Origin of the sequence: Janthinobacterium sp. PLB04 (assembly GCF_021165895.1) — a bacterium.
In the GTDB taxonomy this organism is placed as follows: domain Bacteria; phylum Pseudomonadota; class Gammaproteobacteria; order Burkholderiales; family Burkholderiaceae_D; genus Janthinobacterium; species Janthinobacterium lividum.
The window spans coordinates 667,848-725,518 of sequence record NZ_CP088968.1; the positions used below are offsets into that span (position 1 = coordinate 667,848).

Below are 57,671 nucleotides of genomic sequence, written 5' to 3' on the forward strand. Positions count from 1 at the left end.
CACGGCGCGCAGCATCTCGTCGTTCAAATGGCCGAAATACTGGGCCGGATCCTCGAACAGGCCCATTTCCTTGCCCAGGGTTTCCGCATACAGGGCCCAGCCTTCCGTGAAGGCATTGTTGCCGCCAAAACGGCGGAAGTTCGGCAAGTCCATCTCTTGCACCAGCGCCAGGTGGAAATGGTGGCCAGGTTTGCCTTCGTGCAGGAACAAGGTGGTCATGCCCGTGTCGCCATACAGTTTTGGATCGGTGACGACGGACCAGAACACGCCGGGGCGCGAACCGTCGGCGGCCGGCGCCGTGTAGTGGTCGGCGGCCGTGTCGCGGCTCAGTTCAGGCTCCAGGCGCAAGTCCAGCGGCGCCTTCGGCACCAGGGTGAACAGGGCGGGCAATTTGCTGTCGAGCAGCACGTTCAGCTTGCGGTAGACGTCGAGCACTTCCTGTTCCGTCTTGAACGGGCGGTATTTTGCCTGTTCCGACACCCACACGGGCAAGCCGGCGGCCGGGCCGTTGTAGCCCATCTTCGGGCCCACGATCGCATATTGTTCCTGGATGCGCGCCACTTCCTTCAAGCCGATGGCGTGGATCTGCTCCGGCTTCAAATCCGTGGTGGTGCTGCTGGCCACGCGCGCCTGGTACCAGGCAGCGCCATCGGGCAGGGCGCTCCAGCCGCTGCTCGCGCGGCCGGCCGGCAGGTAATCGCGTTCCATGAAGGTGGCCAGGCGCTGCAGCGCAGGCATCAGTTTGGCCCCGATGATGACGGTGTAGGTTTGCGTCAGGCGCGCCTTGTCCGCGTCGGAAAAGCTGGCCGGCAAGTTCTTGATCGGCGTGTAATAGACGCTGTCCTGCGGCGTGGCGCTGACGAGTTTTTTAAATTGCGGCAGGGCCGACTCCGTCAGCGCCTTCGGCAGCACGATGCCCTTTTGCATGCCGACTTTCATGTTGGCGATGGCTTGGTCTATCCAGCCCGGCAACTGGCCAATACGGCTCAGGTAAGCGTCATACTCCTTGACCGTGGTCAAAGGCTGCGATGCCTCGCCGCCCGCATAGTTGGCCAGGGTGACGGGCATGCTGTCCATCTGGTTCAAGGGTAGCAGGTATTCGGGAAAGCGCTCGAAGCTCAGTGCTGTCGCCAGTTCATAGTCGAGGATATCGTAGTTGATCTGGTCCTGGTGCGACAGCTGTGCGCGGGCAATGCTGCGCAGGGTCTTCTGGTACTGGCGGTACAGCGCGAACTGTTTCGCGCGCGCGGCGGGCACGATGGCCGAGCCCAGCTGGTCGTCAAAACGGTTGTCGCCGCTCTCGGTGGCATTGATCGGCTCGAAACGGGCCAGCGCATCGTAGTACTGATCGGCCACGACCTGCAATCGCTGCTTGGCTTGCGGCGCGCTGACGGCGACGGTTTTGGTAGCGGGCTGGGCCGCTTGCGCCATGGGCGCATGGGCGAGCAACAGGGAGATGGCCAGGGTGCCGAGGGTGCCGGCGGCAATACGATGCTTCATGCGCGATGTCCTTTGTAAGGAAGGAGAATGAACGGAGGCGTAGCGAGGTCGGGGTGGCCGGTCGCGATGGAACAGCCGGGGCGTAAGCATACGCGATTGCCCAGTGCGTTTGGACAAATTATTGGGGAGGAATGTTGCTATTTGTCCGTTGGCGCGACCACGGCTTTCATCGCCTGCCAGTGCTGGCTGTTCAAGGGGACGCAGGCGGGGCAGGGCGTGGCGGCGATCAGGCTGCGGATCTGCTGCGCGCGCGCCGCCGTCTGCGGGTGAGAGGAAATCCATCCCGGCACGCTGGCCTTGTCCTTGTCGTCGAGCTTCTGGAAAAAGCGCAGCATGCCGTCGGGACGGATCTGTGCGCGCTGCAAGGCAAGCAAACCCAGGCGGTCCGCCTCTTCCTCCATGTCGCGGCTGAAATACAGGGTGCCGGCCTGGTGCGCCAGCATGGCGGCCACGGCGCTGATGTCGCCGATGGTCACGCCCACCAGGGCGCCCCAGCCCAGGCTGCTGATCATTTGCCGCAGCGAATGGCGTTGCTCCACATGCTGCACTTCATGCGCCAGCACGCCGGCCAGTTCGCCCGGGTCGGCTGCCTGGCGCAGCAAGCCTGTATGCACGACGATGATGCCGCCCGGCATGGCAAACGCGTTGACCGTGTCGTCCTGCTTGGCCAGCCAGCGGTACTGGTAGCGCGAACCGGCCGTCAGCTTGCGGCCGATCTCCTGCACCGTCTGCTGCGCCACGCCGCTTTCGCTGATGCCGCCCTGCGCGCGCACTTGCGACAGGGCCAGTTCGCCCAGCTGCTTTTCCGTCGACAAGGGGATCCATCCCGCCAGCGCGCCGACGGCATGGCCGCCTTGCCACCACAGCAGGGCGGCGGCGACGACGGCCGCGCCCGTCAAGCCGGCCAGCCAGCCCGATACTTGCCGCCGGTTGCGCTGGCGCTCGCCCCACAGGCGCTGCAGTTGCGGCTGCAGCGCGGCCGGCGCTTCTTTTAGCACGATGGCGATGTCGTCCGCTGTCAGCGGCTTGAGCGAGGCTTGCCGGCCTTGTCCGTCGAGCCAGTTCAGGAACAGTTCCGGTCCGTCGACACCGCCCACGCTGACGACCAGCTGCGTCACATCGACAGTGGAGCCGGGTGCATCGATGGCCAGCTGGCTGCCGAAGAAGTGCGCGCTGACGGCCGTGCCGGCGGAGCCGCCATCGGGGCCAGCCAGCAGTGCCTGGAATGGCGTCATGCCACCGCCTCGGCAAAGCGGCTTTCGTACAGGGCCGCCATCAGGTCGGACTGGCTGATGATGCCGGCCAGGCGCTCTTCATCGTCGAGGATGGGAATGTGATGGTAGCCGGCATCGGCCATCAGGGGCACGAGGTCGATGATGGGCGTGCCCAGGCGGGCCGTGTGCGGCGACGGCGTCATCAGCTGGCCCACCACTTCCGGTTTGTCGCTGTGGGACAAGCCGCTGCGCTGCAGCAGGCCGCGCAGGCGCTGGCGCATGTCCTGATAATCGTCGAGGCCGCCGTGGCGCAGGAAATCCGTCTGCGTGATGATGCCGATGACGCGGCGCGCCCGGTTCAGCACGGGCAGGGCGCCCACCTGATGCTCGCGCATGGTGCGCCAGGCAACATCGAGCGGCGTGCCGAATTCCACGCTGAGCACGTCTTTCGACATGATGTCGGCGCAGGTGACGACGCCGAAGCGGCGCTGGTAGGCGCGCATTTCCGTTTGCAGGAAGATGGCCTGCAAGTCGTCGCGGCTGATGTCGAGCACTTCGCTGTGCTGGCGCAGCACGGCATCGAGGTCGTCCGGCGAAAAGCCCAGGCGGTTGCTGGGCACCTCATCCTTGGTGTCGTGCGGATGCGGCGCCACCAGTTGCTGGATGTGCGGGTAGCGGCGCCCCGTCAGGTTGTTGTACAGCACGGCGCAAGCGACCAGCACGGCGGAATTGAACAGCACGGTGATGAAGACGAATTCAAAGCCGGCTGCATGCACGCTGGCGCCGCCAACTACCGTGGTCAGAGCGACGGCGCCGCCCGGCGGATGCAAACAGCGCAGGGCAAACATGGCGCCGATGGCCAGGCAGGCGGCCAGCGCCGCCACACCCACGCTGGGGCCCAGCCATTTCACGCAGGCCATGCCGACCAGGCCGGAGACGACATTGCCACCCACCACGGACCACGGTTGCGCCAGCGGGCTGGCCGGCAGGCAGAACAGCAGGACGGCCGAGGCGCCCATGGGTGCGATCAGGTAGACGCTGGCGCTGTCGGGGGCCAGCAGGAAATGGCAGATCAGGCCCGTCAGCAGCAAGCCGCAGATGGCGCCCGCGCAGGCGCGTAATTGTTCGCGGCGGCTGCCGTTGTTCGGTTGCGGCAGCCAGCGTGCCAGGAAAGAAGTCGTCATGGGGGAGGGCGCGTTCGGGCCGCGTTGCTCAGTGTGAGCCCCATATTATCCCATGCGTTCCATTTCGCTGCCTGCCGGCATTAATCCTCGGCGCAGACGGCCTGCAAGCCATGCTGCGCCAGCAAGTTCTTGGCGGCCTCGACGCTGGACGGCTCCGGCTTGCTGCTGGCGCAGGCATAGATGTCATTGAGGACCGTCTCAGCATCCTTGTGCGTGACGGCGGCCATCAGCTCGGCCAGGTTGCGGTCGGAAAAGTGGTCATACAGCAGGGCCAGCACGGCGAAATACGCCGTGTCTGGCATGCCGCCGGAATAGGCGCTGCGCAGCATGCGCGCGGCGCCGGACAAAGTCGGGGGCAGGGTATCTGGCGTGCTCAAGCGGCTTCTCCTTGGCGGTGCTTATATGTTTTCCGCATAAGCACAGTGCAATTAAATGGTGGATATTTCCTACAAGCAGGCATATTCTAGACAATCACGCCCGCTGGCAGTTGTTCAGCTGGCCTTACGATTTCTCTCAGGAGCCCCGCATGCGCGTTTCCCGTTTCGTTTCCCTTTTCTTTGCCAGCCTGCTGCTTGCCGGCACCGCCGTTGCCGCCGCCCCCACACCGGGCAACCCTGTCGCCACGCCGCATTTGCCGTACAACGCGGCGGCCGACGCCAAGGCCGACGTGGCGCGCGCGCTGGCCGAGGCCAAGACGGCGCACGTACCTGTCTTGCTGATCTTTGGCGCGAACTGGTGCGAGGATTGCCGCGCGCTGGACAAGGCCTTGAAGGAAGGCAAGAACGCCGAGTTGATGCAACAGCAGTTCAAGGTCGTCAAGGTCGACGTGGGTAACTTCGACCATAACCTCGATGTGGCGCAAGCCTATGGCAATCCGCTCAAGAAAGGCATCCCCGCTGCCGTGCTCGTATCGAGCGACAACAACCAGGTGCTGTACGCCACCAAGGGCGGCGAACTGGCAAATGCCCGCCGCATGAGCGAAAGCGGCATTTATGATTTCTTCAAGCAAGCGGCGAGCGTGAAGTCACCTGCCCTGTAATTTCCTTAAAACTCTTCCCACGCATCGCTGGCCGGCACTTTCGGGCGGGGCGGTGTGGGCAGCATGGGCTTGTGCGCCGGCGGCTGCGGTGCCACATGCCCGCTTTCTTCCAGCTTGAAGACGCTGACCACCTGCGCCAGCCTGCCCGCCTGATCCTGCAAGGATTGGGCCGCTGCCGCCGCTTCTTCCACGAGGGCCGCGTTTTGCTGGGTGGCGTCATCCATCTGCGTGACAGTGGCATTGACTTGCGCGATGCCCTGGCTTTGCTCCTGGCTGGCCGAGGCGATTTCGCCCATCAGGTCGGCGACTCTCTGGACGGAGACGACGATGTCCTGCATGGTGGCGCCGGCCGAGTCAACCAGCTTGCTGCCCGCTTCCACCTTGCTTCCCGAGTCGACGATCAAGTCCTTGATTTCCTTGGCCGCCTGGCTTGACCTCTGCGCCAGGTTGCGCACCTCAGTCGCCACCACGGCAAAGCCGCGGCCCTGTTCGCCCGCGCGGGCCGCCTCGACCGCCGCATTCAGCGCCAGGATATTGGTTTGAAAGGCAATGCCGTCGATCACGCCGATAATGTCGGCGATCTTGCGCGAACTCTCCGTAATCGCGCCCATCGTTTGCACGACTTGCCCGACCACTTCACCGCCCTTGACGGCGTGGCTCGACGCCGACACCACCAGCTGATTGGCCTGGCGCGCATTGTCCGCGTTCTGTTTCACCGTCGATGTCAGTTCTTCCATGGCTGCCGCTGTTTCTTCCAGGCTCGATGCCTGGGCTTCCGTGCGCGCCGACAGGTCGAGGTTGCCCGACGCGATCTGGCTCGATGCGCTGGCAATGGCCCCGGTACTGTCGCGAACTTCGCGTATCGTCACGTTCAGCGATGCGACGAAGCGGTTGAAGGCGGCGGCCAGTGCACCGACCTCGTCTTCCGATTCGACAGGCATGCGGCGGCTCAGGTCGCCATTCCCGCTGGCGATCTCGCTGAGCATGTCGGCCGCCCGCGCGACGGGGGCGGCGATGGCGCGGCTGATGACATAAATGATGAGCAGGGCGATGCCGCCACCGACCAGGCCGGCGATCAGGGCGGCGATCAGGGCCGATCGCGTGACATTGCCCAGCACTTCCGCTTCCGGTACTTCAGCCATCACATACAGATTCAATTCCGGCACGAAGGAAGCGGCGACGAACTGGCGTCCCGCGGGCGTATCGTAGATGGCGTACGCGTATTTTTTGCCCGTCAACAGGCTCTGGCTCAGGGTATCGCTAAAGCCCGGTAAATCCTTGAGTTGATGCTTGCCATCGGCCAGGGCGGTGTCGCGGTGCACCAGCAGCACGCCGTTGGCGCGCGCCAGGTAGACATGGCCCGTCTGGCCGATCTTGTAGCTGCGGATGGTGTCGGCCAGCGCATTGATGGACAGGCCCAGGCCGGCCGCGATCTGCTTGCCGCCCGCCGTCTGGCCACGCGCATTCAGGTACAACATCAGGTCGCTGGAGTTTTCCGCCTTGTCGATATCGAGCGTATAGGCCTTGTCGCCGGCCAGCAAGCCATAAAACCACTGGTCGGCCGCCTGGTTCTTGTCCAGGGTGCGCAGCAAGCCGTCCGTGGTGAAGTATTTGCCCGTGCTGGCGGAAGCCCAGTTGATCGAGGCCGCCTTGTTCTTTTCCTTGACCACGCTGGCGTAGCGCTGGAAGGTGGCGATGCCGCTGTCGGGCAAGCCAGCGTCTTCCCAGTCTTGCAGGTAGACATCGTTGGCCATGGTCTGCACCACGGACAGCGGCTGGCTGATCTGGCGCAGCACGTCGTTGCGGATCTCGCCCACTTGCGCCGGCAATTCCTGGCTGACGACGCGTTCGCGCACGTAGTCGCTGCTCATGCGCACGCTGAGGAAGGACGAGATCGCCATGAAGAGCAGCAGGCACAAGCCCATGCTGAACAGGAGTTTTTTCTGGATGGAGAGGCGGCGGAGCAGAGACATGGAGGACCTTGGATGGTGGCCTGCACAAGGTGCAGAAAAGCGGGCAGACAAGCGGACAGTATACCGGCCGCGCTGCGCGTCCCGCCGCACCATTGCTGCTTTTCGTTCATTTATGTTGCATTGCAGCAACGTGATTTTCCACGTCCGCCCGGCGTGGATGGAAAACGCTTCAGGCAGGCAAGCCGTGGGCGATCAATTCCAGCGGCAATTCCGTGCTGCATTTGATCTGTTCCATGGAAAAGGCGGAGGACACGCCCGTCAGCTGCACGGCCTTGATGAGCTTTTTATAGAAGGTATCGTAGCCCTTGATGTCGGTGGTGACGACTTTCAGCAGGTAGTCGATATCGCCGCTCATGCGGTGGAATTCCTGTACTTCCGGCAAGACGATGACGGCGGCGGCAAAGCGGCGCAGCCATTTCTCATCGTGCTGGCCCGTGCGCACGCTGACGAAGACGGTCACGGGCAACCCCACTTTTTGCCGGTTGACGATGGCCACGCGGCTCTCGATATAGCCCTCTTCCTCCAGCCGCTTGACCCGCTTCCAGCACGGCGTGCTGGACAGACCGATCTTTTCGCTGAGGGCGGCGATCGACAGGGTACCGTCCTGCTGCAGGGCTGCGAGGATGGCGCAGTCGAATTTGTCGAGCGAGGTGTTTGGTGAATTCATTTTATTATTCCGGTTTTTATGGCATGAACATGCTGCATAGTACCGTAGTTGCAGTGTCTTTTGGCATATCTTCACGGGTGCAGGCCGGTAGACTATCCATATGTTTCAGCCGCTTGCTCTGCCCCCTTTTTAGCTGCGCCCTTTTATAGAATACTCAGACTGCCATCATGAAAGAAATCTACCTCGACAGCAATGCCACCACCTGCGTGCTGCCCGCCGCCGTTGCCGCCGCCCGGCAAGCGATGGAGCAGGGCTATGGCAATCCCAGCAGCACTCATGCCACGGGATTGCAGGCCAAGGCCATGATGGATGGCGTGCGCCAGCGCGCCGCCCGCTTGCTGGGCGTGGGCGACGGCCGGTTGATGTTCAATAGCGGCGCCACCGAAGGTATCCAGACGGCCGTGCTGTCCGCCCTGTGCGCGCTGCGCGAACGGCGCGATGCGGGCAAGCGCATCGGCAGCCTGCTGCTGTATGGCGCGACCGAGCACAAGGCCGTGCCGGAAAGCCTGGCGCACTGGAACCGTTTATTGGGCCTGAACCTGGAAGTGCGCAAGCTGCCTGTCGATGCGCAAGGGCGCCACGATCTGCAGGCCCTGGGCGCGCTGATCGGCGATGCGGCCATGCTGTGCACGATGGCGGCGAATAATGAAACGGGCGTCGTCAGCGATTTGTCCGCCATCGCCCAGTTGCTGCAGGAACGGGGCGCCGACGCCTACTGGATGGTCGATTGCGTGCAGGCGCTGGGCAAGCTGAAACTGAACCTGGCCGCCACGCGCATCGATTACGCGCCGTTTTCCGGCCACAAGCTGTATGCGCCCAAGGGCATCGGCATGCTGTACGTGCGCGCCGGCGCGCCGTTTACGCCACTGATGATGGGCGGCGGCCAGGAAGGTGGCCTGCGCTCGGGCACGGAAAACATGGCCGGCATCGCCGCGCTGGGCGCCGTGCTGGCCGCGCTCGACGATGGCAAGACCTTCCGCAGCCACGCCGACCTGGCCGCTTTCCGCGAGCAGCTGGTGGCCAGCCTGGAACGGGCTTTTCCCGGCATCGTTTTCAATATGCCGTTCGACTTGTCCTTGTCGACGACGCTCAATTTTTCCGTGCCGGGCCTGTCCTCAAAAGAGCTGCTGGACCTGTTCGACGCGGCGCGCGTGCGCGTCAGTTCGGGCAGCGCCTGCTCCGCCGCCAAGGCGCTCCCCAGCTATGTCCTCGAAGCGATGCATGTGCCGCAATGGCGCGCCAGCTCGGCCATCCGTCTGTCGTTCGGCCCCCTGATCGACGCGGCGACGATTGCCGCTGCCTGCGCGCGCATCGAGCGCTGTGGCGAGGCCCTGCGCAGCAGCTGTCTGCTGCCGTCGGCGCTGGCGCCATCGCCGCAGGACGGCGCGCAGGACGGCATAATCCAGCTGAGCGTGGATGGCCAGTGCACCTGGCTGATCAGCGACGCTGCCAGCGCCAGTTGTGTCGTCATCGATCCAGTCGCCGCGCTCGTGCCGCGCCTGGCCGCCTTCATCCGCTGCCAGCAGCTGGCCTTGTGCGCCATCGTGCACACGGCGCCGCCAGCCGACCATGGCGTGGCGCGCCTGGCATTGCTGCAGGAACTCGCCATCGAGCAGGTGGGGCGCATCGATATCGACGGTGAGCTGGCACTGGGCAAGCAGCGCCTGCGCCGCGTCGAGTGTGGTGAAAACCATGTGTACCTGCTCGATCAGCGCTTCGCCTTCATCGGCAACCTGGCGCCCGAGGCGCTGGCGCCCCTGCTGGATGTGGCGCTGCTGACGCAAGGCACCGTGCTGTGCGCATCAGGCGACGACGGCAGCATTTGCGGCACCGTACGCAGCGTGCAGGAAGGTATCGTGCCTGCCGCCGAACTGCAGCTCGATGCGGCCGCCTTGCCCGCCTTCCTGCGCCAGCATCCCGACGCCATCCTTGTCGACGTGCGCGAAGCGTATGAACACGCGGCTTGCGCCGGCACGGTATTCGAGGGCTGCGCCGTGCACAGCGTACCGCTGAGCCGCCTGGCGGGCCAGGTAGCCGCGTGGCTGCAGCAGCCGCAGCGCCCGCTGGTCTTTTTCTGCCGCAGCGGCAACCGCAGCGCGCGCGCCGCCGCCTGCCTGTGCCGCCTCGGTCACGGCGCGGCATGGCAACTCAACGGCGGCATGGCGATGGCGGAGGCGACGCGCCACCCGCTGGCCATCGCTGCCTGAGCGGTTTGAACTTTCTTCCGTGAAATATTGCGCCGTGCCATCATTGGCACGGTGCTGCTACTCATTTCCCTCTGTTCATTTCCTCCAGGAATTTTTCTCCCGTTTTACTCGCTGATTTCTTTGCCGGCACGCCCCTAAAGCGCCGGGTATGTACGCTAGCGCACGGTCTTGCGCACAGGGCGCCCCTACGATGAAGTTCAGAAAATCTCCCTATACCCTGAGATTCGTCGCAACGCTCCGGCGCTTCGCTTTCCGTCTTCGCCAGTGTCCGATCGTGTTCTTCAGACTGGGCCAGCGTGACGGCGGCCGCTGGCTGCCTGCGCGCACCTAGCGAGGCCAAGTTGAAAGAGTACACAGCAGTTGTCACGCAGCAGATCAAGGAACAGATTTCCAAAGTCAGGGAAATCTTCCGCGACCATTCCCTCGCACCGGACACCTTCGACGCCGCGCGCGACGATGCCTTGCCCCTGCGTTCCGAATTATTCAGCGCCATCCAGATGGCCGCCCACGGCAAGCACGTGGCCGCCGGCCATGCGGTAGGTCGGCATCATGGCCGCGACCGCCTGCTGGCGCGCCTGGCCGACAATGCGGCCCTGATCACGGCTACCGTCAACGAGCTGACGGCCACGGTGAAAAGCGGGCGCCAGGTCACGCCCGCCTCGGAATGGCTGCTCGATAATTTTTACCTGATCGAAGAGCAGATCCGCACCACGCGGCGGCATTTGCCGAAGAACTACAGCAAGGAGCTGCCACGGCTGACCTCTGGGGCGGATGCCGGCTGTCCGCGCGTGTACAAGATCGCGCTGGAAATCATCTCGCATGGCGATGGCCGCGTCGACCTGGAAAACCTGTGCCACTTCGTCGAGGCGTACCAGGACGTGGCCACCTTGACCCTGGGCGAGCTGTGGGCCGTGCCCATCATGCTGCGTCTGGCCCTGATCGAAAACCTGCGCCGCGTCGCCGTACGCGTGGCCGATGACCGCATGCAGCGCGACCTGGCCAATACCTGGGCCGACCAGATGACGGAGATCGCCGAGCGCAATCCCAGCGGCTTGATACTGCTGGTGGCAGACATGGCACGTTCGAATCCGCCGATGACCAGCGCCTTCGTGGCCGAATTGTCGCGCCGCCTGCAGGGACAGAGTTCCTCGCTGACCCTGGCGCTATCGTGGCTGACGCACAAGCTGGCCGAGTCGGGCCTCACCATCGAGCAGCAGATCCAGTCCGAGATCGGGCAGCAGGCGGCCGACCAGGTGTCGATCGCCAACAGCATCGGCAGCCTGCGTTTTCTCGGCACCATGGATTGGCAGGAATTCGTCGAAACCATGAGCGTGGTCGAGCAGACCCTGCGCCTGGACCCGGCCGGCACGTATGGCTTGATGGATTTCGCCACGCGCGACAGCTACCGCCACGCCATCGAGCGCATCGCCAAGCGCAGCGCGCGCAGCGAAGTGGAGGTGGCCGAGATGGTGGTGCAACTGGCGCACACGCACGGCAACGGCAATGACGCGCGCCGCGGCCACATCGGCTTTTACCTGGTGGGGCGCGGCGTGCTGGTGCTGGAAAAGCAGGCCGGCGCCAGGCTGCCTTTCATCGAGGCGCTGCAGCATACGGCGCGCGCCGCGCCGCTGGCCGTCTACCTGGGCGCGATCTCGTTCCTGACCCTGGCGACGAGCGCCTTGCTGCTCGAGCGCGCCGTGCGCCATGGCGTGCAGGGCTGGCCCCTGGCGGCGCTGGGTGCGCTGGCGCTGCTGGGCAGCAGCCAGCTGGCCGTGGCCGTGGTGAACTGGCTGGCGACCCTGATGACGTCGCCGCACCCGCTGCCGCGCATGGATTACCAGGCCGGCATTCCATCGGATGCGCGCGGCATGGTCGTCGTGCCGACCCTGATCTACAGCCAGGAAAACGTGGCGGCCCTGTGCGAGGCGCTGGAAGTGCGTTATCTCGCCAACCGCGATCCGAATTTGCGCTTTTGCCTGCTGACCGACTTCGTCGACGCGGAAGCGCAAACGATGCCGGGCGACGAAGCCCTGCTGCGCCAGGCGCAGGAGACCATCCGTGGCTTGAACGAGAAATACCGCGTGGAGGGCGTGGCGGCCAAGGAAAACGGCGACCCGGCCGACCCGGAACAGCTGGGCCAGGTGGGGCCGTTCCTGCTGCTGCACCGTCCGCGCCTGTGGAATTCGCAGCAGAATGCGTGGATGGGGCAGGAGCGCAAGCGCGGTAAATTGTCCGACCTGCACGCATTTTTGCGGGGCGGCGCGCGCGACAAATTCTCGCTGGTGGAAGGCGAGTTGCGCGGTCTGCGCACGATCAAATACGTGATCACGCTCGACACGGATACGCAGCTGCCGCGCGACGCGGCACGCGAATTCATCGCCACCATGATGCACCCGCTGAACCGTCCCGTACTGGACGCGGCCGGCACGCGCGTGGTGGCCGGCTACGGCATCTTGCAGCCGCGCGTGGCCGTGGCGCTGCCCAGCGCCAACGCCTCGCGCTACGAGCTGCTGTGCGGCGGCGAGCCAGGCATCGACCCCTACACGCGCACCGTGTCGGACTTGTACCAGGACGTGTTCTATGAAGGCTCCTTCATCGGCAAAGGCATCTATGACCTCGACATGTTCGAGCGCGTGCTGGGCCAGCGCCTGCCCGACAATAAAATCCTCAGCCACGATTTGCTGGAAGGCTGCTACCTGCGCGCCGGCTTGCTGAGCGACTCGCAGCTGTACGAGGAATATCCGGCCCGCTATGACGCCGACGTGAGCCGCCGCCAGCGCTGGATCCGCGGCGACTGGCAGCTGATCGGCTGGCTGCTGGGCCGGGTGCCGGGCCGCGCCGGCAAGCGCGAACGCAATCCTTTGTCGATGCTGTCGCTCTGGAAGCTGTTCGACAACCTGCGCCGCAGCGTCGTGGCGCCGGCCACCACCTTGTCGCTGCTGCTGGCGTGGGGCTTCCTGCCGCAGGTGGCATTCTGGAGCGCGGCCGTGCTGGCCATCATCTTCCTGCCGCCCGTGTTTTCAGCCCTGTACGATTTGCTGCGCAAACCGCGCGACACCCTGTGGCGCCAGCACCTGGCCGCCTTCGAGCGGCGCTGCGGCGTGCAGTTTTCGCACGCCATGCTGACCCTCGTCTTCCTGCCGTATGAAGCGTGGATCAGCCTGGACGCCATCGTGCGCACCCTGTGGCGCCTGGGCGTGTCGCACAAGCACTTGCTCGACTGGCGCGCGTCGAACCTGCATGTATCGTCGGGTTCGCAGGCCGACAGCTGGCGCGCCATGTGGTGCTCGCCCGCGCTGGCGCTGGCCGCCTTCGGCGCCTTGCTCTACTGGCGTCCCGAGGCCTTGCCCGCCGCCGCCGTGGTGCTGCTGCTGTGGCTGGCCGCACCCGCCATCGCCTGGTGGATCAGCCGCCCCATCGAGCGTGCCGTGGCGCGCCTGTCGGCCGAGCAGGGACGCTTCCTGCATGGCGTGGCGCGCAAGACCTGGGCCTATTTCGATACCTTCGTCGGGCCGGACGACCACTGGCTGCCGCCCGATAACATGCAGGAGCATCCGAACCTGGTGGTGGCGCACCGCACCTCGCCGACGAATATCGGCCTGGCGCTGCTGGCCAATTTGACGGCCTACGATTTCGGCTACCTCACCCTGGGCCAGTTGATCGAGCGCAGCCGCGCCACCCTGCACAGCATGGGTGAGCTGGAACGTTTCCAGGGCCACTTCTATAACTGGTACGACACGCAGACCCTGAAGGCGCTGCAGCCGATGTACATCTCGACGGTCGACAGCGGCAACCTGGCCGGCCATCTGCTGACCTTGCAGCCGGGACTGGTGGAACTGTATGACGCCCCGATCATCGGCGCGCAGGTGGTGCAGGGCATCCGCACGACGGCGCAGGTGCTGCAGGAATTCATCGCCGCCGAAGGCGAGAGCAAGGCCATGCGCGAGAGCATGAGCCTGCTGCAGGCGCAGGCCGCGCCCGCCAGCCTGGCCGAATGGCATGCCTATCTCGCCGCCGCGAATGGCGCTGCCGAGGCGCTGCTGTCGCTGACCTTGCAAAGCGAGGATGGCGAGCTGTCCATGTGGAGCGGTGCGCTGGCGCGCCAGTGCCGCGCGGCGCTGGCCGAGTTGCTGCAGCTGACGCCATGGGCGGCGCAGGCGGGCGTCGATCCTGCGTGGCTGCGCGTGCCGACCCTGCGCGAACTGGCCAACCTGGAAACATCGGAAGGCACGCCTTCGGAGCTGGCCGCCTTGCTGGCGCAGGGCCGCGAACAGGCGGGTCGCCACATGCGCGATATCGCCCACGCGGCGGGCCAGGCGCGCGACTTCGCGCAGATCGAGTACGCGTTCCTGTACAACCCATCGACAAAACTGCTGGCCATCGGCTACAACGTCAGCGAGCGGCGCCTGGACCCCAGCTACTACGATTTATTGGCTTCCGAAGTGCGCCTGGCCAGCTTCATCGCCATCGCCCAGGGCCAGCTGCCGCAGGAGCACTGGTTCGCCCTGGGCCGCCAGCTGTGCATGGTGGCCGGCCAGCCCGTGCTGCTGTCGTGGAGCGGCTCGATGTTCGAGTACCTGATGCCGCTGCTGGTGATGCCGAACTACCCGAATACCCTGCTTGACCAGACCTACCACTCCGTCATCGAGGCGCAGATCGACTATGGCCGCCAGCGCGACGTGCCATGGGGGATTTCCGAATCCGGCTACAACACGGTCGACGCCAGTTTGAACTATCAATACCGCGCCTTCGGCGTGCCGGGACTGGGTTTGAAACGGGGCCTGGCTGACGATCTGGTGGTGGCGCCATATGCCAGCATGATGGGCCTGATGGTCCAGCCGGAAGCGTCTTGCCAGAACCTGCAGCGCATGCAGGCGGCCGGCTACATGGGCCGTTACGGCTTCTTTGAAGCCATCGATTTCACGACGGCGCGCCTGCCGCGCGGGCAGGGCAGCGCCATCATCCGCTCCTTCATGGTGCACCACCAGGGCATGGGCTTCCTGGCCCTCAGCTACCTGCTGCACGACCGTCCGATGCAGCGCCGTTTCGAGTCCGATCCGCTGCTGCAATCGGCCTTGCTGGTGCTGCAGGAACGCACGCCGCAGGCCGGCGCGTTCTACTCGAACACGGCCGAACTGGCGGTGCTGCGCAGCGGCGCGCCCGAGCAAGCCATGCCGATGCGCATCCTCACGCAAGCCAACAGCGCCGTGCCGGAAACGCAGCTGCTGTCGAATGGCCGCTACCACGTCATGGTGAGCAATGCGGGCGGCAGCTACAGCCGCTGGAAAGACCTGTCCGTGACGCGCTGGCGCGAAGACAGCACGCGCGATAACTGGGGTAATTTCTGCTACCTGCGCGACCTCGACGACGGTGCCGTCTGGTCCACCATGTATCAGCCCACCTTGGCCGAACCGAAGAAATATGAAGTGATCTTTTCCGAGGGGCGGGCGGAGTTCCGCCGTGCCGACCATGGCCTCGACCTGTACACGGAAATCGTCGTCTCGCCCGAGGATGACATCGAAATCCGCCGCACGCGCATCAGCAATAATTCGAACCGCCAGCGGCGCATCGAGATCACCAGTTTTGCCGAAGTGGTGATGGCGCCGGCGGCGGCCGATGCGGCCCATCCCGCGTTCAGCAAGCTGTTCGTACAGACGGAAATCCTCGCGCATGAAAAAGCGATTTTATGTACGCGCCGGCCCCGCTCCAAGGAAGAGCAGATGCCGTGGCTGCTGCATGTGATGACGGTGCACGATATCGAGCGCTACGAAGTATCGTTCGAGACGGACCGCGCGCGCTTCATCGGCCGCGGCAATACGGTGCAACTGCCGCAGGCGCTGCAGGAAAGTGGCCCGCTCAGTGGCGGCCACGGCTCCGTGCTCGATCCCATCGTGGCCATCCGCTATGTCATCACGCTCCAACCCGACCAGGCCGTCACGGTCGACAGCGTTACCGGCATGGTGGAGCAGCGCGACGCGGCACTGCACCTGATCGACAAATACCAGGACCGCCACCTGGCCGACCGCGTGTTCGAACTGGCCTGGACGCACAGCCAGGTGGTGCTGCGCCAGTTGAATGCCAGCGAAGCGGACGCGCAGCTGTATGCGCGCCTGGCCAATGCCGTGATCTATCCGAATGCAGCCCTGCGCGCCGAGGCCAGCATCCTGATCAAGAACCAGCGTGGCCAGTCCGGCCTGTGGGCGTATGCCATATCCGGCGACTTGCCCATCGTGCTGCTGCAGATACGCGACGCGGCCAATATCGAACTGGCGCGCCAGATGGTGCAGGCGCATGCCTACTGGCGCCTGAAAGGCCTGATCGTCGACCTGGTGATCTGGTATGAAGAGCAGTCGGGCTACCGCCAGCTGCTGCACGACCAGATCATGGGCTTGATCGCCTCGGGCATCGACGCGCAGGCTATCGACCGCCCGGGCGGCATCTTCGTGCGCCTGGCCGAGCAGATCGCCAACGAGGACCGCATCTTGCTGCAATCGGTGGCACGCGCCATCATCAGCGACCTGCGCGGCACTCTGGCCGAGCAGGTCAAGCGTCCGCCGAGCCCCGTGCTGCGCATGCCGCCGCTGCTGCAGGACCCGGCCCGCGAACATGGCGGCGTGCCGCACCGGGCGCAGGCGCGCGAGCTGATCCTGGAAAATGGCCTCGGCGGCTTCACGCCCGATGGCCGCGAATACGTGATTACCACGGGAGAGGGCAAGCAGACGCCGGCGCCGTGGTCGAACGTGCTGGCCAATGCGCAATTCGGCACGGTGGTGTCCGAAGCCGGCCAGGCGTATACGTGGAGCGAGAATGCGCATGAATTCCGCCTCACGCCATGGCAGAACGACCCCGTGTCCGACCTGTCCGGCGAAGCGTTCTATGTGCGCGATGAGCAAACGGGCCAGTTCTGGTCACCCTCGTCCCTGCCCGCGCGCGGCAGCGGCGACTACGTCACGCGCCACGGCTTCGGCTACAGCGTGTTTGAACACAGCGAGGGCGGTATCGCCACGGAACTGTGCACCTATGTGGCGCTCGATGCGGCCGTCAAATATTCGGTCATCAAGGTGCGCAACGACAGCGGCGTGCCGCGCCGCCTGTCCGTCACGGGCTATGTGGAATGGGTGATGGCCGACCTGCGCGCCAAGTCCGGCATGCATGTGGCCACGGAGGTCGACACGATCAGCGGCGCCCTGTTTGCCCGCAATAACTACAATACGGAGTTTTCGGGCCGGGTCGGCTTCTTCAATACGGATGCCAGCATCCGCTCCATCACTTGCGACCGCAATGAATTCATCGGCCGCAATGGCAGCCTGGCGCAGCCGGCCGCCTTGCGCCGCGTGCGCCTGTCCGGCAAGGCGGGCACGGGGCTGGATCCGTGCGCGGCCATCCAGGTCCCGTTTGAATTGCAGCCGGGGCAGGAACGTGAAATCGTCTTCCTGCTCGGCGTGGGCGGGCGCCGCAATGCCGACGCCAGCACCATGGTGCAGCGCCATGCGGGCAAGGATGCGGCCCGCAGTGCGCTCGACGCGGTGCGCGCGCACTGGGAAGGCACTCTGGGCGCGGTGCGCATCGAAACGCCCGATCCATCGCTGGACGTGATCGCCAATGGCTGGCTGATGTACCAGACCATCGCCTGCCGCCTGTGGGCGCGCAGCGGCTACTACCAGTCGGGCGGCGCCTACGGTTTCCGCGACCAGCTGCAAGATGCGATGGCCATGATCCACACGGCGCCGCAGCTGCTGCGCAATCACTTGCTGCTGTGTGCGGCGCACCAGTTTGTCGAAGGCGACGTGCAGCACTGGTGGCATCCGCCATCGGACCGCGGCGTGCGCACGCATTGCTCCGACGATTACCTGTGGTTGCCGCTGGCCGCCTGCCGCTATGTGATCGCCACGGGCGACGTCAACGTGCTGTCGGAAGTGGCGCCCTTCATCGAGGGCCGCGCCGTCAAGCCGGAAGAGGATTCGTATTACGACCTGCCCGTGCGTTCGGGCGAGTCGGCCGACCTGTACGAGCACTGCGTGCGCGCCATCCGCCATGGCTTGCGCCTGGGCGTGCACGGCTTGCCGTTGATCGGTTCCTGCGACTGGAACGACGGCATGGACAAGGTGGGCGAACATGGCAAGGGCGAGAGCGTGTGGCTGGCCTTCTTCCTGTACGAAGTGCTGCAGCGCTTTGCCGAGGTGGCCGTGCTGCGCGGCGATGCTGCGTTTGCCCAGTTCTGCCGCGACGAAGCCGTGAAACTGGCGGCCAGCGTCGAGGAACATGCGTGGGATGGCGAGTGGTACCGGCGCGCGTATTTCGACGACGGCACGCCATTGGGTTCGCACACGAACGAGGAGTGCCAGATCGATTCGATTTCGCAAAGCTGGGGCGTGCTGTCGGGCGCGGCCAACAAGGAGCGGGTCGCCGGCGCCATGCGCCAGGTCGATGCGCGCCTGGTGCGCCGTGATTCCGGCGTGATCCAGCTGCTCGATCCGCCGTTCGACAAAGCCGACCTCAATCCCGGCTATATCCGCGGCTATGTGCCGGGCGTACGCGAGAACGGCGGCCAGTACACGCATGCGGCCATCTGGACGGCGATGGCGTTTGCGCGCCTGGGTGACGGCGAAAAGGCGTGGGAACTGCTGCGCATGATCAATCCCGTGCGCCATGGCATGGACGCACAGGCGGTGGCGCGCTACAAGGTGGAACCGTATGTGGTGACGGCCGATGTGTATGCCGTCGCGCCGCACGTGGGACGCGGCGGCTGGAGCTGGTACACGGGATCGTCGGGCTGGCTGTACCGCCTGATCGTCGAATCCCTGCTGGGCTTGACGCGTGAAGCGAACGTGCTGCGCATGGCGCCCACCATGCCGGCCGAATGGGACAGCTTCAAGCTGCATTACCGCTTCGGTGCCAGCAGTTATGCCATCACGGTGGAGCAGGCGCAGGGGCGGCCTGCGGGATTGTCGCTCGATGGCGTCGCGCAGGGCGGCAACAGCATTGCCTTGCGCGACGAGGGCCGCGAGTATGCGGTGCTACTGCTGCTCTAGTATTGTCCAGGTGTCGTGTTCGGGCCGGCGCCGGCCAGCCAGCAGAATCAAGCCGGCGCCGAACAGCAGCAGGTCGCGCGTGCGTACTTCGGGCGCGGACTGCGCTGCTGTCTGGCGGTGGTAGTTCAAGGGTATCGCCAGGGCGGCGATAGGCTGGCTGGCGCAAGCGGCCAGGCACAGCGCCGCCACTTTTCTGTTTAACTGCATACATTCCTCAAGAAGGCGCGCTGCCCGCTCGGGATGGGCGCGCCGGTACTCATGTCGCCGACATTGTAATTATGAGCATGAATATTGTAAATGAGAAATTATATCAGGCTGCCTCAGAACCCTAGTGCCGCGCCCGCGCCCAGCAGGGTGGCCACGCCCAGCACGGCAAAGACCAGCGCCGCGATGCCGTGCACGAGGCGCAGCGGGACGCGGTTGGCGATCCTGTCGCCCAGGTAGACGGCCGGCACGTTGGCCAGCATCATGCCGAACGTGGTGCCCAGCACAACAGAGACAATGTCGTGATAGCGCGCCGCCAGCGCTACGGTCGCCACCTGCGTCTTGTCTCCCATTTCCGCCATGAAGAAGGCGATCAGAGTGGTCAGGAAGACGCCATACCTGGCCAGCTTCGTTTCGCCTTCATCGAGCTTGTCGGGGATCAGGGTCCAGGCGGCCATGGCGAGGAATGATACGCCCAGTACCCAGCGCAGCACATCGGGCCCCAGCATGCTGGTGATCCAGGTACCGACGGCGGCGGCAAACGCGTGATTGGCGATGGTGGCGACGAAGATCGCCAGCACGATGGGCAGGGGCTTGCGGAATTTGGCGGCCAGCAAAAAGGCCAGGAGTTGGGTTTTGTCGCCGATTTCAGCGAGACCGACGATGCCGGTGGAGATGAGGAATGCTTCCATGAGATTGCAAGAGTACGCGGGCCGGACGAATTAACCAATGATCCACGGGCGACTCCGGCCCATGCGGCCGCCCTGGATCAATGGTCTCGTCAAGTTCTGCAACCACCTGCACCATGGCCTGCGGGCCAATCATGTTGATACAGGTTCCCGCGGCAGGACCGCGGGACGACTACTCCCCAATGTTCGAGGCGCATCATACGCCAATGCCCGCGCCGGCGCCAGTACCGGCGGGGCACGGCGCGGCCTGGTGTGTGGGACTTCGACAACAATGATCGATTTGCAAACAGACTCGACTTAGAATGCAGTGTGCCCACGACTCCCAGATGGAATGCGCCATGCCGGTCCTTGTCCGCTTGCTTGCCTTATGTGTGACCTTGTTTGCTCCCTTGTCCGGCCTGTGCGCCGCCGCGCCCTTCGACGACAAGTTCCGCCAGCTGGAAGAACTGCTGCCTACGCCGAATGCCTACCGGACGGCGTCCGGTGCGCCGGGTCACGCCTACTGGCAGCAGCGCGCTGATTACGTGATCCGCGCCACGCTCGATGAGGCACGGCGCGCCATCACGGCCAGCGAACAGATCACCTACCACAACCGCTCGCCCGACAGCCTTGCGTACTTGTGGCTGCAGCTGGAGCAGAATGGCTTGCGCCAGGATGCCGACCAGCGCCGCGTACTGAGCGCGCCCTCGCGCCAGGCCTGGTTGAGCGGCAGCGAGGACGAAGCGCTGAAATTCGAGGACTTGCGCGCCATCCATGCGGGCCGCGAATTCGACGGCGGCTTCAAGCTCACCGCCGTGAAAGCGGCCAGCGGCAAGCCGCTGCCGCATGTGGTCAACCAGACCATGCTGCGCATCGATCTGCCGGTGGCGCTGGCGCCTGGCCAGAGCGTCACTTTCAGCATCGACTGGTCGTATCAGATCAATGACCAGAAGGTGCTGGTCGAGCGCTCCGGCTATGAGTACTTTGAAGACGACAAGAACGCGATTTTCCAGATCGCGCAATGGTTCCCGCGCATGGCCGCGTATTACGACGCTGTCGGCTGGCAGCACAAGCAGTTCCTCGGCTCAGGCGAATTCACCTTGGAGTTTGGCGATTACGAGTTGTACCTGACGGTGCCGGGCGACCATGTGGTGGCCGCCACGGGCGAACTGCAAAACCCTGCTAGCGTGTTGAGCGCGGCGCAGCGCGAACGCCTGGCGCGGGCAAAGAACAGCAATACGCCGCTGCTGGTGATCACGCCCGCCGAGGCGCTGGCGGCGGAAAAGAGTAAAGCGGTGGGCATGAAAACCTGGCACTTCAAGGCGGCCAATGTGCGCGACGTGGCGTGGGCCTCGAGCCGCAAGTTCATCTGGGATGCGCAGGGACTGGACAGCGGCGGCAAGCGCGTGATGGCCATGTCCTACTATCCTAACGAGGGCAATCCGCTGTGGCAGCAGTACAGCACGCGCGCCGTCGTGCACGCGATCGAGCAGTACAACAAGTACAGCTTCGACTATCCGTATCCGAACGCGATCTCCGTCAATGGCGCCGTCGGCGGCATGGAGTACCCGATGATTGCGTTCAATGGCGGACGCCCCGTGAAGGACAAGAAGACGGGAGAACTCACGTATTCGAAGACGGCCAAATATGACCTGATCGGCGTGATCATCCATGAAGTGGGCCACAATTATTTTCCCATGATCGTCAACTCGGACGAGCGCCAGTGGACGTGGATGGACGAGGGCCTCAATTCCTTCCTGCAGTACCTGGCCGAGCAGGCGTGGGAAGAGCATTTCCCCTCCTGGAATGGCGAGCCGCGCAAGATCGTCGACTACATGCGCAGCCAGAACCAGGTGCCCATCATGACCAATTCCGAGTCCTTGCTGCAGTTCACGGCGAATGCCTATGACAAGCCGGCCACGGCACTCAACATCCTGCGCGAGACCATCCTGGGGCGCGAACTGTTCGACTTCGCCTTCAAGCAGTACGCCTTGCGCTGGAAGTTCAAGCGCCCCACGCCCGCCGACTTTTTCCGCACCATGGAAGACGCTTCCGGCACGGACCTGGACTGGTTCTGGCGCGGCTGGTTCTATACCACGGACGCGGTCGACATCAGCATCGACGGCATCAGCGAATATGGCGTGAGCACGAAGAATCCGGAAGTCGAGAAAGCGTGGAAGAAGGCGCAGAAGGCCGCGCAGCCCATCTCGATCTCGGACCAGCGCAACAAGGCGCTGCCGAAGAAGGTCGACCTCGATCCCGCGCTGAAGGATTTCTATAACCGGCACGATGAATTCACGGTCACCAACAAGGACCGCAACAGCTATGCGGAAGAGCAGGAAGCGCTGGAGCCGTGGGAGAGACAGCTTCTGGAACAGCGCAACATGGGCAAGCATCTGTACCTGGTCGACTTTTCGAATCTCGGCGGCCTGGTGATGCCGCTGATACTGGAGATTGAACTGAAAAGCGGCAAGAAGATCATCGAACGCGTGCCTGCCGAAGTGTGGCGCTATGCGCCGCACAAGATCAGCAAGGTCATCGTTACTGACGAGCCGATGGTGGGACTGGTGCAGGACCCGTACTGGGAGACGGCCGATATCGACACCAGCAACAATGCGTGGCCGAGAAAAATCACGCCATCGCGCCTCGAACTGTTCAAGCAGGACCGCGACAAGAACAACCTGATGAAGGATTTTAATGCGCCGCTGAAGGCACCCGAGGCCAAGCCGGAAGCCAAGGCCGAGACGAAATAGGGAAACGGCGCCGGCCAGTCCGGCGCTTTTTTCTGCCGGCCTGCGCCGGAAGTGCTATTCTGCGCGACGCCCCGGCGCACACGGACCGGGGCTTTCGCAAATCATTCAAAAGACGACCATGCAAACTTTGACCTTCCTGCGCGCGCTGGGCTGTGCGCTACTTTGCCAGGTAACCCTGGCCGCGCACGCCGACCCCCTCAGCTACGCGCGCTACGACCAGGTGCGCACGCGCGACCTGCAGCTGGACCTGAAAGCGGACTTCAAGCAAAAGACCCTGTCCGGCTATGCGGAGCTGTCCTTGAACTGGATCGATCCGGCGGCGCGTACCCTGGTACTCGATACGCGCGATTTGTCGATCGCGAAAGTGCAGGTACAGGACAAGCGCGGCGCATGGCAGATGGCGCCGTACCAGCTGGACAAGGCCGATCCGGAAAAAGGCCAGGCGCTGCGCATCACCACCACGGGCCAGCCGGGCAAGGTGCGCGTCTACTATCACACGGCGCCGAACGCCATCGCGCTGCAGTGGCTCACGCCGCAGCAGACCATGTCGGGCAAGCTGCCTTTCATGTTCAGCCAGTCGCAAAGTATCAACGCCCGCTCGTGGGTACCGTCGCAGGATACGCCGGCCGTGCGCTTTACGTACAGCGCGCGCATCGAGGCGCCAGCGGGCATGCGCGTCGTGATGAGCGCCGAGAATGACGAAAAAGCGACGGGCAAGGGCGGCTGGAAATTCAGGATGCCGCAGCCGATCCCCTCGTACCTGCTGGCGATCGCCATCGGCGAACTGGAAGTGCGCAAGCTCGGTCCCCGTTCCGCCGTGTATGCCGAGCCGCCGCGCATCAAGGCGGCCGAATACGAGCTGGCCGACACGGAAAAGATGATCCAGGCAGCCGAAGCGCTGTACGGTCCGTATGGCTGGGGTCGTTACGACATGATCGTGCTGCCGCCATCGTTCCCCTACGGCGGCATGGAAAACCCGCGCCTGACCTTCCTCACGCCGACCATGATCGCGGGCGACCGCAGCCTGGTCGACCTGATCGCGCATGAACTGGCCCACTCGTGGTCGGGCAACCTGGTCACCAATGCCTCGTGGAAGCACATGTGGCTCAACGAAGGTTTTACCACCTACGTCACCACGCGCATCGTCGAGCAGCTGTATGGCAGCGAAGTGGCGCAGATGGGCGTGCAGGTCGACCAGGAAGAACTGGCCGCCTCGATCCGCGAATTGCCGGCAGCGAAAACGGCATTGATCACGCGCGATGCGGACGCCAATCCCGCTGAAACCTACACGGACGATGGCATCATCTACCCGAAAGGCGCCTGGTTCCTGGCCACCATGGAGCGCCGTGCCGGCCGCGCCGTATTCGACCCCTTCCTGCGCGGCTGGTTCGACCAGCACGCGTTCCAGAGCGTGACGACGGAGCAGTTCATCACCTACCTGCGCAAGAACCTGCTGGCGCAGCATCCGGACGTGATGCCGGAAGCGGAACTCGATGAATGGCTGTATGGCACCGGCGTGCCGGCCAGCGCGCAGCGCGTCGTCTCGCCGCGCCTGGCACTGCTCGACCAGCACCGCGACGCCTGGCTGAAAGGCGAGCTGGCGACCAATGACCTGGGCATGGACAAGTGGATCGCCATCGAATCGATGCACTTCCTGAACGATATCAACAACAAGGCCAGCGCAGCGCAATTGCGTGAGCTGGGCCAAGCCTACGGCGTGGGCAAGAGCGGCAACAATGAAGTGGCTTACCGCTTTTATCTGGCCTCCGTGAACGCCGGCTACGATGTGCGCCAACCCTTGCAGGCATTCCTGATGAGCGTGGGCCGCCAGAAGTTCGTCGTGCCCCTGTACAGCGCCTTGATGAAGACGCCGCAGGGCCATGCCTGGGCCAAGGACGTGTATGCGAAGGCGCGTGAACGCTACCACCCGGTGACGCAGGAGAGCGTCGATAAATTGATGGCCGCGCAAGCGCATTGAACCTTCTTTGGATATCCTGACCATGCATACCATGAACCGTCTTGCCGCCGCCATCGTGCTGGCGTTTTCCAGCATCGCCGTGCCGGCGCTGGCTTTGGACGCCGCACCCGTTGTTGCCGCTGCGCCGGCGCCCGCGCCCGCCTTCGATCTTGAGCGCGACGTTGCCACCGCCCTGAAAGTGTTCGACGTGCCCGGCATGGCGATCGCCATCGTCAAGGATGGCAAGGTCGTCACCGCCAGGGGCTTTGGCGTACGCAAGCTGGGTGAACCGGCCGCTGTCGATGCGCAGACCCTGTTCGAAGTGGCATCGAATTCGAAAGGCTTCACGGCCGCCGCGCTGGCCATGCTGGTCGACGATGGCAAGCTGGCCTGGGACGATCCCGTCACCAAGCATTTGCCCGGTTTCCAGATGCACGATTCCTACGTGACGGGTGCCATGACCATCCGCGACCTGCTCACGCACCGCAGTGGCCTGGGCCTGGGCGCGGGCGACTTGCTGTGGTGGCCGACCACCACGTTCAGCACCGACGAGATCATCGAGAAGCTGCGCTATATCCGTCTGGCCACGAGTTTTCGCAACAGCTATGCCTACGATAACCTGCTGTATATCGTGGCCGGCAAGATCATTGCCGACAAGGCGGGGAAAAGCTGGGGCGAGGCCATGCACGAACGCATCCTGGCGCCGCTGGGCATGACGGGCACCACCACCAGCCTGCTTGAAAACGCGGGCAAGTCCGACGTCGCCAGTGCGCACAGCAAGATCGACGGCAAGATCGCCGCCGTGAAGTCCATGCCCGTGCCGAATGCCGTGGGTGCCGTCGGCATCAACACGAATGCGGAAGATATCGCCAAGTGGATGATGGTGCTGCTCGACGGCGGCAAGATCGCCGGCGTGAAGGACAAGGATGGCAAGGACGTGCGCCTGTTCAGTGAAAAGCAGGGCCGCGAGATGTGGACGGCGCAAACGCCGATCAAGATTTCCGAGCCGAAGCCGGCGCTGGCCGCAACGAAACCGAATTTCAGCGCGTATGGACTGGGCTTCCAGCTGCGCGACTACAAGGGCATGAAAGTGGCCATGCACGGCGGCGCGCTGCAAGGATTTTATTCGCGCGTGGTGATGGTGCCGGAAGCAAAGCTGGGCGTGGCCATTCTGACCAATGCGGAAAATGGCGGTTCCATGACGGCGCTGCAATGGCGCATCCTCGACCATTACCTGCAGGCGGCGCCGTCGGACTGGCTGGCGCTGGTGGCCAAGGTGGAGCAGGACCAGCATGCCGAGGAAGTGAAAAAGCAGGGCAAGGCGTCGAGCGCACGTGCGGCCAGATCGCAGCCATCGCTGCCGCTGGCGGCGTATGACGGCGAGTATGAGGATGCCTGGTATGGCAAGGTCACTATCCGTACGGAAGGCAAGAAGCACATCCTCAGCTTTACGCGCACGCCGGACCTGACGGGCGAGCTGGAACACTGGCAGCACGACACCTTCATCGTGCGCTGGAAGGAGCGCAATTTCAACGCCGATGCCTACGTGACGTTCTCGCTCAATCCCGATGGCAGCATCGACCGGGTAAAGATGGCACCGGTGTCGGCCGAGACGGATTTCAGCTACGACTTCCAGGATCTGAGCCTGGTGCCGGTGAAGCCGAAGGAAGCAAAGAAATAAGGTATCGATACAAGAACCGCAGCCTGTGCTGCGGTTTTTTTTCGCCTGTTTCCATGCAAATGCACGGCAGGAGGGCGGCGGGCCAGTTTTTATTCCATGAAATGGGATGAAAAAGAAACGTTATCTTGTTTTATTGTTTGCGTATTTATTAACTTTTCAAGGTGTTACTATTTCCGTGCGCCATGAAATTCGTCTCTCGACAGGCAGTTTCTGGCGGCTGGCGTCTTTGTCTTCCAGTGGTTTTATATAACAACTCAACTCTTTGGGAACGGGATAAAAATGATCAATGTGAAAAAAGCCGTATTTGTCTTTTGCGCCGCCGTCGGTTTTGCCGGCGCCATCAGTTCTTCCGCATATGCCCTGCCAACCCGTGAAACCTGCGAGGAAGCCTATACCGCGTGCGTGACGGATGGCGATGCCAGCTCCTGCTCCCTGGTCAAGCGCCTGTGTGGCGTGTACGGCATTTACCTGTAAGGCGCGCTGCGCGCACAAGACGATGGCGGCGCACCGTTTCGGCCCGCCGCCATTGGTCTGGTCAGTGACTCAGGGTTTGACGAATTTCAGGGTCATGCGGTCGCTCTCGCCGATGGCCGTGTATTTGGCCCGGTCCACATCCTTGTTGGCATAGGTCGGCGGCAGCGCCCACACGCCGCCCTGGTGGTCTGCCGTGTCTTTCGGATTGGCGTTGATGTCCGACTTGGCCGCCAGTTTGAAACCTGCGCCTTCAGCCAGCTTGATCACATACGCTTCGTGCATGTAGCCGCTGCTGGCCGTGGCATCCTGCGCCTTGTTGGCCGGCAGGCGGTGCTCGACGACGCCGAACACGCCGCCCGGTTTCAGGCTGTCATACACTTCCTTGAACAAGGTCTGCATGCCGGCTTCGCCGATGGGTATCCAGTTGTGGATATTGCGGAAGGTGAGCACCATGTCGGCCGTGCCCTTGGGCGCGATGCGGTAGGTGGTGGGGGGCGCGAAGGCGCCGATCTCCACCTTGCCGAAAGCCGCCGGGTTGGCGTCGAGCTTTTGCTGGAAGCGCGCCGCGCCGCGGCGGGCGCCTTCGCTGCTTGACTGCGGGTCGTTGCCGGCGGCGATCAGCTTGCCGTTGTCGCGCAGGTAGGGCGCCAGGATCTCCGTGTACCAGCCGCCGCCGGGCGCCAGTTCCACCACCGTCATGGTCGGCTTGATGCCGAAGAACGCCAGCGTTTCATACGGATGGCGGGCGCTGTCGCGCAGCGCGTTGGCCGGCGTGCGCGCACTGCCGGCGATGGCCGCCTTCAGGGCCGCGTCGCCCGCATCGGCGGCCAGTGCCGCACCGCTGCCGCCACAGGCCAGCATGACCGTCAAGGCCGTGGCCAGGGTTACTCGCTTCATCATCATATGCTCCATGCGTGATTGGATCGGTTGCTCAATTGGTGGCGATCGCCATCAACGCCGATCATCGGGCAAGCACGCTGGCCGGTCAAGCGGATTCCGTCCCCCATGCGGCGGCATATGCGGGCATTTCGCTGGTGTTGAGTGCATCGGCGATGGCCGTGCCCCGTCCGTGCGTAAACGGCAGTTCACCCGTCCAGACGGCATGCGCCATGTCGCCCGCGTCGTCGAGCGGGCCGCCCTTGCGCTGCTTGACGGCGCATTCGTCGAGCGCGATGCGCAGCACGGTGGTGGCCGCGTACTCCTTGGCGCTGCCGCCGCGCACCTGCGCCAGGCGTCCCGGCGCCAGTTTTTCCATCAGCGCATCCATGGCCGCATGCTGCTGGCCGATATCGCTTACTTTTTCAAACTGCCCGTACACCATCGCCGAGCGGTAGTTCATCGTGTGATTGAAGGCGGAGCGCGCCAGCACCAGGCCGTCGAGATGGCTCACCGTTACGCACACATCGGTATCGTGCAAGAGCTGCTTGAGCATGCGGCTGCCGTTCGAGCCATGGATGTACAGGTGCCCGCCGATGCGCCAGCAGGCGGTCGGGATGCAATGGCTGCCCGTGTCGTCGCGGAAGGCGATATGGCACAGGTAGGCGGCATCGACGATGGCGTACAGGGTGGCTTGATCGTAGCTGGCCAGTTCGGCGACGCGGCGCACGCGGGTACGGGGGCTGGGAGGCAGGGCGGTAGCGGTCATGGCGGAAGTCCGGTTGGTTGAAGAAGCTGGCCGCACTATAATCTGCATCTGGCCCTGAAAAAAGATCCAGAACCGACAAATAATTTGGAGCCACCAAGGAAACGCATGGATTTTTCTTTACTGCTTGATGCATTCGAGCGCACGCACCGCGAGCGGGGCTGGCCGCGCCAGCGCCTGCTGCATGAATGCCTGCGCGCGGCGATCCGCAGCGGGCAGCTGGCGCCCGGCACGCGGCTGGCCGCCACGCGCGTGCTGGCCGCCGAACTGGGACTGGCGCGCAATACCGTGCTGTACGCCTACGAGCAATTGGCCAGCGAAGGGTTTGTCTTGCCGGACCGGCGCGGCACCGTCGTCGCCGGCAGCGCCGGCATGCCGGAAGCCGTGCCGGCGGCCGGCAGCAAGGATGGCTTGTCGCGCCGCGCCCGGCATTTGCGCGGCGTGGCGGGACAGGATGTGAATGCGGCGCTGGTGTTTCCCGCCGACGCCATGGGCGCGTTCGCGCCTGGCGTGCCGGCGCTCGATGAATTCCCGCTGGCGCAGTGGCGGCGCATGCTGGACCGCGCATGGCGGGCGCTGACGCCGCGCCAGCTCAATTACGGCGACCCTGCCGGCGAGCCGCAGCTGCGCATGGCCATTGCCGAGCATTTGCGCGCCGCGCGCGGCGTCGTCTGCGATGCGGGCCAGGTGTTCATCACGGACGGCACGCAGAGCAGCCTCGATGTCTGCCTGCGCGCCTTTGCCGACCAGGGCGATACCTTGTGGATCGAGCATCCCGGCTATGGCGGCGCGCTGGCTGCGGGCCGCGGCGCCGGCTTGCAGGTGACGGGCATCGCCGTTGACATGGATGGCATCGCGCCGACGGATGACGACTGGCGCGAGACGCCGCCGCGCCTGATCTACACCACGCCGTCGCACCAGTATCCGACGGGCAGCGTGCTCAGTCCCGCGCGCCGCATGGCGCTGCTCGAACGCGCGCGCGCGGCCGGCGCCCTGATCATCGAAGACGATTACGACAGCGAATTTCGCCATGGCGGCCCGCCCCTGGCCGCCATGCAGGGACTGGTGGCCGACGCGCCCGTCGTGTACCTGGGCACCTTCAGCAAGACCATGTTTCCCGCCTTGCGCATCGCCTTTATCGTCGTGCCGTCCGCGCTGGCCGGCGCCTTCGCGCAGATGCAGGCGCAGGGTGCTGCGCGCGGACGGGTAGCCGAACAGCTGGCGCTGGCCGACTTCCTGCGCAGCGGCCTGTTTGCGCGCCATGTGCGCCGCATGCGCCGCCTGTACCGCCAGCGCCGCGACGCCTTGAGCGAGGCCTTGCAGCGCCATGCGTGTGGCGGCGCGGCCATCCATGGCGGCACGGCCGGCATGCACCTGGCGCTGCGTTTTCATGAAACGGAATGGGATGACCTGGCGCTGAGCCGGAGCGCCGCGCAGGACGGCATCGTGGCGCTGGCCCTGTCCGCGCACGGCACGGGAGAAGGGATGGGCTGGAACGGCTTCCTGCTCGGTTATGCGCAGGTGCCGGCCGAGAACATGGACGGCCTGGCACGCCGCCTGGGCGCGCTGCTTGCGCAAGCTGGCGCGGCTGGGCAGGCGAAGCGGTCACAATAGGCCTTTGCCAGCACGAGGAAGAGGACTACCCATGATACTGAGCTGGAAAGCCCCGGTTGATTACCATGACAAACTGACCGGCTCCTACGACAAGGAAGGTGGATCCTATGAGACGGCTGGATCGAACTTCGACTATCTGGCGCTGCTGCAGGGGGCTCCGTATCCGTTCGGTATGGACAGGCCCCCCGTGCATTTCGTCTGCACCCGGGAAAGGCTCCTGAAACATGACTGTCTGTGGCTGCTGGGGGACGTGCCGCTGGTCTCGGCCCGCCTGGCCGGGTTCCTTGCCGGCGTCGCCGGCCAGGACGTGGAATTGCTCTCTCCCGCCTGCATCATGGCGGGCGGTGAACCTGTGGAGCAGCCGTTTTACATCGTGAATGCGACGCAACACGTACAGAGGGTGGACCTCGAACGTTCAATCGCGGAAAAAGATGACAAGGGCAACGTCATCTACTTCACGCGGACGTTTTTGCGCGATGAGGAACTGGCGCCAAGGCAGATCGCCAGGGATGCGCAATCGGGCGACCTGTTGATCTCCAGCGAGCTCGCTGGCCTGATGAAAGCCGCGCGCTTCAACGGCGGCAAGAGCCTGGGGTTTTATCGCGCCGCAGGAAACTGGCAGCCTGTCCTGGAATGAGATCGCATGGCTTACTGCTGGTCCTGCATCCACTGCTTCAAGCCGTTGACCCAGTTCTTGGCGGGCAGGTTGAACTGCTTCCTGATGGTGGCGGCGCGTTCGTATAAATCGCTGAAGTCGAGCGATGGCGATTTTTTGAAGGCCAGCACGACGATGTTTTCATCTTCCATTTCCGGCACCCAGACGACGGCGTCGAAAACCAGTTCCATCGCCTGTAGATTCTTGTCGTAGTTGGGGAAGTCGCCGAAGACATTCGTGCACATGATGCCATCGTCGGCCAGGCAGTCGTGGCAAGCCTGGTAGAACTCTGGCGTGTCGAGTACGGGACCGCGCGCGTCTTCGTCGTACAGGTCCACTTGCAGCGCGTCGACCGTGCCGTGGTTGGCAGGATCGAGCACGAAGTCGAGCGCATTCATTTCACGCACATCGAGGCGCGCGTCGTTCGGCGGCAGCGCGAACTGGGCGCCGCAGATGGCGATCACGTTCGGATTGAGTTCGATGGCCGTGACCGTGGCGTCGGGGAAGCGGCGGTAGCTGAATTTGGTCAGCGCGGCGCTGCCCAGTCCCAGCTGTACGATGCGTTTGGGCTGCGTCTTGAACAGCATCCACATCATCATCATCTGCACGTATTCGAGCTCGATGGCATCTGGCTTGTCCAGGCGCATGGCGCCCTGTACCCACTTGGTTCCCAGGTGCAGGTAGCGGATGCCGCGGTGTTCGGTGGTGGTGGCAGGCGGGTGGCCCGGGTGGCTGAAAGCGGTATGGCTGGTGGAGGTAAAGTCGGTCGTCATGGCGCCAGTTTAGCAGCCGGGTGAAAAAAAAGACGCCGCAGCGTCTTTTGGGTGGTGCGCTCAAGATTGCTTGCGGCGTCGTGCCAGGAAGCCCAGTATGCCCAGGCCGGCCAGCAGCATGCCATACGTTTCCGGTTCAGGAACGGGCGCCAGGTTCAGGTTGAAGGTGCCGCCATAGCTGCCGCCGTTGCTGTTGCCCATGACGGTGAGGACCATCGGACCGTTGAACAGCAGTGTGGTTGGCGCCAGCACCTCGCCCTGGGCATAGCCGAAGACGGTGGGGCCGCCAAAACCGGTCAGGGAGATGCCGTTCAGATTGGCGCTGGTGAAGTTGATGGAAGCCGGGTCGCTGCCCGTGACCGACAGGTTGGCCAGGAAGGCTTGCGCGGTCGAACCGAAAGTCGCGTCGGGAGTGAACGTGAACGTATCGGTAAAGACGCCTAGCGGCGTGGGAGTGGCGTTGAAGCCCCCCGTCCACAGGTTGCCCGTGGTGTTGGTCAGGTTGATGGTGTACGACGCAGCATATGCGCTACCGATGGTTGCAGCGCCCAGTACCGCTGCTGCGATGAGTGATTTCAGTTTCATATTTATCCCCGCGAAAAAACGATTAATGTTTCAAAAAAAACCGTGCCGCTCAGATAAATTATCGCCACGACATTTCATTGTCAATGAGCTATTTTTATATCATTATGCAAACTTAAATAGCTTATTTCTAACACACGGGCATGGCGCTCATGAAGTTGCAATATTAAAAACTCTAATTGTCAATATTGTACCGAAAAATAATTGCGCAGCGTGTGATGAAAAAATCGTTACGCCAGTAACTAATTTCTGTCCAGCAAGGGCAGAATCAATGTCACCGCCAGGCCGCCACCTTCGCGGTTGGCCAGGGTGATGCGCCCGCCATGGGCTTCGGCGATTTCGCGTGCCAGCGCCAGGCCAAGTCCCGTGCCGCTGCGCTTGGTGGAATAAAACGGTACCAGCGCGTTTTCCAGCACGGCGCCGCTCATGCCCGGGCCGCGGTCGCGCACTTCGATGCGCAGCTGCCCTTGCGCCTGGCTGACGTGCAGGCCGATATGCTCTTGCCGCGAACCGGATTCCAGCGCATTCTTGAGCAGGTTCAACAGTGCCTGCTGCATTTGCGCCGCATCGAACACGGCCGCCTGTGCGGGCGGTACGCAGTCGAGCGCGAAGGCCGCCTGCGAGGCCAGGCTGTCGAGAAAAGGCTGCCACTCGCACGGCGCCAGGCGTGGCGCGGGCAGCTTGGCAAAGCGCGCATAGCCGAGAATGAAGGTTTCCAGGTGGCGCGTGCGCTCCTCGATGGTGGCAAGGATTTGCGGCAGGCGCTCCGTCTGGCCGCGGCGCACCAGCTCGGCGCCGGAATGGGCCAGCGAGGCCAGCGGCGCCAGCGAGTTGTTGAGTTCATGGCTGATGACGCGGATGACTTTTTTCCAGGTCTGCACTTCCTGGCGCCGCAGTTCCAGGGTCAGCTGGCGCAACAGCAGCAGTTCGTGCTTGCGCCCGTTCAGGCTGAAGCTGCGCCGCGCCAGGTGATATACCTCTTCCTGCTCCCCTTCGCCGCTGGTAAACAAGCCGTCGTGGCGGCGCGCCAGCGCTTCGGCCAGGGCCGGTGCCGCCTGTTGCACGATGTCGGCCAGGTGATGCCCCTCGAGCCGGCGGCCGTGGTGCAGCAGCTGGCGCGCGGCCAGGTTGGCGTAGACGATAGCGCTGCCTTCGGCCACCAGCAGCATGGCCACCGGCGTGTTTTGCACCATGGTGTCGAGCAGCAGTTCGCGCTGTACCAGGTCCAGGCGCTGCTTGCGCAGCACGTCGCCCAGCGCATTGTGGGCCGCCACCAGGTCGGCCAGTTCGTCGTTCTGCGGCCAGCGCAGGCTGAAGCCGAAGTCGCCGTCCTGGTAGCTGGCGACGGTGCCGCTCAAGGCGCGAAACAGCGACAGCATCGCTTGCAGCTGCGCGCGGATGGTAATCACGGCCACCGGCAGCACGCACAGCAGGGTACCCGCCAGCACCAGCAGCGGCTGGCCGGGTAAAAAATGCGCGAGCAGCAGGGCGATGACGATGCCCAGCACCAGCAGGGTGACGATCAGCGCCGTCCAGCGCGTGAGCAGGGAAAGGCGCATGGGACGGTAGGCCATCAGCCGCGCGCGATGCCCAAGCGTTCCATGCGCCGGTACAGCGCCTGGCGCGACAGTCCCAGTTCCTGTGCCGCCTGCGCTACCACGCCGTGTGCGCGCGCGAGCGCCGCGGTGACGCTGTCGCGGTCCGGCTCCGTCGCGGCGCCATCCTGCGGCGCGCGCAGCGATGGCACACCCGCCAGCGGCAAGCCCGTTTCCTGTGCGCGGATCACGGGACCGGCCGTCAGCAGGCTGGCGCGCTGCATGACGTTTTTCAGTTCGCGCACGTTGCCGGGCCAGCCGTGCACCAGCAGGGTGGCCTGCGCTTGCGCGTCCAGGGTTTTTTCGCTGCCCAGGAAATGCTGTGCCAGCACCAGGATGTCGAGCGGGCGCTGGGCCAGCGGCGGCAGGCGCAGTTCGATCACGTTCAAGCGGTAGAACAGGTCTTCGCGAAACGTGCCGGCCTTGATCATCGCCGGCAGGTCGGCGTTGCTGGCGCTGATGACGCGCACTTTCACTTGCCGCTCGCGGTTCGAGCCGAGGCGCTCGAAGCGTCCCGTTTCCAGTACGCGCAGCAGTTTCATTTGCCCGGCCAGCGGCAGGTTGCCGATCTCGTCGAGGAACAAGGTGCCGCCGTCGGCCGCGTCGAACTTGCCGTCGCGCGCGCGCGTGATGCCCGTGTAGGCGCCCGCCTCGGCACCGAACAGTTCCGCCTCGATCAGCTCGACCGGCACGGCGCCGCAATTGAGCACGACGAAGGGGCCGCTGGCGACCTGGGAATTGGCTTGCACGATGGCGGCGATGCGTTCCTTGCCGCTGCCGTTTGGCCCCGAAATGAGCACGGGCACGTCGGCCCGCGCCACCTGGCACGCCAGGTGCACGACTCTTTCCGTGGCCGGGTCTTGCCACACCATGCCGCGCAAGTCGAAGTCTTTTTCCAGCGCGTGGCGCTGGCGCTGCTCGGCCACGACGCGCTGGCGCAGCGCGCGGCTGGCCTGTCCCAGTTCCAGCAGGTTCTGCACGGAAGCGATCAGGCGCCGGTCATCCCATGGCTTGGCCAGGTAGTCGGCCGCGCCGGACTTGATCAGGTCGACGGCCGCGTCGAGCTGTGTCCATGCCGTCAGCAGGATCACGGGCAGATCCGGGTAGCGCGCGCGGATCGCGTGGAACAGCGCGCTGCCTTCCTCTCCCGAAGTGGTGTCGGCCGTGAAGTTCATGTCCTGCACCACCAGGTCGATGGCGTGGCGCTCGAGCAGCTGCAGGCCTTCCTCTGGCGAGGCGGCGCGCACGGCGTCGATCTCGTGCAGGGAGAACAGCACGTCCAGCGCGATGGCCACGGCGGCATTGTCGTCAATAATCAGTACGGTAGGCATGCGCGCAGCATATCACTCAGGTGCCGGCTCAGGTACTGCGCGTGGCCGTGGCCGGCGAAATACTGGCAGCGCGCCAGGCTGGCCCATACACGGCGCCCACGCCCAGCAGCCAGAATACCAGCGCGCCGGCCAGCAGGTAGCCGGGCGGCAGGCGCGCCATTTCCAGCTGGCTGACCAGCAGCTGATTCAGGCCCAGCGCCAGCACCACGCCAGCCGCCACGCCGACGCTGGTGATCATGAAATTCTCCGTCAGGAAGTAGCGCAGGATGTCGATGCGGCGCGCACCGAGCGCGCGGCGCACGCCGATCTGCTTGCGCCGCTGCGAGACCCACAGGCTGGCGATGCCGACGATGCCGCTGGCCGTCACCAGCAGCAGCAGGGTGCTGACGGCGATGAGCATCCAGGACAAGCCCTGGTCGGCCAGATAACGTGTCTTGCGGTGCTGCTCCAGGGTATCCGTGCGCACCAGCAGGCGCTCGGTGCTGGACGTGCGGATGGCTTGTTCCGCCTCCTTCATCAGGCGGTTGCGCTGGCCTGGTTCTGCCCGCACGGCAAATAGCAGCGAATCGCGCCCGCCCGCCAGGCGCGCCGGCAGGATGATCGAATACTCGCCCTGGGCGCTGACCTGGCCGACCTGCGTCTGCAGCCGTTCCACCACGCCGACCACGCGCATCTCGTCATCGTTGTCGCCGGTGCCATTGAACAGGGGTTTGCCGACAAAGCTGGTTTCGCCTGGCCAGATTTTTTGCGCTGCGGCGCGCGTCACGATCACCACCTTGGGAAAGGTTTCATCGACGTCTTCATTGATTTCCGGGACCTCGTCGGGATGGAAATCGCGGCCTTCCACCAGCTTCAGGCCATATGTCCTGACCAGCGAATCGGGCGTGACGTACATCGAGGTGCTGGCGCTGGCCTCGGCCTGTCCGCGTTTGGCCGCGACGTTGGTGCTGCTGCCGGAACGCGACAGCACGGCCTGCGTGGTTTGCGCCACGGAGACCACGCCCGGCAGGGCGCGCAGTATCGCGGCCTGGCGCTTCTGTTCGGCTATCTGGCGCTGCGGGCTGCCTTTGTCCATGCTCTGGACTTTGACATAGAAGATGTCGTTTTCGGCCGCCACGCCGGTGGGACGGGCGGCGATAGCCTGCCGCAGGTTGACGATGTACAAGGCGTTGGCCAGGATGGCCAGGCTGATGGCAACTTGCACGGCGACGAGCACGGCACCGGTCTTGTTGCGCATCAGCGCCGACAGGATGGGGCGGATTTCCATGTGGGGCCTCATTGTGAAAAGGTGGGTGTCATTGGGATTTGAGCTGCATCGCCGGCGTGACCTGGCAGGCGCGCCAGGTGGGCAACAGCCCTGCGAGCAAGGCCGCCAGTACGGAAACGGCAAACGTCAGCAGCAGCATCGGGACATCCAGGTGCGCCACGGTGCCCAGCTCCCTCGATTGCGCGCTCACCACGGCCAGGGCGGCATAGGCCAGCAACAGGCCCAGCACGCCGCCGGCCAGGCCGATGACGCCGGTCTCGATCAGGAACTGGCGAAAGATGTCGCGCCGCGTGGCGCCCAGTGCGCGGCGGATGCCGACTTCCGCCGCCCGCGCGGAGAACTTGGCCAGCAGCAGGCCGATGGTGTTGACCAGGCAGAGCAGCAGGAAGCCGAAGGCCAGCCAGGCAGCCAGCTTGTTGTCGTTGTCGACCACGTTGAGGAAATCGAGCCACTGCCTGACGTCGTACAGCATGTTGGGCGCATGGCGTGGCATGCGGCCCAGCTTGCGCTGTTCGGCCGCATAGCTGTCGAGATAAGCCTGCAGCTCGCTGCGTTCGCCGGCGCTGGCCATTTCAAACCAGAATTGCAGCCAGGTGCAGTCCGATGCCAGGATGCCCTGGTAACCGGGGCTGCGCTCGACGCCGCTGCAGGCCATGCCGCCGTCATGTCCCGTTTCGTGGCGGATGGCACTGGCAAACGGAATGAAGAATTCATCTTCCGTGCCAAAGGCGCCCTTGCTGCCGATGATGCGGTGCACGCGCGGCACGGGATCCCAGCGATCGAGCACGCCGCTGACCAGATAGGGGCGTCCCAGCACCGTCACGCGCTGGCCCACGGGATTGACTGTGCCCAGCAGCTTTTCCGCCAGGGCGCGGCTCAGGACGATGACGTCGGCGCCGCTGGCGTCGTCGGCCTCGCTCCATGGCTGGCCATACAGGAACGGTACTTCAAACATGGCGAAGAAATCGCGCGTGGGTGCCAGGCCCTGGGCCCGGAAGGCGCCGAGGTCCCTGCGCGCCGGCTCCACGGGTCCGGCCACGCCGTACATGACACTGCGGCGGATGCCCATCTTGCTGGCCATGAAGTTCTTCGCATCGGTATAGGCGAGCTGTGACTGGCCAAAGCTGGGTTTGGTGCCCGGCGTATAGCCTTTCAAGGGAACTACATCGATCATCGGCACGAACAGGCGGTCGCTCTTGTGCGGCAGTGGATCGCCCGACATCGCATGCAGGATGGTGACGGTGGCCACGCTGGCGGCCACGCCGACGGCCAGGGTCAGCACCATCAGCGCCGTCAGGGCGGGATTGCGGCGCAGGTTGCGCAGGCCCAGCTTGAAATAGTAGTGGAACATGGCGGCTCCTAGGCTGTCGCGTGCTGCGGCTTGAGCGACAGCGTGGCGCCATGCTGTACCAGGTCCGACACCTGGCCGTCGATGATGTGCACATTGCGCTGGCTGCGCAGCGCCAGTTCCGGATCGTGCGTGACCATCAGGATAGTGGTGCCTTGCGCATTGATTTCTTCCAGCAGCTCCATCACGCCGCGCGCCATCTGCGTGTCCAGGTTGCCCGTCGGTTCATCGGCCAGCAGCAGTTTCGGCGAGCCGGCCAGTGCGCGCGCGATGGCCACGCGCTGCTGCTGGCCGCCCGACAATTCGGCCGGATAGTGCTTCATGCGCGAGGCCAGGCCCACCTTGGCCAGCGCTTCCTCGATGCGCTCCTTGCGTTCGGCGCGGTTGAAACCCCGGTAGCGCAGCGGCACGTCGACATTGTCGAACAGCGACAGGTCGGGAATCAGGTTGAAACCCTGGAAGATGAAGCCCAGTTTTTCATTGCGCAGGCGCGAGCGGGCATTGTCGTCCATGCCCCTGACGTTGACACCGTCGAGTATGTATTCGCCATCGGTGAATTCCTCGAGCAGGCCGGCGATGTTCAGGAAGCTCGTCTTGCCGGAGCCGGACGGTCCCGTGACAGTGACGAATTCGCCCTGGCGGACGTGGATCTCGAAGCCGCGCAGCGCGTGTGTTTCGATCATGTGGGTGCGGTAGATCTTGCTCAGGTTTTGCATGCGCAGCATGGAGGGCTCCTGGTTGAATGAGTATTGTTAGTTGAGCGAGACGCGGGCCGCGTTCGCGAAATTTTCCGTGCCGGCGACCACCACCTTGTCGCCCAGTTTCAGGCCGCCGAGAATCTCGACAGCAGAGATGCTGGTGGCGCCCAGCTTGATGGGCGTGCGGACGGCCACGCCATCGCGCACCACGTAGGCAAAGCGTCCGCCTTCGGCTTCGACGAAGGAACCGCGCGCCAGCATCAGCACATTGGGCCGCTCGTCGATCAGCAGGCGTGCCGAGACGCGCTGGTTCTGGCGCAGGCCAGCCGGCTGTTCGCCGTTGAAGCGCACGCGCGCCAGCACCTGGTTTTTTACCACCTCGGGCGACAGCGCCGACAGCTTGCCGGTCGCCTTGATGGCGCCCGTCTCGATCTCGGCGCTCATGCCCAGGCCGATGTCGGCCACATACGTTTCCGGCACTTCCAGCTCCACTTCCAGCTGCGACAGGTCGACCAGGGTCATCAGGGCCGTGTTGGCCTGCACCACGCTGCGGTTGGCCACCGACAGCGTTCCGATGAAGCCATTGACGGGCGCACGCACGGTCAGCTCGTCGACCCTGCGCTGCGCGTTGTCGCGGCTCAGGCGCTGGCGTTCCAGTTCGTTGACCCGGGTCTTCAGCGCCAGGGTCACGTCCTCGCCTTCCAGGCCCGCCGCCTGCGAAGCGTGCTTGCTGCGGATCTCGGCGGAATTCAAGGCATCCTTGGCCTTCTGGTAATCGATCTTGGCAATGATGCCCACCTGCGCCACGCTTTCATAGCGCTCCAGCGTGCGCTGGGCGGACAGGCGCTCGATTTCCGCCGTATCTGCTTCGCGCCTGGCCAGCAGTTTCTGTTTCTTGGCCAGGATCTGCTGGCGCGCCACTTCCGCTTCCAGCTGCTGCACGCTCGACTGCTCGCGTTTCAGCGCGTCCGACAGGTCGGGCGATTCCAGCACGGCGAGGATGTCGCCCTTTTTGACGGTGTCGCCCGCCTTCGCTTTCAGCGTGACGGTGGCCACCGTGGTCGAATACAGCGTGGGGCTGATGGCGGCCACCACGCGTCCGTTCACGGCGGCGTCGCGGATCAGGGTGCCGCGCGTGACGTCGGCGATGCGCAGGCGGTCGGCATTGACGGAATGTTCGCTGTTGCGCCAGCCGGCAACGGCAGCGATGGCGGCGCCGATGACGACGGCGGCGCCGGCCAGCAGCAGGGCGCGTTTCTTGTGGCGCTGGCCCGGCGGGGCGGACAGTACGGCGTCTTGGGAGGATGTATCGCGGATCATGGTCAGGTCTCGTGAAGGATGCCTTTTCCAATGCACGATCCATGCCATATGTTAAGTCCTTGATTTGGATGGAAAAAAATTCCAGCGTCCGGCTGTCCGCCGTGTCCGCGCTGTCCAGCGTGTCCGTCCGCGCAGGTTCCACTTGATAAATTGGCAATCGCCTGCATCTGCTGTGGCGACTCTTTTTTGACTCCTCCCCAAGGCGCCATGCATCCGTTTTTCCAGCAAATTTTCCCTGCCCGTGCCTTTGCGCCAGCGCTCGATTATCCTTTTGCGCGCAGCGACGTGGCGATGCTGCAGCGGCTGACGGGCGAGGCGCCATCGCTCGATGGTCAGACCTGGAACGAACTGTTGCTCGACCAGTACGCGTCGCAACTGGCACGCGAGACCAGCATCTTTGGCCAGCAGGAGCTACACCGACGCCTGAGTGGCGGCCAGGCCGATCCTGGCTCCATTGCGCGCGTCCAGCGATTGCTGGATGACCCGGTCCAGGCGGCGAGCCTGCAGCGCGCCTGCCTGCCCTTGCGCCAGGCCGATACGGAAGTGAGCGAGACCCTGTTCGGTGCGGCGCTGGCAGCGGCGCCATGGTGGAGTGCCTGGCTATGGCTGGTGCCGCTGGCCTTGCTGCTGACCATCGCCGCCAGCTGGCTGGCAGGTTGGCCGGCGCTGTTTGGCGTGCTGGCCGCCTGTGTTGCGCTGATGACCGTGCAGGTGCGTTTTTACGAAAGCGCCAAGCTATGGGAACGCACGCTCGATACCTTGCGCCATCTGCTGAAAACCCGTGCCGCGCTGGTGCGGCTCGATGTACCGGCAGCCTTGCCATTGGCTGCCGGCAGCGCGCAGGCGGCCAAGCTGACGCGTGCCATCGAGCGCTCGCTGCTGCATTACGTGCCCTTCATCGATACGCTGCTGGTCGAATATGGCGACTGGCTCCTGCTGAAAAACGTCAAGCACTATTTCCGCACGCGCCAACTGGTCGCGCAGCAGTTGCCCTTGCTGCGCGATAGCTTTACCCAGGTGGCCCAGCTGGAAGCGGACCTGGCGCTGGCGCGGCAATTGCGTGCGGCCCCCGTGTTTTGCTGGGCTGGCCTTGCGGCACCGCGCGCGCTGGCCTTGCGGGGCATGCTGCATCCCTTGCTGGAGAACGCTGCGCCGTTGTCGTTCGGCGTGCAGGGCAAGGGGGGCTTCATCTCCGGCCAGAACGGCATCGGCAAGAGTACCTTGCTGCGTTGCATAGGCTTGAACCTGGTCTGTGCGCGGGCCTTTGGCTTCTGTTATGCGGACAGTGCTGATGTGCCGCGCCTGGCCGTGTATGCGAGCATGCAGAATGACGATTCGCTCGACGGCGGCGAAAGTTTATATATCGCCGAATTGCGGCGTGCACGCGAATTGCTGGCGCTGGCCGAGAAGGGCGCGCCGGCGCTGTTCCTGATCGATGAAATCTTCCGCGGCACGAACCACCTCGAATCCGTGGCGGCGGCCGCCGCCGTGCTGCATTCCCTGGCCGCGCGCCACCTGGTGATCGTCTCGTCGCACAATCTGGTATTGGGGCCGCTGCTGGAAGACTGTCTGGCGCCGTGGTGCGTGGGCCGCGATGACGCCGGCGCGCTGCTGCTGGCGCCGGGCGTGCTGCAGGCCACGAATGGCATCGCCCTGCTGGCGCAGCGCGGCTTTGACGCCGGTATCGCAGACAAGGCCGGGCGCGTCTTCGACTGGCTCAGCACGCACATGGCGCAGCCGGCCGACTGCGGCGGCGTGCTCGAACGGGCCTGATGGCCGCGCTTATTTGTCCTGCTTTTCCGGCGTGCTCTTGTCGATCACTTCGCGGCAATCGCCGCGGATGATGGCGTTGTCGTAGTTGGTCCAGCCGTAGCTGTCGACGTAGCGCTTGTGCTGCTTGAAGCGGGGGCTGGCGATGCTCCACTCGGGCTGTTCGCCGGCGAAGCGGATGTCGCCCAGGTCGAGCAGCGTATGGAACATGTTTTCCGTCGACAGGCGCGCCTTTTGATGGCGCTGCAGCTGTGTCACCTTGTCCGGATAGTGCCGCTGGAATTGCGGCGAGTACCAGACGAAGGCGGGCACGTGGAATTCGAACTGCGTGTTGTGGCCGTGGAAGGCCAGGCGGCAGGTGCCGTCGTACAGGGTCTGGCCATGGTCGGCCACATAGACGAGCGAGCTGCGCAGGGCGGTGCGCTGGCCATCGTCCTTCAGCATGCCGATCACGTTCGACAGGAACCAGTCCGTGTACAGGATGGAACTGTCGTAGCTGTTGTTCAGCTGCGGCTTGATGGCCGTGTCCGTGTAGACGGGCTTGTCGACGCCGAACAGCGACGGTTGCCACTTGTCGAACGCTTTCGGATAGCGCTGGCTGTAGTTCCAGTGGCTGCCCAGGGTGTGCAGCACGATGAGTTTTTTCGGCGCGGGGTCGGCCAGCGCGTTCTTGAACGGGTCGAACAGGATCTGGTCGAAGTTTGAATTGTTGGTAAAGCCGCCCAGGTTCAGGAATTGCACCACGTCCGCTTCCTTGGCAAAGACGGACACGGGCGTGTCGAACTGGCCGAACGAAATCTGGTTCGACAGCCAGTAGGTCTTGAAGCCCGCTTCCTTATAGGCGGTGAGGAAGGATTTCTCCGAGAATCCATCCTTGAGGCTTTGCGTGGCCGGCTTGCGCGAGATGATGACGGGCACGGACAGGCGCGTGGCGGAAACGGCCGTGATGACGTCGGCCAGCGGCACCAGGTTGGCTTCCTGCTTCAGCAGGGGATTGGTGTCGCGTTCATAGCCGTTCAGGCTCCAGCGGTCGTAGCGCGACGATTCGCCGATCACCATGACCACTACTTCAGGATGGGGATCGGGTTGCTGCTGGTGCGCACCGAAACGGAAGCTGCTGCTTTTCTGTCCCAGCTCGGCCAGGTAGCGACGCTCCTTGTAGAAATCGAAGCCGCGCGCGGCCAGGCCGAAAGGCCAGGAGTTGCTGACAGTGTCGAAGGCGTAGGGCAGGCGCGCCCAGTGGGGCAGGCTGGGCCAGCCCAGGCCCGTCTCGTCGGCGCCGGCGATGCTGGCGTTTTCCGGCTTGCTGCTTTCTTCGTCTTCCTCGGCCGTTTCATCGTCGGCCGAGCTGGCGTCGCCGAAGCCGGAGGCGCCCGCCTTGCCGCTGACCGCCGGCCCGCTGGCCTTGGCCGATGCGGCGGTGCTGTGCAGGACCTTGGCCTCGAAACCGAATTCATAGCCATACCACCAGAAGCCGCCCAGCAGGATCAGCAGCACGAAGGCGGCCGGGCGCGTCTTGCCGCGCCAGTCGAGGTCGCGCGTGCGCGTGGCGGCATACCAGCCGAGCAGGCACCAGGCGATCACGCCCAGCATGACGGCGCCCATCAGCCACACTTTTTGCCCGAGGAATTCCATCGCTTCCTTGGGGCTGGTTTCAAAGATGATGCCCAGGTGGTGCGTGGAAATGCCCTGGCCATAGAAGATGAACAGGTAGATTTCCGTCGGCAGGGCCAGGAAGGCAGGCACCAGCAGCCAGTGGAAATACGCGGGGCGCTTGAACACGCTCCAGACGGCCAGCCAGGCCAGCAGCTCGAAGGTGAGCATCTGCCAGGGATGCTCGGGGGCGCGCCCCAGCAGCGCGGGAATGAAGGGCACGGCCGTCAGCAAGGCATACGTCAGGAGCAGGAACAGATTGGCGGGGCGAAGCAAGGAGCGCATAAGGGAGGGCAGCGAAAAATGTCCGCTATTATCAATCCTTTTGTTATCTTGCGGTCATACAAGAATGTGCGCGTCCGGTGCTTGGCCGCAGAGAAAGAATATCAAATCATCAATTGCCGCATAGCGCCGGCGTCCGCGCGCTGCGGCCAAAGATTAGTCAAAATGCCACAAAAGCGCCTCTTTTTTGCCTTTTTTTATAGCAAAAAGCGGTAAACTGATTGACCCCCTGTAACACAAGGTCTAAACTAGCGAGTTCTCGATTTTATTCTGCTCATCGTTTACGTATTGCTTGGCATTTCATGGCCGCTCCTTATCGAGTGGCTGCGGGCGCCTCCGGTGCGCAGTAGATGAAAGCGGGACGAGGTTTTAGTCGCCGGGCATCTTGCCCGGGTTATTAATCGTAGTTTTTTGTTGGATTTATAACGATGCCAACCATCAATCAATTGATTCGCAATCCACGCGTCGCTTTGACCGTGAAGAGCAAATCGCCGGCGCTGGAAAACAGCCCGCAAAAACGTGGCGTCTGCACACGTGTTTACACCACGACTCCAAAGAAGCCAAACTCGGCTCTGCGTAAAGTCGCTAAAGTTCGTCTGACCAATGGTTTCGAAGTTATTTCGTACATTGGCGGTGAAGGCCATAACCTGCAAGAGCATAGTGTTGTGCTGCTGCGCGGCGGTCGCGTTAAGGATTTGCCGGGTGTGCGTTACCACATGGTTCGCGGTGCCCTGGATACCCAAGGCGTTAAAGACCGTAAGCAATCGCGTTCGAAGTACGGTACCAAGCGCGCTAAAGCAGGCAAGAAGTAATAAGTTGTACGCAGCAAACCCAAGTTTCGCTCAGTGGCAACTAGCTAAGTGAATGTAGTCGACCGCATCTGGTCGAGTAAGTGGAGGACTATGATGGTCGTCCGCGAGTGTGCGAAGAACGCGCGCTCAACTGAAGATTGAAAGGAATTGATATGCCACGTCGTCGTGAAGTACCCAAGCGCGAAATTTTGCCAGATCCAAAATTCGGCAACACTGATGTCGCTAAATTTGTAAACGTGCTGATGCTGTCCGGTAAGAAATCGGTTGCAGAAAACATCATCTACGGTGCTTTCGAGCACATCGCAGCAAAATCGGGTAAAGATCCACTCGAAGTTTTTGCTACCGCAATCAACAACGCCAAGCCGTTGGTTGAGGTGAAATCCCGTCGCGTCGGTGGTGCAAACTACCAGGTGCCGGTTGAAGTTCGCCCAGTCCGTCGTATGGCTCTGTCCATGCGTTGGTTGCGTGAAGCTGCTAACAAGCGCAGCGAAAAATCGATGCCACAACGCCTCGGCGGTGAGCTGATGGAAGCGGCTGAAAGCCGCGGCGGCGCGATGAAAAAACGCGACGAAGTCCATCGTATGGCTGAAGCGAACAAAGCGTTCTCGCATTTCCGCTTCTAATATAAAGCCAGCTACCGCAAGGCGGCTGTCAAGCATCTGTTGTTCGAGGCCGGGCTCATTTTTGCAAAAAAATGCTGCTCGGTTTTGTCCATTCATTTAGGATTAATTATGGCCCGCAAGACCCCCATTGAGCGCTATCGTAATATCGGTATCTCCGCTCACATCGATGCAGGTAAGACGACCACGACCGAGCGCGTCCTGTTCTACACAGGCGTGAACCACAAGCTGGGCGAAGTCCATGATGGCGCTGCCACCACCGACTGGATGGCACAGGAGCAAGAGCGCGGTATCACGATTACCTCGGCTGCTGTTACGTGCTTCTGGAAAGGCATGGCTAACAACTTCCCAGCTCACCACATCAACATCATCGACACCCCAGGCCACGTTGACTTCACCATTGAAGTGGAACGTTCGATGCGCGTGTTGGATGGCGCCTGCATGGTTTACTGTGCAGTCGGCGGCGTGCAGCCACAATCGGAAACGGTATGGCGTCAGGCTAACAAGTACAAAGTGCCACGTCTGGCCTTCGTGAACAAGATGGACCGTACCGGCGCCAACTTCTTCAAGGTCTACGATCAGATGCGTTCGCGTCTGAAAGCCAACCCAGTACCTATTCAGATGCCTATCGGCGCTGAAGACGTCTTCACCGGTGTTATCGATCTGGTCAAGATGAAAGCGGTTATCTGGGACGACGCTTCGCAAGGCATGAAGTTTGAATACGGCGACATTCCTGCACACCTGGCCGCTGATGCTGCCAAGTGGCGCGAAAACATGGTTGAAGCCGCTGCTGAAGCGTCGGAAGACCTGATGAACAAGTACCTGGAAGAAGGCGACCTCTCGGAAGAAGAGATCAAGGCTGCCCTGCGTCAGCGTACCATCGCCAGCGAAATCGTTCCAATGTTGTGCGGTACCGCCTTTAAAAACAAGGGCGTGCAAGCGATGTTGGACGCGGTCATCGAGTACCTGCCATCGCCAATCGACATTCCACCTGTCCCAGGTCTGGACGAGGACGAGCAGCCAGTCGAGCGCGCAGCTGACGACAATGAGAAATTCTCGGCATTGGCGTTCAAGATCGCAACCGATCCGTTCGTGGGCCAGTTGTGCTTCATCCGTTGCTACTCGGGTACCCTGAATTCGGGCGACTCGGTGTTGAACTCCGTGAAGCAGAAGAAAGAGCGTATCGGCCGTATCGTGCAGATGCAAGCGAACGAACGCGAAGAAATCAAGGAAATGCGCGCTGGCGACATCGCCGCCGTTGTGGGTCTGAAAGACACCACCACTGGCGATACGCTTTGCGACGAAAAAGCCAGCGTAGTTCTGGAGCGCATGGTCTTCCCTGAGCCAGTGATTTCGCAGGCAGTCGAGCCAAAAACCAAGGCCGACCAGGAAAAAATGGGCCTGGCGCTGAACCGTCTGGCAGCAGAAGATCCATCGTTCCGCGTGCGTACCGATGAAGAATCGGGCCAGACCATCATCGCCGGTATGGGCGAGTTGCATCTGGACATCATCGTTGACCGCATGAAGCGTGAATTCAACGTTGAAGCGACCGTCGGCAAGCCACAAGTGGCTTACCGCGAAACGATCCGTAAAGTGTGCGAAGAGTCGGAAGGCAAATTCGTCAAGCAATCGGGTGGTCGTGGTCAATACGGTCACGTGGTTCTGAAGATCGAACCGCAAGAACCGGGCAAGGGCTTCGAATTCGTTGACGCGATCAAGGGCGGTACCGTTCCTCGCGAATACATCCCTGCAGTTGAAAAAGGTGTGCGCGACACGCTGACTTCGGGCGTGATGGCTGGCTACCCAGTCGTTGACGTTAAAGTCACGCTGTTCTTCGGTTCGTACCATGATGTTGACTCGAACGAAAATGCATTCCGCATGGCCGCTTCGATGGCATTCAAAGATGGCTGCCGCAAAGCATCGCCAGTCATCCTGGAGCCGATGATGGCCGTGGAAGTGGAAACGCCGGAAGACTACGCCGGTACCGTGATGGGCGATCTGTCGTCGCGTCGCGGCATGGTGCAAGGTATGGATGAAATTGCTGGCGGTGGCGGCAAGATCATCAAGGCCGAAGTGCCTCTGTCGGAAATGTTCGGTTACGCCACGTCGTTGCGTTCGTCGACCCAAGGTCGTGCGACTTACACGATGGAATTCAAGCACTATGCTGAAGCACCTAAGCATGTGACTGAAGCAATCGTAAGCTCGAAAGCTAAGTAATAGAAGTTCCGGGCCGGCTTTCACGAGAATGCCGGTCCCTACATTTAAATCATTGTTCTAAGGAAGAATAAAATGGCAAAAGGTAAATTCGAACGGACCAAGCCGCACGTCAACGTCGGCACCATCGGCCACGTCGACCACGGTAAAACCACGCTGACCGCTGCAATCGCAACGGTTCTGTCGAAGAAATTCGGCGGCGAAGCTAAAGCATACGACCAGATCGATGCAGCACCAGAAGAAAAAGCGCGCGGTATCACGATTAACACGGCCCACGTCGAGTACGAAACGGAAACGCGTCACTACGCGCACGTTGACTGCCCAGGCCACGCCGATTACATCAAAAACATGATTACCGGTGCTGCCCAGATGGACGGCGCGATCCTGGTGTGCTCCGCAGCTGACGGCCCAATGCCACAGACCCGCGAACACATCCTGCTGGCCCGCCAAGTTGGCGTTCCATACATCATCGTGTTCCTGAACAAGTGCGACCTGGTCGACGACGCAGAGCTGCTGGAACTGGTTGAAATGGAAGTGCGCGAGCTGTTGTCGAAGTATGAATTCCCAGGCGACGACCTGCCAATCATCAAAGGTTCGGCACGTATGGCGCTGGAAGGCAAAGAAGGCGAAATGGGCGTTGACGCGGTGCTGCGTCTGGCCGATGCGCTGGATGCATACATCCCAACGCCAGAGCGCGCTGTTGATGGTGCTTTCCTGATGCCAGTGGAAGACGTGTTCTCGATCTCGGGTCGCGGTACCGTTGTGACCGGTCGTATCGAGCGCGGCATTGTTAAAGTCGGCGAAGAGATCGAAATCGTCGGTATCACCGATACCGTCAAAACGACTTGCACCGGCGTGGAAATGTTCCGCAAACTGCTGGACCAAGGTCAAGCTGGCGACAACGTTGGTCTGCTGCTGCGCGGCACCAAGCGTGAAGACGTGCAACGTGGTCAAGTTCTGGCAAAGCCAGGCTCGATCAAGCCGCATGCACACTTCACCGGCGAGATCTATGTTCTGTCGAAAGACGAAGGCGGCCGTCATACGCCATTCTTCAACAACTATCGTCCACAGTTCTACTTCCGTACGACGGACGTAACCGGTTCGATCGAGTTGCCAGCAGACAAAGAAATGGTCATGCCAGGCGATAACGTGTCGATCACCGTCAAGCTGATCAACCCGATCGCGATGGAAGAAGGTCTGCGCTTCGCTATCCGTGAAGGCGGCCGTACCGTCGGCGCTGGTGTTGTTGCAAAAATCCTGGCTTAATTCTTAAGCCTGCATAAAAGAAGACGCGTCGTCGCCCGGCGCCCTTCTTTTTATTCAACTGCCGGGGTTGGCAAGCATTTTGGTGCTATCATGTCGACCCTGACGGTTGTTGCGTCAGAAATTCCCGTATGACCTCATTGCCGTGCAGACCGCGCGGTTCGTTCTTTTAAGGAAATATCATGTCGGCACCAAACCAAAAAATCCGTATCCGCCTGAAGGCTTTCGATTACAAACTGATCGACCAGTCCGCTCTGGAAATCGTTGAAACCGCGAAGCGCACCGGCGCTGTCGTCAAAGGCCCAGTACCACTGCCTACCCGTATTCAGCGTTTCGATGTGCTGCGTTCCCCGCACGTCAACAAAACTTCGCGCGATCAGTTCGAGATCCGTACGCACCAACGCCTGATGGACATCGTTGACCCAACGGACAAAACCGTTGACGCGCTGATGAAGCTGGACCTGCCAGCTGGTGTTGATGTCGAAATCAAACTGCAATAATAGTTTCAAGGGCAGCTGACAATACCGTAGCATCAGGTGTTGACAGCTGTTCCAGGCCGGCGGGGTGTCCCGCTGCCTGATGATGGGGCCGGGCCTGCTCACGATCGTGAGTGCGCCCGGCCCCATTGCTATTGGTGCCTCGCCTTTTGCGGGTGGGCTGCCGTCTCGTCCTTCGTCCCGTCCATCCCTCATTCTTCTTTTCGCTACTCCTCAGTGAAATTGCCAAGCAGTTCCATGCGCGCCACGTTGATTCCAGAACATACTAACCTGGCCTATAAAGTGGGGTTAAAACAACAATTGTTAATTGTTCTCTTTCCTACGGGCGCAGAATGTGAGAGATTTGTAACATACGTGAGAATGTGTGATTGTTTTACAAAAATGATCAGTACAACGTATCGATTTATAAAACGAAAACAATATCTGAGGAGTAGTCTTGAATAGTACCGTGATGAGCAATACACCAGGTTTGAAGAAAAGCACCCTTGCGATAGCATTGACACTGGCCTTCTCCCAATATGCTGTGGCACAAGAAGCCGTAGCACCAGTAGAAAAACTGCAACGCGTCGAAGTCACCGGCAGTAGCATCAAGCGTACCGAAGCTGAAACAGCTGGTTCGCTCCAGGTTCTGACCCGCGATGATATCGAGCGCACCGGCCAGACCACGGCGCTGGGCATCCTGAATTCCTCCGCTGCCATCAGTACCTCGATCGACTCGTCGAGCAACAGCTCCGGCAGCTTCGCCACGGGCTCTTCGGGCGTCGGCATGCGTGGCCTGGGCAAGGTCGCGACCCTGGTGCTGGTCAACGGCCGCCGCATTGCACAATACGGCCTGGCCGATGGCGCGCAACAAAACTTCACCAACCTGGACGCGATTCCGGCTGCAGCCATCGAGCGCATCGAGATCCTGAAAGACGGCGCGTCGGCAATCTACGGTTCCGACGCCATCGCTGGCGTGATCAACATCATCCTGCTGAAGAATTTCGAAGGCGCCAAGATCACCGGCAACTACAAGGAAACCGAAGGCTTCAAAGATCAACGCAGCCGCAACGTTTCGGGCATCGTCGGTTACGGCGATATCGACAAGGACGGTTTCAATACCTACCTGACGTACGAGGCTTACAAGAGCGACGGTTACACCGCTGGCGACCTGCGCGGCCACTATCCTGAATGGCACCGCCAGACCCCGGGCCGTTCGACCTGGGACGCCCTGAGCTCGTTCTCGCCAACCGGTAACTACTTCCTGAACAGCACGAACATCGTTGCTGCGCCAGGTTGCCCGGCCGACAAGATCGATGCCAAGGACAAGCTGTGCAAGATGGATATCCTGCCGTACACCGGCTTGACCACCAATGCCAAGCGTTATGCGCTGGCCAGCAATACGCATTTCCGCATTGGCAAGGACATCGACGCCAACTTCGAGATCACCAACGCCGGCGCCAGCAACGACTACATCGTCGCCCCGTTCAACGTCAGCAACGGTAGCGCCACCACGTCGTCGAGCACCTGGTACGACGCGATCAACGGCAAGATGGTCGGTCCATACTTCTATCCAAAATTGCCAGTTGGCCACGCCAACAACCCTTACGGCGTACCGGTCGAATACCGTGCCCGCATGATGGACACCGGCAACGGCTTCAACTTCAACCGCACCGAATCCGATCAGACGCGCGTCATGCTGAGCCTGAACGGCGACATCGGTAATTTCGACTGGAAATCCGCGGTCGGCTACATGAACTCGAAAGCCAACAAGGCCACCCGTGCCGTGAGCGCTACCGGCTACACCAACGCCATCGTCAACGGCACCTACAAGTTCGGCCAGCAAAACGATGCCGCGCTGCTGGAATCGATGTTCCCGGTACGTACCACCAAGGGTGAGTCGAAGATCACCTTCATCGACGCGACCGTGTCCGGTGAAGTGGCGCAATTGCCAGCCGGTCCTTTGAATGTGGCGTTCGGTACCGACATCCGTCGCGAAAAGTATGAAATGGCCAGCTCGGACAACGTGCTGCGTGGCGACCTGGTCGGCATCGCCGGCCTGCAAGTCAAAGACACCATGGACCACTACGCGCTGTTCGCGGAAGCGACCATCCCGGTGGTCAAGCGTGTGGAAGTGAGCGCCGCGGTACGTGCCGACAAGTCCACCAACAGCGACGTGCACTTCTCGCCGAAGCTGGGCTTGCGCGTCAACGCGACCGATACCCTGTTGTTGCGCGCCACGGCCGCTGGCGGCTTCCGCGCGCCGAACATCGTTGAAACCGGTAACGGTCTGGGCCGCAGCTCGTTCGCTACCGATGTCAGCGATCCACGCCGTTGCGCAACCGCCAGTGCCTTGAACAATCTGGTGCAGAGCAATCCTGCCGCCACCAGCGTCGACAAGGCGCAGGGCAACACCTTCCAGAACAGTGATTGCAAAGGCGGCGTGCCTAGCTTCGTGTCGGCGAACAAGGATCTGAAACCGGAAACCTCGCGTTCGATCACCGCCGGTTTCGTTTTCGAGCCGGTCAAGAACTGGACCGTGGCACTGGACTACTACCATATCGAACGCAAGGACGAAATCGGTACCCGTGGCGTGGCTGACATTCTGCGTGGCGAAGCTGGTCTGCCAGCCGGACAGCTGGTGCGTGTCGATAACTCGGCTTCCGATGCGCAATTCCTGGCACTGGTGAAAAAATACGCACCAGGAAATACCACCAACTTCGGCGGCGTTGGCGCGATCGGCCTGTTGTACAACCCATACGTCAACAGCGGCAAGACCCGTGCTTCGGGCTTTGACTTTGATGCAGGTGGCCGTTTCAACACCAGTATCGGCCAGGTTCGCCTGAAGCTGGAAGGTAGCTATCTGTGGAAATACCAGGAATTCAGCGTGACCGACAATGCCTATGACACCAATCTGGCAGGTAACTATGACCTGGGTTCGCGTCTGAAAACCAAGTTGCGCGCCAGCCTGAAGGCCGGCTCGTTCGACCACGGCATGACGTTGAACTACGCCAGCGGCTTTAGCAACGACAACCAGACTTCGTCGACCTACTGTGTCACCAACAAGGTTTCGGCTGAGAACATGGGTGTTTGCTCGCGCGTAGGCAGCAACACCACGGTCGATTACAACCTGTCGTACGGCGGCATCAAGAACACGCGTCTGAGCCTGTACATCGACAATCTGTTCGACAAGGCTGCACCGGTGCAGTGGCGCAGAGGCTACGCTGAATCGTTCCAGATGCGTCGTATCGGCGTCTCGGCCAGCTACACCTTCCTCTGATCGTCGTCAGTTGATACCTCACCGCCCGGCAGCGATACCGGGCGTGTCAAAGACCAGGCCGCGTGCCTGGTTTTTTTTTGCCCTGTCATCGATGCGCAGGGGGATATCGCTTTACAGTGCCGCGGGCGGCCGATAAAGTTGCTGCATGCTTAATGCCCTCGATGCCCACCTGTTAAATGCGACTCCCCGTAACCGCTTGCGCGGCTGGCCGCGCTTCCTGACCGAATTTTTGTATTTTGGCATCAAGGAGGCGAGGTCGTGCCTGTTCGTCGGGCTGTTTTTCGCTGCCGTGTTCCTGGTGCCGCGCGCCGGCCTGTTCGGCCTGCCGCGCTATGACGTGCTGCTGCTGGCGGCGCTGGCGATCCAGGGCGCGATGCTGTGGAGCGGACTGGAAACGTGGGATGAGCTGAAGGCCATCTGCCTGTTTCATGCGGTCGGCTTTGCGCTGGAGGTGTTCAAGGTGTCGGGTACGATCCAGTCGTGGAGTTATCCCGACTTTGCCTACAGCAAGGTGTTCGGCGTCCCCCTGTTTTCCGGCTTCATGTATGCGGCCGTCGGCAGCTACATCATCCAGACCTGGCGCCTGCTCGACATGCGGATCCGCCACCATCCGCCGTACTGGATGGCGGTGCTGATCGCGCTGCTGATCTACGCCAACTTCTTCACGCATCACTACATCGGCGACTATCGCTGGTACCTGGCCGCCTGCGCGCTGGGCTTGTATGCGCGCACCACCGTGGTGTTCCGCCCGCTCGACCGCGACCGCAGCATGCCCTTGCTGCTCGGTTTTGTGCTGGTCGGCTTCTTTATCTGGCTGGCTGAAAACATCAGCACCTTCTGGGGCGTGTGGCGCTATCCGAACCAGCTTGGCGCCTGGTCGGTGGTGCATGTCAGCAAATGGAGTTCATGGTCGCTGTTGGTGGTGATGACGTTCACCATCGTGGCCCACCTCAAGCACATCAAGGCCAGCATCCACGTCGCCCAGCCGTAGGCCGGGCTCCGGAAGTTGCTTATTGCAGGCTGGCCGCGACGGCTTCAAAGCGTGCGCCCAGCGCCGCCTGCGGGCCGCCTTGCAGCTGTTTGGCGTACTGGCGCAGCACTTCCGCCGAATACGTGCGCGAGGCGGGCGACAGCTTCGGCAGCAGCGGCAGCACGCGTTCCAGATAGCCCGTGCCTTCCTGCCATTTGCCTTGCGCGGCCAGCGCCGACGCCAGTTCCACCATGCGGCGGCCGACGCGCGCATCGCTGCGTGGCTGCGCCGTTTCTTCCGTGGCCAGCGCTTGCCGGTACAGCTGCTCCGCTTCGGCATTCTTGCCCTGCAAGCGCTTGACGCGGCCCAGGTTGTACTGGCGCTGCGAGAGGATATCCGCGCTGGCCCCGGCTTGCTCGGCGCTCTGCAGCGCTTTTACGCAAGCCAGCTCTGCTTCGCCAAGCTGGCCTTTGAGTTCGGCCGCGTTGCAGGCGTCTTGCTGTTCATTGGAGGTGGTGATCGTCGCTGGCACCGCACAGGCGGCCAGCAGGCTGACAGCGCATAGCAGGCTGATGGTATGGGTCTTCATAGTCTCCTCGGACGGGTGTCAAACACGGTGTATCGGTGGAGTCATGCCATGATAAATATACTATAAGTTTTTTGGGGCTGGGCGGCTTTTCGCCGGCGCGCGGCAAGGCGCGCGATTGACGCCGCTTGCGTGCTTCAGGGATACTCCGGGTCTGTCCATTAATGCGTGCCGCCGCCATGTCCAAGACTGTCCTGATCGTGGAAGATGAACAGGCGATTGCCGACAGCATCGCCTATGCCTTGCGCACGGACGGCTTTACGCCGCGCCATGTGATGTTGGGCGAGCACGCCCTGGCCGCGCTGCGTCCAACGCCCGGCGAAGCCCCGCAGATGCCCGTTCTTGTGGTGCTCGACGTGGGCTTGCCCGACATGAGCGGGCTGGAGGTGTGCCGCCGGCTGCGCCAGTTTTCCGAGGTGCCGGTGATCTTCCTGACGGCCCGCAGCGACGAGATCGACCGCATCGTCGGCCTGGAAATCGGCGCCGATGATTACGTCACCAAACCGTTTTCGCCGCGCGAACTGGTGGCGCGCATCCGCGTCATCCTGCGCCGCGCCGGCGTCGTTCAGGTGCCCCGCGAGACTGGCATGACGATAGCCGCTGCCGTGACCGTGCCGGCACGCTTTGAATTGCGCGCGCTGGAGGCGAAAGTGCTATTTCACGGCCAGCCGCTGGACCTGACCCGCTATGAATACCTGCTGTTGAAAACCTTGCTCGAGCATCCGGGCCACGTGCTGTCGCGCGCGCAGCTGATGGAGCGCGTGTGGAGCGGTGCGCCCGACACGCTCGAGCGTACCGTCGATGCGCATGTCAAATCCTTGCGCGCCAAGTTGCGCGCCGTCGATGCGCAGGTCGACCCGATCCACACCCACCGTGGCCTCGGCTACAGCCTGGCTGGCGCATGAAGATCGGCCTGCGCATCCTGCTCGGCTACTTCCTGATCGTCGGCCTGGCCGCGTGGTTCCTGCTGAATGTCTTCATGGAGCAGGTCAAGCCCGGCGTGCGCTCGACCCTGGAAGATACGCTGGTCGATACCTCGCAACTGCTGGCCAGCCTGGTGGCGCCCGACCTGAAGGCGGGCACGCTGGCGCAGTCGCCCGTGGCCGAACGCATGCAGGATTACGCGCGCCATGGCGTGGACGTCAATATCAATGGCGTGCGCAAGCGCACGCTCGATTACCGCATCACCATCACGGACCGGCACGGCATCGTGCTGTTCGATTCCAGCGGACGCGACGTGGGACGCGACTATTCGCGCTGGAATGACGTGTATCTCACCTTGCAGGGCAAGTATGGCGCGCGCAGCACGCGCAGCCGGCCGGATGACGAGATGTCGACGGTGATGCACGTGGCCGCGCCTATTCGCGACGGCAATGAGGTGATCGGCGTGCTGACGGTGGCCAAGCCGAATGCCAGCGTGCAAGCATTTGTCGAGCGCAGCCAGCGCAAGATACTGCAGCGTGGCGCCGTGCTGTTGTTGCTGTCGCTGCTGATCGGCCTGGCATTCGCCTGGTGGCTGCACCATGCGCTGGGCAAGCTGATGCATTACATCGGCGACGTGGAGGCGGGCCGCAAGGTGGCGCTGCCGGCGCTGGGCAAGAACGAGATCGGCACCCTGGGGCGCGCCCTGGAGGCGATGCGCACGCGTCTGGAGGGCAAGGAATATGTGGAGCAATTGATGCACACGCTGGCGCATGAATTGAAAAGCCCGATCGCCGCCATCCAGGCCTCGGCCGAGCTGCTGCAGGAAGACATGCCGCCGGCCGAGCGCCGCCGCTTCCTGGCCAGTATCCTGGAACAGAATGCGCGCCAGCGGCAACTGATCGACAAGCTGCTGGCCCTCGTGCGCGTGGAAAAGCAGCAGCGTCTGGATAACCCCGAGCGCATCGCGCTGGCGCCCCTGCTGGCGCAAGTGGCGCAGGACGCGGCCGCCACCCTGGCGGCGCGCGGCGTGCGCCTGCAGCTGCAGGCCGACGAGGCGAATGTGGCCGGGGATGCCCTGCTGCTGCGCCAGGCCCTGGGTAACTTGCTCGACAACGCGGTCGGCTTTGCGCCACCGGGCAGCTGCATCGACCTGACGGCGCGGCGCCAGGGCATCCAGGTGGAAATTGCCGTGCGCGACCGGGGCGAGGGCATCCCCGCGTATGCGATCGAGCGCGTCTTCGAGCGATTCTATTCCTTGCCGCGCCCGAGCGCAGGCAAGAGCACGGGCCTGGGCCTGCCCTTTGTGCGCGAAGTGGCTTCGCTGCATGGCGGCACGGTCGAGGTGCTCAATCATGCGGAAGGCGGCGCCTGCGCGCGCCTGTGCCTGCCAATAGCCTAGCGCATTTTATTTGCCGGCTTCACACGGACTGCATCGTCAGCGCATACAGCTTTTTTACACTGGCCACCTTACTTCAAGGATGCGCCATGCAAAAAACTCTCTTAGTCAAAGCGTTGATCGTGTTCGGCCTGATGCTGCTGATCGGCCTGCCTTTGCTGATGATTCAGGAAACGATCAAGGAGCGGATGGAATTCCGCCAGGAAGCCGTCAACAGCATCGCCGCCGATTCGGTGCGCGAACAAACCATCATCGGCCCCATTCTGGTGATTCCCTACACGGAGCAGTATGAAGAGCGCGTGGAGGTGGCCAAGGGCGATGACAAGGAAGTGAAGTTACCCGTGCGCACGGAGTTGCTGCGCCGCACGGTGCAGCGCCGCTTGCTCGTGTATCCGAACGACCTGCAGATCAACGGCAATATCGAGACGGACCGCCGCTACCGCGGCATCCACCAGGTGCTGGTCTACAGCGGCCAGCACGCCTTCAAGGGTGACTTCACGGTGCCGGCCAGCAGCCAGCTGCCGCGCAAGTCGCCGGACTCGCGCGTGACCGTCGGTGCGCCTTTCGTGGCCTTGTCCATCGAGGACGTGCGCGGCATCCGCAATATCCCGAAAATCGACTGGGGCGGACAAAAGATCGAGTTCGAGCAGGGTACCGACCTGTTTGCCTTCCGCAGCGGCCTGCACGCGCCGCTGGGCGCCATGCCCCTGGCTGCGGCGCAGCAGGTGCGCTTCAGCTTTGACCTGGGCCTCGATGGCATCGAACGCCAGCACTTCGTGCCGGTGGCCAAGAACAGCCAGATCCAGATCAAGTCGAACTGGCCCCATCCGCAATTTGGCGGGCGCTTCCTGCCGTCGCCGAAGAATCGCCAGATCGATGCCAGTGGTTTCAATGTGGCGTGGAATATCTCGTCGCTGGCCACCAATGCGCAAACGCAGCTGAGCTCCATCGAGGGAGAATTCAAGGTGCCCGATAGTGCGCCGCTGGGCCAGGTGGACCGCTTCAGTGTCGGTTTCATCGAGCCGGTGAACGTGTATTCGCAATCGGACCGGGCCACGAAATATGGCTTGCTGTTCGTGGCGCTGACCTTTGCCGCCTTCTTCATCTTTGAAATTTTGAAGAGCCTGCCGATCCACCCGGTGCAGTATTTGCTGGTGGGCCTGTCGCTGGTGATCTTCTTCCTGCTGCTGGTGGGGCTGGCCGAGCACATCGCCTTCCTCGCCGCCTATCTGGCCGCCAGCGCCGCCTGTATCGCCCTGACCAGCTTCTATCTGGTGCACGTGCTGCACAACATGTGGCGCGGCATCGGCTTCGGCGTGGCCCTGACCTTGCTGTATGGCGCCCTGTATGGCTTGCTCAGCTCGGAAAATAATGCGTTGGTGATGGGCAGCATTCTGTTGTTCGCCGTGCTGGCCGTCATCATGGTGGCAACGCGCAAGGTGGACTGGTATCAGATTGGCAAAGGAGTGCCGCAAGAGTAGGGGCTATGCGGGCGCCATGCGCCGCGATGCTTGCAGCCAGCCCGGACGGTGATGTGTCCGGGCTGTTTTTTTTGGTGGGAGACGTGCGGCACCGATAATTGGTAGTTGGTTGGTATTGTTTACGGTATTCTATTGGCATTGCTTTTTAAGTAATGGCGGGCGCCGCGGCGTCTGCCCGGGGCGGTGCGAGGATGGCGTGTCGTCCTGGTTGTTCTTCCATCTGATAAAACGGAGATGAAATATGATCAAGAAAACGATGGCTTTCCTGTTTGCGCTGGGCTTGAGCGCCTCGTATGCATTTGCTGCTGGCGATGTCACGCAGTGCTACAGCGAGTGCGGGCAAAAAGTGGCCAATTGCCGGGCGCACCTCGGTGGCAGCCCCATCTGCGAGGACTTGTACGGGCATTGCCTGAGCAACTGCCAGCAGTAAGCTTCCCGGGCATCGCGCCCGGGATGGCGAAGGGCAGGGCGCGCACGCCGTGGCGCGCCCTGTGTGTTTCTGGCATCGCCCGCCAGGGCGCATGCCGCCGTGCTTTGCGCCCGTCAAATTGCCTTGCGGCAGCGTT

41 protein-coding genes and 1 riboswitch (1 of these 42 only partly in view) are annotated in these 57,671 nt (G+C 62.8%); of the genes, 21 read left to right on the forward strand and 20 right to left on the reverse strand.

What is annotated here, in order from left to right:
* From LSO07_RS02835 to LSO07_RS02850, 4 genes are all read right to left on the reverse strand, one after another.
* Positions 1 to 1,500: the 5' portion of a DUF885 domain-containing protein gene (locus LSO07_RS02835; RefSeq protein ID WP_151092218.1), read on the reverse strand. The gene continues 312 nt to the left of window position 1, outside the view; 1,500 of the gene's 1,812 nt are visible here — the first part of the coding sequence; the start codon lies at positions 1,498 to 1,500; the stop codon falls past the left edge of the window.
* Between the two features lie 137 nt (positions 1,501 to 1,637).
* Positions 1,638 to 2,735 (reverse strand): M48 family metallopeptidase, encoded by a 1,098-nt coding sequence (locus LSO07_RS02840; RefSeq protein WP_151092219.1) that lies wholly within the window; start codon positions 2,733 to 2,735, stop codon positions 1,638 to 1,640.
* Positions 2,732 to 3,898: an HPP family protein gene (locus LSO07_RS02845; RefSeq protein WP_151092221.1), complete on the reverse strand. Its 1,167-nt coding sequence runs from the start codon at positions 3,896 to 3,898 to the stop codon at positions 2,732 to 2,734. Before LSO07_RS02845 ends, LSO07_RS02840 begins: the two co-directional genes overlap by 4 nt.
* 80 nt (positions 3,899 to 3,978) lie before the next feature.
* Positions 3,979 to 4,275 carry a DUF3349 domain-containing protein gene (locus LSO07_RS02850; protein ID WP_092609214.1) on the reverse strand — a complete coding sequence of 99 codons (297 nt, stop codon included), beginning with the start codon at positions 4,273 to 4,275 and terminating at the stop codon, positions 3,979 to 3,981.
* A gap of 149 nt (positions 4,276 to 4,424) precedes the next feature.
* On the opposite strand from LSO07_RS02850, the gene LSO07_RS02855 reads away from it, so the two are divergent.
* Positions 4,425 to 4,937: a thioredoxin family protein gene (locus LSO07_RS02855; RefSeq protein ID WP_208672445.1), complete on the forward strand. Its 513-nt coding sequence runs from the start codon at positions 4,425 to 4,427 to the stop codon at positions 4,935 to 4,937.
* A 5-nt stretch (positions 4,938 to 4,942) separates the two neighbouring features.
* Here the strand turns inward: LSO07_RS02855 and LSO07_RS02860 are convergent, their stop codons facing one another.
* Both LSO07_RS02860 and LSO07_RS02865 read right to left on the reverse strand, forming a co-directional pair.
* Positions 4,943 to 6,910, reverse strand: a complete 1,968-nt coding sequence (locus LSO07_RS02860; protein WP_151092222.1) for a methyl-accepting chemotaxis protein — start codon at positions 6,908 to 6,910, stop codon at positions 4,943 to 4,945.
* Between the two features lie 169 nt (positions 6,911 to 7,079).
* Positions 7,080 to 7,577, reverse strand: a complete 498-nt coding sequence (locus LSO07_RS02865) for an Lrp/AsnC family transcriptional regulator (RefSeq protein WP_034783259.1) — start codon at positions 7,575 to 7,577, stop codon at positions 7,080 to 7,082.
* A 167-nt stretch (positions 7,578 to 7,744) separates the two neighbouring features.
* Between LSO07_RS02865 and LSO07_RS02870 the strand changes: the two genes are divergently transcribed.
* Positions 7,745 to 9,784, forward strand: a complete 2,040-nt coding sequence (locus LSO07_RS02870; protein WP_151092223.1) for an aminotransferase class V-fold PLP-dependent enzyme — start codon at positions 7,745 to 7,747, stop codon at positions 9,782 to 9,784.
* Between the two features lie 404 nt (positions 9,785 to 10,188).
* Positions 10,189 to 18,816, forward strand: a complete 8,628-nt coding sequence (locus tag LSO07_RS02875; RefSeq protein ID WP_151093970.1) for a GH36-type glycosyl hydrolase domain-containing protein — start codon at positions 10,189 to 10,191, stop codon at positions 18,814 to 18,816.
* Here LSO07_RS02875 and LSO07_RS02880 read toward each other — a convergent pair.
* Together LSO07_RS02880 and LSO07_RS02885 are read right to left on the reverse strand one after the other, a co-directional pair.
* Positions 18,802 to 19,023 carry a hypothetical protein gene (locus tag LSO07_RS02880; RefSeq protein ID WP_070278878.1) on the reverse strand — a complete coding sequence of 74 codons (222 nt, stop codon included), beginning with the start codon at positions 19,021 to 19,023 and terminating at the stop codon, positions 18,802 to 18,804. The two genes, LSO07_RS02875 and LSO07_RS02880, sit on opposite strands and share 15 nt — an antisense overlap.
* 113 nt (positions 19,024 to 19,136) lie before the next feature.
* Positions 19,137 to 19,712 carry a TMEM165/GDT1 family protein gene (locus tag LSO07_RS02885; RefSeq protein ID WP_070278880.1) on the reverse strand — a complete coding sequence of 192 codons (576 nt, stop codon included), beginning with the start codon at positions 19,710 to 19,712 and terminating at the stop codon, positions 19,137 to 19,139.
* A gap of 10 nt (positions 19,713 to 19,722) precedes the next feature.
* A riboswitch (yybP-ykoY riboswitch) is annotated at positions 19,723 to 19,902 on the reverse strand.
* A gap of 145 nt (positions 19,903 to 20,047) precedes the next feature.
* On the opposite strand from LSO07_RS02885, the gene LSO07_RS02890 reads away from it, so the two are divergent.
* From LSO07_RS02890 to LSO07_RS02905, 4 genes are all read left to right on the forward strand, one after another.
* Positions 20,048 to 22,441 (forward strand): M1 family aminopeptidase, encoded by a 2,394-nt coding sequence (locus LSO07_RS02890; RefSeq protein WP_151092225.1) that lies wholly within the window; start codon positions 20,048 to 20,050, stop codon positions 22,439 to 22,441.
* A gap of 118 nt (positions 22,442 to 22,559) precedes the next feature.
* Positions 22,560 to 24,419: a M1 family metallopeptidase gene (locus tag LSO07_RS02895; protein ID WP_151092226.1), complete on the forward strand. Its 1,860-nt coding sequence runs from the start codon at positions 22,560 to 22,562 to the stop codon at positions 24,417 to 24,419.
* Positions 24,420 to 24,441: 22 nt separating this feature from the next.
* Positions 24,442 to 26,079: a serine hydrolase gene (locus LSO07_RS02900; protein WP_151092228.1), complete on the forward strand. Its 1,638-nt coding sequence runs from the start codon at positions 24,442 to 24,444 to the stop codon at positions 26,077 to 26,079.
* 279 nt (positions 26,080 to 26,358) lie between these two features.
* Positions 26,359 to 26,553, forward strand: a complete 195-nt coding sequence (locus LSO07_RS02905) for a hypothetical protein (RefSeq protein ID WP_034783267.1) — start codon at positions 26,359 to 26,361, stop codon at positions 26,551 to 26,553.
* Positions 26,554 to 26,622: 69 nt separating this feature from the next.
* Here LSO07_RS02905 and LSO07_RS02910 read toward each other — a convergent pair whose 3' ends face one another.
* Both LSO07_RS02910 and LSO07_RS02915 read right to left on the reverse strand, forming a co-directional pair.
* On the reverse strand, positions 26,623 to 27,453 hold the full coding sequence (locus LSO07_RS02910; RefSeq protein ID WP_151092230.1) for a class I SAM-dependent methyltransferase: 831 nt from the start codon (positions 27,451 to 27,453) through the stop codon (positions 26,623 to 26,625).
* A gap of 85 nt (positions 27,454 to 27,538) precedes the next feature.
* A complete protein-coding gene (locus LSO07_RS02915) occupies positions 27,539 to 28,198 on the reverse strand; it encodes a pyridoxamine 5'-phosphate oxidase family protein (RefSeq protein WP_151092231.1) in 660 nt (219 codons plus the stop codon).
* Positions 28,199 to 28,303: 105 nt separating this feature from the next.
* On the opposite strand from LSO07_RS02915, the gene pdxR reads away from it, so the two are divergent.
* Both pdxR and LSO07_RS02925 read left to right on the forward strand, forming a co-directional pair.
* Positions 28,304 to 29,809, forward strand: a complete 1,506-nt coding sequence (gene pdxR / locus LSO07_RS02920) for a MocR-like pyridoxine biosynthesis transcription factor PdxR (protein WP_151092232.1) — start codon at positions 28,304 to 28,306, stop codon at positions 29,807 to 29,809.
* Between the two features lie 31 nt (positions 29,810 to 29,840).
* Positions 29,841 to 30,446: a hypothetical protein gene (locus LSO07_RS02925; protein WP_151092234.1), complete on the forward strand. Its 606-nt coding sequence runs from the start codon at positions 29,841 to 29,843 to the stop codon at positions 30,444 to 30,446.
* 11 nt (positions 30,447 to 30,457) lie between these two features.
* Here LSO07_RS02925 and LSO07_RS02930 read toward each other — a convergent pair whose 3' ends face one another.
* The 8 genes from LSO07_RS02930 to LSO07_RS02965 all read right to left on the reverse strand — a co-directional run bounded on the left by LSO07_RS02930 (position 30,458) and on the right by LSO07_RS02965 (position 39,378).
* Positions 30,458 to 31,237 carry a spermidine synthase gene (locus tag LSO07_RS02930; protein WP_099390224.1) on the reverse strand — a complete coding sequence of 260 codons (780 nt, stop codon included), beginning with the start codon at positions 31,235 to 31,237 and terminating at the stop codon, positions 30,458 to 30,460.
* Positions 31,238 to 31,297: 60 nt separating this feature from the next.
* Positions 31,298 to 31,822 carry an FxDxF family PEP-CTERM protein gene (locus LSO07_RS02935; protein ID WP_070259937.1) on the reverse strand — a complete coding sequence of 175 codons (525 nt, stop codon included), beginning with the start codon at positions 31,820 to 31,822 and terminating at the stop codon, positions 31,298 to 31,300.
* Positions 31,823 to 32,061: 239 nt separating this feature from the next.
* A complete protein-coding gene (locus tag LSO07_RS02940; RefSeq protein WP_225317157.1) occupies positions 32,062 to 33,378 on the reverse strand; it encodes a sensor histidine kinase in 1,317 nt (438 codons plus the stop codon).
* Between the two features lie 14 nt (positions 33,379 to 33,392).
* Positions 33,393 to 34,745 (reverse strand): sigma-54-dependent transcriptional regulator, encoded by a 1,353-nt coding sequence (locus tag LSO07_RS02945; RefSeq protein WP_151092237.1) that lies wholly within the window; start codon positions 34,743 to 34,745, stop codon positions 33,393 to 33,395.
* Between the two features lie 28 nt (positions 34,746 to 34,773).
* Entirely contained in the window at positions 34,774 to 36,012 is a 1,239-nt protein-coding gene (locus LSO07_RS02950; RefSeq protein WP_151092239.1) for an ABC transporter permease, read from the reverse strand.
* A gap of 28 nt (positions 36,013 to 36,040) precedes the next feature.
* Positions 36,041 to 37,363, reverse strand: coding sequence for an ABC transporter permease (locus LSO07_RS02955; protein WP_151092241.1), 1,323 nt, complete (start codon positions 37,361 to 37,363; stop codon positions 36,041 to 36,043).
* A gap of 8 nt (positions 37,364 to 37,371) precedes the next feature.
* The gene (locus tag LSO07_RS02960; protein WP_070259929.1) at positions 37,372 to 38,085 is read right to left on the reverse strand and encodes an ABC transporter ATP-binding protein; all 714 of its coding nucleotides are present in this window, start codon (positions 38,083 to 38,085) and stop codon (positions 37,372 to 37,374) included.
* Positions 38,086 to 38,112: 27 nt separating this feature from the next.
* Positions 38,113 to 39,378, reverse strand: a complete 1,266-nt coding sequence (locus LSO07_RS02965; protein WP_092609193.1) for an efflux RND transporter periplasmic adaptor subunit — start codon at positions 39,376 to 39,378, stop codon at positions 38,113 to 38,115.
* A 186-nt stretch (positions 39,379 to 39,564) separates the two neighbouring features.
* On the opposite strand from LSO07_RS02965, the gene LSO07_RS02970 reads away from it, so the two are divergent.
* Positions 39,565 to 41,151, forward strand: a complete 1,587-nt coding sequence (locus LSO07_RS02970; RefSeq protein WP_225317158.1) for a MutS-related protein — start codon at positions 39,565 to 39,567, stop codon at positions 41,149 to 41,151.
* Between the two features lie 9 nt (positions 41,152 to 41,160).
* Here the strand turns inward: LSO07_RS02970 and LSO07_RS02975 are convergent, their stop codons facing one another.
* Positions 41,161 to 43,086 carry a phosphoethanolamine transferase gene (locus LSO07_RS02975; RefSeq protein ID WP_143450460.1) on the reverse strand — a complete coding sequence of 642 codons (1,926 nt, stop codon included), beginning with the start codon at positions 43,084 to 43,086 and terminating at the stop codon, positions 41,161 to 41,163.
* 425 nt (positions 43,087 to 43,511) lie between these two features.
* Here LSO07_RS02975 and rpsL point away from each other — a divergent pair, with 425 nt between their 5' ends.
* The 7 genes from rpsL to LSO07_RS03010 all read left to right on the forward strand — a co-directional run bounded on the left by rpsL (position 43,512) and on the right by LSO07_RS03010 (position 52,739).
* Positions 43,512 to 43,895, forward strand: a complete 384-nt coding sequence (rpsL, locus tag LSO07_RS02980; RefSeq protein WP_010394376.1) for a 30S ribosomal protein S12 — start codon at positions 43,512 to 43,514, stop codon at positions 43,893 to 43,895.
* 152 nt (positions 43,896 to 44,047) lie between these two features.
* Positions 44,048 to 44,518: a 30S ribosomal protein S7 gene (gene rpsG / locus LSO07_RS02985; protein WP_010394377.1), complete on the forward strand. Its 471-nt coding sequence runs from the start codon at positions 44,048 to 44,050 to the stop codon at positions 44,516 to 44,518.
* A gap of 108 nt (positions 44,519 to 44,626) precedes the next feature.
* Positions 44,627 to 46,732 (forward strand): elongation factor G, encoded by a 2,106-nt coding sequence (gene fusA / locus LSO07_RS02990; protein WP_034753184.1) that lies wholly within the window; start codon positions 44,627 to 44,629, stop codon positions 46,730 to 46,732.
* Positions 46,733 to 46,804: 72 nt separating this feature from the next.
* Positions 46,805 to 47,995 (forward strand): elongation factor Tu, encoded by a 1,191-nt coding sequence (gene tuf / locus LSO07_RS02995; protein ID WP_034753125.1) that lies wholly within the window; start codon positions 46,805 to 46,807, stop codon positions 47,993 to 47,995.
* Between the two features lie 179 nt (positions 47,996 to 48,174).
* Complete coding sequence (gene rpsJ, locus LSO07_RS03000; RefSeq protein WP_010394389.1) at positions 48,175 to 48,492, forward strand: 30S ribosomal protein S10; 318 nt, start codon at positions 48,175 to 48,177, stop codon at positions 48,490 to 48,492.
* A 520-nt stretch (positions 48,493 to 49,012) separates the two neighbouring features.
* The gene (locus LSO07_RS03005; protein ID WP_225317159.1) at positions 49,013 to 51,748 is read left to right on the forward strand and encodes a TonB-dependent receptor plug domain-containing protein; all 2,736 of its coding nucleotides are present in this window, start codon (positions 49,013 to 49,015) and stop codon (positions 51,746 to 51,748) included.
* 145 nt (positions 51,749 to 51,893) lie between these two features.
* Complete coding sequence (locus LSO07_RS03010) at positions 51,894 to 52,739, forward strand: DUF817 domain-containing protein (RefSeq protein ID WP_070278905.1); 846 nt, start codon at positions 51,894 to 51,896, stop codon at positions 52,737 to 52,739.
* A 19-nt stretch (positions 52,740 to 52,758) separates the two neighbouring features.
* Here LSO07_RS03010 and LSO07_RS03015 read toward each other — a convergent pair whose 3' ends face one another.
* Complete coding sequence (locus LSO07_RS03015) at positions 52,759 to 53,307, reverse strand: tetratricopeptide repeat protein (RefSeq protein WP_151092243.1); 549 nt, start codon at positions 53,305 to 53,307, stop codon at positions 52,759 to 52,761.
* Positions 53,308 to 53,483: 176 nt separating this feature from the next.
* Here LSO07_RS03015 and creB point away from each other — a divergent pair, with 176 nt between their 5' ends.
* The 4 genes from creB to LSO07_RS03035 all read left to right on the forward strand — a co-directional run bounded on the left by creB (position 53,484) and on the right by LSO07_RS03035 (position 57,535).
* Entirely contained in the window at positions 53,484 to 54,209 is a 726-nt protein-coding gene (gene creB, locus LSO07_RS03020; RefSeq protein WP_151092245.1) for a two-component system response regulator CreB, read from the forward strand.
* On the forward strand, positions 54,206 to 55,627 hold the full coding sequence (creC, locus tag LSO07_RS03025; RefSeq protein ID WP_151092247.1) for a two-component system sensor histidine kinase CreC: 1,422 nt from the start codon (positions 54,206 to 54,208) through the stop codon (positions 55,625 to 55,627). The genes creB and creC overlap by 4 nt, the downstream gene beginning before the upstream one ends.
* An 86-nt stretch (positions 55,628 to 55,713) precedes the next feature.
* Complete coding sequence (gene creD / locus LSO07_RS03030; protein WP_070278909.1) at positions 55,714 to 57,105, forward strand: cell envelope integrity protein CreD; 1,392 nt, start codon at positions 55,714 to 55,716, stop codon at positions 57,103 to 57,105.
* 241 nt (positions 57,106 to 57,346) lie between these two features.
* The gene (locus tag LSO07_RS03035; protein WP_034778275.1) at positions 57,347 to 57,535 is read left to right on the forward strand and encodes a hypothetical protein; all 189 of its coding nucleotides are present in this window, start codon (positions 57,347 to 57,349) and stop codon (positions 57,533 to 57,535) included.
* Positions 57,536 to 57,671: the final 136 nt, after the last annotated feature.

Excerpts from the sequence above, each read along its gene's own strand:
- LSO07_RS02840 (WP_151092219.1), bottom strand. The coding sequence starts at position 2,735 with ATGACGCCATTCCAGGCACTGCTGGCTGGCCCCGATGGCGGCTCCGCC.
- LSO07_RS02845 (WP_151092221.1), bottom strand. The coding sequence starts at position 3,898 with ATGACGACTTCTTTCCTGGCACGCTGGCTGCCGCAACCGAACAACGGC.
- LSO07_RS02855 (WP_208672445.1), top strand. The coding sequence starts at position 4,425 with ATGCGCGTTTCCCGTTTCGTTTCCCTTTTCTTTGCCAGCCTGCTGCTT.
- LSO07_RS02860 (WP_151092222.1), bottom strand. The coding sequence starts at position 6,910 with ATGTCTCTGCTCCGCCGCCTCTCCATCCAGAAAAAACTCCTGTTCAGC.
- LSO07_RS02865 (WP_034783259.1), bottom strand. The coding sequence starts at position 7,577 with ATGAATTCACCAAACACCTCGCTCGACAAATTCGACTGCGCCATCCTC.
- LSO07_RS02870 (WP_151092223.1), top strand. The coding sequence starts at position 7,745 with ATGAAAGAAATCTACCTCGACAGCAATGCCACCACCTGCGTGCTGCCC.
- LSO07_RS02880 (WP_070278878.1), bottom strand. The coding sequence starts at position 19,023 with ATGCAGTTAAACAGAAAAGTGGCGGCGCTGTGCCTGGCCGCTTGCGCC.
- LSO07_RS02885 (WP_070278880.1), bottom strand. The coding sequence starts at position 19,712 with ATGGAAGCATTCCTCATCTCCACCGGCATCGTCGGTCTCGCTGAAATC.
- LSO07_RS02890 (WP_151092225.1), top strand. The coding sequence starts at position 20,048 with ATGCCGGTCCTTGTCCGCTTGCTTGCCTTATGTGTGACCTTGTTTGCT.
- LSO07_RS02895 (WP_151092226.1), top strand. The coding sequence starts at position 22,560 with ATGCAAACTTTGACCTTCCTGCGCGCGCTGGGCTGTGCGCTACTTTGC.
- LSO07_RS02900 (WP_151092228.1), top strand. The coding sequence starts at position 24,442 with ATGCATACCATGAACCGTCTTGCCGCCGCCATCGTGCTGGCGTTTTCC.
- LSO07_RS02905 (WP_034783267.1), top strand. The coding sequence starts at position 26,359 with ATGATCAATGTGAAAAAAGCCGTATTTGTCTTTTGCGCCGCCGTCGGT.
- LSO07_RS02910 (WP_151092230.1), bottom strand. The coding sequence starts at position 27,453 with ATGATGAAGCGAGTAACCCTGGCCACGGCCTTGACGGTCATGCTGGCC.
- LSO07_RS02915 (WP_151092231.1), bottom strand. The coding sequence starts at position 28,198 with ATGACCGCTACCGCCCTGCCTCCCAGCCCCCGTACCCGCGTGCGCCGC.
- pdxR (WP_151092232.1), top strand. The coding sequence starts at position 28,304 with ATGGATTTTTCTTTACTGCTTGATGCATTCGAGCGCACGCACCGCGAG.
- LSO07_RS02925 (WP_151092234.1), top strand. The coding sequence starts at position 29,841 with ATGATACTGAGCTGGAAAGCCCCGGTTGATTACCATGACAAACTGACC.
- LSO07_RS02930 (WP_099390224.1), bottom strand. The coding sequence starts at position 31,237 with ATGACGACCGACTTTACCTCCACCAGCCATACCGCTTTCAGCCACCCG.
- LSO07_RS02935 (WP_070259937.1), bottom strand. The coding sequence starts at position 31,822 with ATGAAACTGAAATCACTCATCGCAGCAGCGGTACTGGGCGCTGCAACC.
- LSO07_RS02940 (WP_225317157.1), bottom strand. The coding sequence starts at position 33,378 with ATGCGCCTTTCCCTGCTCACGCGCTGGACGGCGCTGATCGTCACCCTG.
- LSO07_RS02945 (WP_151092237.1), bottom strand. The coding sequence starts at position 34,745 with ATGCCTACCGTACTGATTATTGACGACAATGCCGCCGTGGCCATCGCG.
- LSO07_RS02950 (WP_151092239.1), bottom strand. The coding sequence starts at position 36,012 with ATGGAAATCCGCCCCATCCTGTCGGCGCTGATGCGCAACAAGACCGGT.
- LSO07_RS02955 (WP_151092241.1), bottom strand. The coding sequence starts at position 37,363 with ATGTTCCACTACTATTTCAAGCTGGGCCTGCGCAACCTGCGCCGCAAT.
- LSO07_RS02960 (WP_070259929.1), bottom strand. The coding sequence starts at position 38,085 with ATGCTGCGCATGCAAAACCTGAGCAAGATCTACCGCACCCACATGATC.
- LSO07_RS02965 (WP_092609193.1), bottom strand. The coding sequence starts at position 39,378 with ATGATCCGCGATACATCCTCCCAAGACGCCGTACTGTCCGCCCCGCCG.
- LSO07_RS02975 (WP_143450460.1), bottom strand. The coding sequence starts at position 43,086 with ATGCGCTCCTTGCTTCGCCCCGCCAATCTGTTCCTGCTCCTGACGTAT.
- rpsL (WP_010394376.1), top strand. The coding sequence starts at position 43,512 with ATGCCAACCATCAATCAATTGATTCGCAATCCACGCGTCGCTTTGACC.
- rpsG (WP_010394377.1), top strand. The coding sequence starts at position 44,048 with ATGCCACGTCGTCGTGAAGTACCCAAGCGCGAAATTTTGCCAGATCCA.
- fusA (WP_034753184.1), top strand. The coding sequence starts at position 44,627 with ATGGCCCGCAAGACCCCCATTGAGCGCTATCGTAATATCGGTATCTCC.
- tuf (WP_034753125.1), top strand. The coding sequence starts at position 46,805 with ATGGCAAAAGGTAAATTCGAACGGACCAAGCCGCACGTCAACGTCGGC.
- rpsJ (WP_010394389.1), top strand. The coding sequence starts at position 48,175 with ATGTCGGCACCAAACCAAAAAATCCGTATCCGCCTGAAGGCTTTCGAT.
- LSO07_RS03010 (WP_070278905.1), top strand. The coding sequence starts at position 51,894 with ATGCTTAATGCCCTCGATGCCCACCTGTTAAATGCGACTCCCCGTAAC.
- LSO07_RS03015 (WP_151092243.1), bottom strand. The coding sequence starts at position 53,307 with ATGAAGACCCATACCATCAGCCTGCTATGCGCTGTCAGCCTGCTGGCC.
- creB (WP_151092245.1), top strand. The coding sequence starts at position 53,484 with ATGTCCAAGACTGTCCTGATCGTGGAAGATGAACAGGCGATTGCCGAC.
- creC (WP_151092247.1), top strand. The coding sequence starts at position 54,206 with ATGAAGATCGGCCTGCGCATCCTGCTCGGCTACTTCCTGATCGTCGGC.
- creD (WP_070278909.1), top strand. The coding sequence starts at position 55,714 with ATGCAAAAAACTCTCTTAGTCAAAGCGTTGATCGTGTTCGGCCTGATG.
- LSO07_RS03035 (WP_034778275.1), top strand. The coding sequence starts at position 57,347 with ATGATCAAGAAAACGATGGCTTTCCTGTTTGCGCTGGGCTTGAGCGCC.